Source organism: Streptomyces lonarensis, assembly GCF_012033735.1.
In the GTDB taxonomy this organism is placed as follows: Bacteria; Actinomycetota; Actinomycetes; order Streptomycetales; family Streptomycetaceae; genus Streptomyces; species Streptomyces lonarensis.
In genome coordinates this window covers 7,703-64,993 of sequence record NZ_JAAVJD010000006.1, presented here as the reverse complement: position 1 = coordinate 64,993, position 57,291 = coordinate 7,703, and the positions used below count along the sequence as shown (strand labels likewise).

At 72.5% G+C, this 57,291-nt stretch carries 48 protein-coding genes, 1 tRNA gene and 1 pseudogene (1 of these 50 running past the window's edge); 20 read left to right on the top strand and 30 right to left on the bottom strand.

The annotated features are described in order from the left end of the window. The 4 genes from HCN56_RS02270 to HCN56_RS02255 form a co-directional block, all read left to right on the top strand. On the top strand, positions 1-495 hold the 3' portion of the coding sequence (locus HCN56_RS02270; RefSeq protein WP_167967726.1) for an ABC transporter permease. It extends 363 nt beyond the left edge of the window; only the last 495 of its 858 coding nucleotides appear in the window; its start codon lies beyond the left edge, outside the window; it ends in the stop codon at positions 493-495. Next, on the top strand, positions 492-1,283 hold the full coding sequence (locus HCN56_RS02265) for an ABC transporter permease (RefSeq protein WP_167967725.1): 792 nt from the start codon (positions 492-494) through the stop codon (positions 1,281-1,283). The genes HCN56_RS02270 and HCN56_RS02265 overlap by 4 nt, the downstream gene beginning before the upstream one ends. A 290-nt stretch (positions 1,284-1,573) precedes the next feature. Continuing rightward, a complete protein-coding gene (locus tag HCN56_RS02260) occupies positions 1,574-2,593 on the top strand; it encodes an ABC transporter substrate-binding protein (protein ID WP_167967724.1) in 1,020 nt (339 codons plus the stop codon). A gap of 156 nt (positions 2,594-2,749) precedes the next feature. Further along, entirely contained in the window at positions 2,750-3,613 is an 864-nt protein-coding gene (locus HCN56_RS02255; protein ID WP_167967723.1) for a hypothetical protein, read from the top strand. Positions 3,614-3,718: 105 nt separating this feature from the next. Here the strand turns inward: HCN56_RS02255 and HCN56_RS02250 are convergent, their stop codons facing one another. After that, complete coding sequence (locus HCN56_RS02250) at positions 3,719-4,099, bottom strand: DUF6507 family protein (RefSeq protein WP_167967722.1); 381 nt, start codon at positions 4,097-4,099, stop codon at positions 3,719-3,721. A gap of 240 nt (positions 4,100-4,339) precedes the next feature. Between HCN56_RS02250 and HCN56_RS02245 the strand changes: the two genes are divergently transcribed. Next, positions 4,340-6,457, top strand: coding sequence for a hypothetical protein (locus HCN56_RS02245; RefSeq protein ID WP_167967721.1), 2,118 nt, complete (start codon positions 4,340-4,342; stop codon positions 6,455-6,457). 216 nt (positions 6,458-6,673) lie between these two features. Then, a complete protein-coding gene (locus HCN56_RS02240) occupies positions 6,674-7,246 on the top strand; it encodes a hypothetical protein (protein WP_167967720.1) in 573 nt (190 codons plus the stop codon). Positions 7,247-7,432: 186 nt separating this feature from the next. On the opposite strand, the gene HCN56_RS02235 is transcribed toward HCN56_RS02240, so the two are convergent. The 3 genes from HCN56_RS02235 to HCN56_RS02230 form a co-directional block, all read right to left on the bottom strand. After that, the gene (locus tag HCN56_RS02235; RefSeq protein WP_167967719.1) at positions 7,433-9,007 is read right to left on the bottom strand and encodes an alpha/beta hydrolase; all 1,575 of its coding nucleotides are present in this window, start codon (positions 9,005-9,007) and stop codon (positions 7,433-7,435) included. A 114-nt stretch (positions 9,008-9,121) separates the two neighbouring features. After that, a complete protein-coding gene (locus HCN56_RS26890; RefSeq protein WP_280923216.1) occupies positions 9,122-9,247 on the bottom strand; it encodes a hypothetical protein in 126 nt (41 codons plus the stop codon). Positions 9,248-9,277: 30 nt separating this feature from the next. Beyond that, positions 9,278-9,829, bottom strand: a complete 552-nt coding sequence (locus tag HCN56_RS02230; protein WP_167967718.1) for a hypothetical protein — start codon at positions 9,827-9,829, stop codon at positions 9,278-9,280. A gap of 115 nt (positions 9,830-9,944) precedes the next feature. On the opposite strand from HCN56_RS02230, the gene HCN56_RS02225 reads away from it, so the two are divergent. Next, positions 9,945-10,568 carry a TetR/AcrR family transcriptional regulator gene (locus tag HCN56_RS02225; protein ID WP_167967717.1) on the top strand — a complete coding sequence of 208 codons (624 nt, stop codon included), beginning with the start codon at positions 9,945-9,947 and terminating at the stop codon, positions 10,566-10,568. Between the two features lie 348 nt (positions 10,569-10,916). On the opposite strand, the gene HCN56_RS02220 is transcribed toward HCN56_RS02225, so the two are convergent. After that, a complete protein-coding gene (locus HCN56_RS02220) occupies positions 10,917-12,425 on the bottom strand; it encodes an alpha/beta hydrolase (RefSeq protein ID WP_209312243.1) in 1,509 nt (502 codons plus the stop codon). A gap of 266 nt (positions 12,426-12,691) precedes the next feature. On the opposite strand from HCN56_RS02220, the gene HCN56_RS02215 reads away from it, so the two are divergent. Continuing rightward, positions 12,692-13,492 (top strand): helix-turn-helix domain-containing protein, encoded by an 801-nt coding sequence (locus HCN56_RS02215; protein ID WP_167967716.1) that lies wholly within the window; start codon positions 12,692-12,694, stop codon positions 13,490-13,492. Between the two features lie 238 nt (positions 13,493-13,730). After that, positions 13,731-14,429: a siderophore-interacting protein gene (locus HCN56_RS02210; RefSeq protein ID WP_245245827.1), complete on the top strand. Its 699-nt coding sequence runs from the start codon at positions 13,731-13,733 to the stop codon at positions 14,427-14,429. A gap of 143 nt (positions 14,430-14,572) precedes the next feature. Here HCN56_RS02210 and folE read toward each other — a convergent pair whose 3' ends face one another. The 12 genes and pseudogenes from folE to HCN56_RS02150 all read right to left on the bottom strand — a co-directional run bounded on the left by folE (position 14,573) and on the right by HCN56_RS02150 (position 31,617). Then, positions 14,573-15,187 carry a GTP cyclohydrolase I FolE gene (gene folE / locus HCN56_RS02205; protein ID WP_167967715.1) on the bottom strand — a complete coding sequence of 205 codons (615 nt, stop codon included), beginning with the start codon at positions 15,185-15,187 and terminating at the stop codon, positions 14,573-14,575. Between the two features lie 593 nt (positions 15,188-15,780). Further along, positions 15,781-17,670 (bottom strand): annotated as a pseudogene (ftsH, locus tag HCN56_RS02200) (ATP-dependent zinc metalloprotease FtsH); the annotation flags it as partial. Positions 17,671-18,231: 561 nt separating this feature from the next. Then, positions 18,232-18,795 carry a hypoxanthine phosphoribosyltransferase gene (hpt, locus tag HCN56_RS02195; RefSeq protein WP_167967714.1) on the bottom strand — a complete coding sequence of 188 codons (564 nt, stop codon included), beginning with the start codon at positions 18,793-18,795 and terminating at the stop codon, positions 18,232-18,234. A gap of 123 nt (positions 18,796-18,918) precedes the next feature. Next, positions 18,919-20,106, bottom strand: coding sequence for a tRNA lysidine(34) synthetase TilS (tilS, locus tag HCN56_RS02190; RefSeq protein WP_167967713.1), 1,188 nt, complete (start codon positions 20,104-20,106; stop codon positions 18,919-18,921). Between the two features lie 134 nt (positions 20,107-20,240). Beyond that, on the bottom strand, positions 20,241-21,509 hold the full coding sequence (locus HCN56_RS02185) for an Rv3626c family coenzyme F420 biosynthesis-associated protein (RefSeq protein WP_167967712.1): 1,269 nt from the start codon (positions 21,507-21,509) through the stop codon (positions 20,241-20,243). A gap of 782 nt (positions 21,510-22,291) precedes the next feature. Then, a complete protein-coding gene (glmS, locus tag HCN56_RS02180; RefSeq protein WP_167967711.1) occupies positions 22,292-24,112 on the bottom strand; it encodes a glutamine--fructose-6-phosphate transaminase (isomerizing) in 1,821 nt (606 codons plus the stop codon). Between the two features lie 117 nt (positions 24,113-24,229). Further along, the gene (locus tag HCN56_RS02175; RefSeq protein ID WP_167967710.1) at positions 24,230-24,505 is read right to left on the bottom strand and encodes a hypothetical protein; all 276 of its coding nucleotides are present in this window, start codon (positions 24,503-24,505) and stop codon (positions 24,230-24,232) included. 193 nt (positions 24,506-24,698) lie between these two features. Further along, positions 24,699-25,622, bottom strand: a complete 924-nt coding sequence (locus HCN56_RS02170) for a DUF4429 domain-containing protein (protein ID WP_167967709.1) — start codon at positions 25,620-25,622, stop codon at positions 24,699-24,701. A 33-nt stretch (positions 25,623-25,655) separates the two neighbouring features. After that, positions 25,656-26,819: an acyl-CoA dehydrogenase family protein gene (locus tag HCN56_RS02165; protein WP_167967708.1), complete on the bottom strand. Its 1,164-nt coding sequence runs from the start codon at positions 26,817-26,819 to the stop codon at positions 25,656-25,658. 1 nt (position 26,820) lies between these two features. Next, positions 26,821-27,828 carry a hydroxymethylglutaryl-CoA lyase gene (locus tag HCN56_RS02160; RefSeq protein WP_167967707.1) on the bottom strand — a complete coding sequence of 336 codons (1,008 nt, stop codon included), beginning with the start codon at positions 27,826-27,828 and terminating at the stop codon, positions 26,821-26,823. Beyond that, positions 27,825-29,909 carry an acetyl/propionyl/methylcrotonyl-CoA carboxylase subunit alpha gene (locus HCN56_RS02155; protein WP_167967706.1) on the bottom strand — a complete coding sequence of 695 codons (2,085 nt, stop codon included), beginning with the start codon at positions 29,907-29,909 and terminating at the stop codon, positions 27,825-27,827. Before HCN56_RS02155 ends, HCN56_RS02160 begins: the two co-directional genes overlap by 4 nt. Positions 29,910-30,000: 91 nt before the next feature. Further along, a complete protein-coding gene (locus tag HCN56_RS02150; RefSeq protein WP_167967705.1) occupies positions 30,001-31,617 on the bottom strand; it encodes a carboxyl transferase domain-containing protein in 1,617 nt (538 codons plus the stop codon). A 133-nt stretch (positions 31,618-31,750) separates the two neighbouring features. Between HCN56_RS02150 and HCN56_RS02145 the strand changes: the two genes are divergently transcribed. From HCN56_RS02145 to HCN56_RS02125, 5 genes are all read left to right on the top strand, one after another. Beyond that, on the top strand, positions 31,751-32,437 hold the full coding sequence (locus HCN56_RS02145; protein ID WP_167967704.1) for an SACE_7040 family transcriptional regulator: 687 nt from the start codon (positions 31,751-31,753) through the stop codon (positions 32,435-32,437). 210 nt (positions 32,438-32,647) lie between these two features. Continuing rightward, positions 32,648-33,070, top strand: coding sequence for a TIGR03618 family F420-dependent PPOX class oxidoreductase (locus HCN56_RS02140; protein WP_167967703.1), 423 nt, complete (start codon positions 32,648-32,650; stop codon positions 33,068-33,070). 193 nt (positions 33,071-33,263) lie between these two features. Next, entirely contained in the window at positions 33,264-33,824 is a 561-nt protein-coding gene (locus HCN56_RS02135) for a type 1 glutamine amidotransferase domain-containing protein (protein ID WP_167967702.1), read from the top strand. Between the two features lie 178 nt (positions 33,825-34,002). Continuing rightward, on the top strand, positions 34,003-34,479 hold the full coding sequence (locus HCN56_RS02130; protein ID WP_167967701.1) for an SRPBCC family protein: 477 nt from the start codon (positions 34,003-34,005) through the stop codon (positions 34,477-34,479). A 133-nt stretch (positions 34,480-34,612) separates the two neighbouring features. Then, positions 34,613-36,250 carry a phytoene desaturase family protein gene (locus HCN56_RS02125; RefSeq protein WP_167967700.1) on the top strand — a complete coding sequence of 546 codons (1,638 nt, stop codon included), beginning with the start codon at positions 34,613-34,615 and terminating at the stop codon, positions 36,248-36,250. Between the two features lie 429 nt (positions 36,251-36,679). Here HCN56_RS02125 and HCN56_RS02120 read toward each other — a convergent pair whose 3' ends face one another. The 3 genes from HCN56_RS02120 to HCN56_RS02110 are packed head-to-tail and all read right to left on the bottom strand — an operon-like array spanning position 36,680 to position 37,564. Continuing rightward, positions 36,680-36,940, bottom strand: a complete 261-nt coding sequence (locus HCN56_RS02120) for a hypothetical protein (protein WP_167967699.1) — start codon at positions 36,938-36,940, stop codon at positions 36,680-36,682. Further along, the gene (locus tag HCN56_RS02115; RefSeq protein ID WP_167967698.1) at positions 36,924-37,349 is read right to left on the bottom strand and encodes a hypothetical protein; all 426 of its coding nucleotides are present in this window, start codon (positions 37,347-37,349) and stop codon (positions 36,924-36,926) included. The genes HCN56_RS02120 and HCN56_RS02115 overlap by 17 nt, the downstream gene beginning before the upstream one ends. Beyond that, positions 37,346-37,564 (bottom strand): DUF7848 domain-containing protein, encoded by a 219-nt coding sequence (locus tag HCN56_RS02110; RefSeq protein WP_167967697.1) that lies wholly within the window; start codon positions 37,562-37,564, stop codon positions 37,346-37,348. The genes HCN56_RS02115 and HCN56_RS02110 overlap by 4 nt, the downstream gene beginning before the upstream one ends. A 253-nt stretch (positions 37,565-37,817) precedes the next feature. On the opposite strand from HCN56_RS02110, the gene HCN56_RS02105 reads away from it, so the two are divergent. The 4 genes from HCN56_RS02105 to HCN56_RS02090 all read left to right on the top strand — a co-directional run bounded on the left by HCN56_RS02105 (position 37,818) and on the right by HCN56_RS02090 (position 39,502). Continuing rightward, on the top strand, positions 37,818-38,657 hold the full coding sequence (locus tag HCN56_RS02105; RefSeq protein WP_167967696.1) for a helix-turn-helix domain-containing protein: 840 nt from the start codon (positions 37,818-37,820) through the stop codon (positions 38,655-38,657). Beyond that, complete coding sequence (locus HCN56_RS02100) at positions 38,654-38,866, top strand: DUF397 domain-containing protein (RefSeq protein WP_167967695.1); 213 nt, start codon at positions 38,654-38,656, stop codon at positions 38,864-38,866. The genes HCN56_RS02105 and HCN56_RS02100 overlap by 4 nt, the downstream gene beginning before the upstream one ends. A 61-nt stretch (positions 38,867-38,927) precedes the next feature. Then, the gene (locus tag HCN56_RS02095; protein WP_167967694.1) at positions 38,928-39,128 is read left to right on the top strand and encodes a DUF397 domain-containing protein; all 201 of its coding nucleotides are present in this window, start codon (positions 38,928-38,930) and stop codon (positions 39,126-39,128) included. A 161-nt stretch (positions 39,129-39,289) separates the two neighbouring features. After that, positions 39,290-39,502, top strand: a complete 213-nt coding sequence (locus tag HCN56_RS02090; protein WP_167967693.1) for a DUF397 domain-containing protein — start codon at positions 39,290-39,292, stop codon at positions 39,500-39,502. A 169-nt stretch (positions 39,503-39,671) separates the two neighbouring features. Here the strand turns inward: HCN56_RS02090 and HCN56_RS02085 are convergent, their stop codons facing one another. The 8 genes from HCN56_RS02085 to HCN56_RS02050 form a co-directional block, all read right to left on the bottom strand. Further along, positions 39,672-41,387, bottom strand: a complete 1,716-nt coding sequence (locus HCN56_RS02085; protein ID WP_167967735.1) for a tetratricopeptide repeat protein — start codon at positions 41,385-41,387, stop codon at positions 39,672-39,674. Positions 41,388-41,717: 330 nt separating this feature from the next. Further along, positions 41,718-43,844: a PQQ-dependent sugar dehydrogenase gene (locus HCN56_RS02080; RefSeq protein ID WP_312871005.1), complete on the bottom strand. Its 2,127-nt coding sequence runs from the start codon at positions 43,842-43,844 to the stop codon at positions 41,718-41,720. A 136-nt stretch (positions 43,845-43,980) separates the two neighbouring features. Continuing rightward, positions 43,981-44,970 carry a sugar phosphate isomerase/epimerase family protein gene (locus HCN56_RS02075; RefSeq protein ID WP_167967692.1) on the bottom strand — a complete coding sequence of 330 codons (990 nt, stop codon included), beginning with the start codon at positions 44,968-44,970 and terminating at the stop codon, positions 43,981-43,983. A gap of 455 nt (positions 44,971-45,425) precedes the next feature. Next, positions 45,426-46,448, bottom strand: a complete 1,023-nt coding sequence (locus tag HCN56_RS02070; protein ID WP_167967691.1) for a sugar phosphate isomerase/epimerase family protein — start codon at positions 46,446-46,448, stop codon at positions 45,426-45,428. Next, positions 46,445-47,656, bottom strand: coding sequence for a Gfo/Idh/MocA family protein (locus HCN56_RS02065; RefSeq protein ID WP_167967690.1), 1,212 nt, complete (start codon positions 47,654-47,656; stop codon positions 46,445-46,447). The genes HCN56_RS02070 and HCN56_RS02065 overlap by 4 nt, the downstream gene beginning before the upstream one ends. 64 nt (positions 47,657-47,720) lie before the next feature. Further along, on the bottom strand, positions 47,721-48,785 hold the full coding sequence (locus HCN56_RS02060; protein WP_167967689.1) for a substrate-binding domain-containing protein: 1,065 nt from the start codon (positions 48,783-48,785) through the stop codon (positions 47,721-47,723). A 208-nt stretch (positions 48,786-48,993) separates the two neighbouring features. Beyond that, a complete protein-coding gene (locus tag HCN56_RS02055) occupies positions 48,994-50,061 on the bottom strand; it encodes an ABC transporter permease (protein WP_376770826.1) in 1,068 nt (355 codons plus the stop codon). Then, the gene (locus HCN56_RS02050; RefSeq protein WP_167967732.1) at positions 50,058-51,545 is read right to left on the bottom strand and encodes a sugar ABC transporter ATP-binding protein; all 1,488 of its coding nucleotides are present in this window, start codon (positions 51,543-51,545) and stop codon (positions 50,058-50,060) included. Before HCN56_RS02050 ends, HCN56_RS02055 begins: the two co-directional genes overlap by 4 nt. A gap of 218 nt (positions 51,546-51,763) precedes the next feature. Here HCN56_RS02050 and HCN56_RS02045 point away from each other — a divergent pair, with 218 nt between their 5' ends. After that, entirely contained in the window at positions 51,764-52,978 is a 1,215-nt protein-coding gene (locus tag HCN56_RS02045; protein WP_167967688.1) for an ROK family transcriptional regulator, read from the top strand. Between the two features lie 214 nt (positions 52,979-53,192). On the opposite strand, the gene HCN56_RS02040 is transcribed toward HCN56_RS02045, so the two are convergent. Both HCN56_RS02040 and HCN56_RS02035 read right to left on the bottom strand, forming a co-directional pair. Next, positions 53,193-53,269: transfer RNA gene (locus tag HCN56_RS02040), tRNA-Met, on the bottom strand. A gap of 100 nt (positions 53,270-53,369) precedes the next feature. After that, a complete protein-coding gene (locus tag HCN56_RS02035) occupies positions 53,370-56,537 on the bottom strand; it encodes a UPF0182 family membrane protein (RefSeq protein ID WP_312871004.1) in 3,168 nt (1,055 codons plus the stop codon). A 109-nt stretch (positions 56,538-56,646) separates the two neighbouring features. Here HCN56_RS02035 and HCN56_RS02030 point away from each other — a divergent pair, with 109 nt between their 5' ends. Continuing rightward, complete coding sequence (locus tag HCN56_RS02030; RefSeq protein WP_245245825.1) at positions 56,647-57,234, top strand: PPA1309 family protein; 588 nt, start codon at positions 56,647-56,649, stop codon at positions 57,232-57,234. Positions 57,235-57,291 lie beyond the last annotated feature (57 nt).

Genomic DNA, 57,291 nt, shown 5'->3' with positions numbered 1-57,291 from the left:
CGGGAGGCGGCGCGCGGCATGGGCTTCGGCCCCGGAAGGCTGCTCTTCCGGGTGGAGCTGCCGCTGGCGCTGCCCGCGCTGATGGCCGGGGTGCGGATCGCCACGGTCTCCGCGGTCTCGCTCACCACCGTCGGCGCCATCGTCGGCAACGGCGGCCTCGGCAACCTCATCTACAGCGGGATGGACAGCCTCTTCAAGGCGCAGGTGCTCACCGCCTCGGTGCTCTGCGTGGTGCTGGCCGTCGTGGCCGACGTGCTGCTGCTCGTCCTCCAGCGGGCCCTCACCCCCTGGGCGCGGGCGCGTGACGGGGGAGGCCGCGGCCGGCGCCGGGGCGGCGCCCCCGGCCCGGGCGACGGCGGGCACCCCCCGGACGGCGGCGCCGGCGCCGTGCCGCCGGGCAGTGGCGGTGACACCGACCCGCTGGCCAAGCCCGCCGGCGACGACCGTCCCATCGCCGCGGGGGCGCCCGGCGCCCGACAGGAGGCCGACCGGTGAACGCGTTCCTCGACGCCTGGACCTGGCTCACCACGGCCGAGCACTGGGCGGGCCCCGGCGGGATCTGGACCCGGCTGGGAGAGCACCTCTACCTGACCGGCGTCTCCATGGTCATCGCCTGCCTGCTGACCCTGCCGCTCGCGCTCTGGCTCGGCCACACGCCGGTCGCCTCGGGCGGCGGCGGCCGCGGCAAGCGCCTGGGCAGCGCCGTCGCCGTCAACATCACCAACGCCGGCCGGGCGGTGCCGACCTTCGCGGTGCTGGTCGTGCTGATGCTGACCCCGCTCGGCGAGGGCGGGGTGACGACGCCGACGGTCATCGCGCTGGTGCTGTTCGCCCTGCCGCCGCTGCTCACCAACGCCTATGTCGGCGCGGCCGAGGCCGATCCGGACGTGGTGGAGGCGGCGCGCGGCATGGGCATGTCCTCGCGCCAGCTGATGCTGCGGATCGAGCTGCCGCTGGCGTTCCCGATGATCATGACCGGCATCCGCACCGCGACGGTGCAGGTGGTCGCCACCGCGACCCTGGCGGCGCTGGTCGGCGGCGGCGGGCTGGGACGCATCATCACCGCCGGGTTCGCCAACCAGAACACCGCGCAGGTCGTCGCCGGCGCGGTGCTGGTCGCCGCGCTCGCGCTGGTCGTCGAGGGTGTGCTCGTCGGGGCGCAGCGGCTGCTCACCCCGGGCCGCCGCGCGCGCGTGCGTGGTGGCGGTGGGGGCGGAGAGCTGCCACCCGAGGAGCGGGAGGACGGCGCCCGCGCCGTGGGCGCGCCGGCGGGCGCCGCCTGACACCACCGGCGCGGGGCGACGGCCGCCGCCTGACCGCTTGCGTCGGGCCCGGCGGCGCCGGCCCACACGCCCTCACCCCGAGCCCATCGGTCCGATCGGCGGATCGTACGACGAATCAGGAATTGACCGGCTCGCAGCGGGTAGGTGCATGCGCGCCGACCGGTCGGGCGGACCCCCCACCCGGTCCGCCCGCGACGTCACATCGCCGACACACCCTCGCCGTACCCGCTCAGTACCGTCCCTGACCGGGGCACCACGCCTCTTACCGCCGCCGGCGGCGCCCTCGACGAATGGACACCCAGACCGTGAAATCCGCCCGCACCACCCTTCGCCGCGCACCGCTCGCGACCGCCGCCACGGCCCTCACGCTCGCCCTGGCCCTCACCGCGTGCGGCGGGGAGAGCCTGGAGGAGTCCGACTCGGGTTCGGACACGGACACCGGGTCCGACACCACCGAGACCGGCGGCAGCGACGGCGACACCCTCGTCATCGGCAGCGCCGACTTCACCGAGGCGACCATCACCGCCGAGCTGTACGCGCAGATCCTCGCGGACGCCGGGTTCGACACCGAGATCCAGACCGTCCGGGGCCGCGAGCTGTACGCCCCCGCGCTGGAGAGCGGCGAGATCAACATCGTGCCCGAGTACCTGGCCACCACCGCCGAGTACTTCAACCGGGACGAGAACGGCCCCGACGCCGAGCCCGTCGCCTCCAGCGACCCCGAGGCCACCCGCGACGCCCTCATCGAGCTGGTCGAACCGCGCGGGCTGACGGTGCTGGACTACGGCGACGCCGTCAACCAGAACGCGTTCGCCGTCACCGAGGAGTTCGCCGAGGAGAACGGCTTCACCACCCTGACCCACCTCGGCAAGTCCGGACTCCCCATCCGGCTCGCCGCCGGTGAGGACTGCGTGGAGCGGCCGTTCTGCCAGCCGGGGCTGGAGGAGGTCTACGGGATCGACATCACCGAGGTCGACCCCAAGGGCGTCGGCACCGCGCAGACCAAGCAGTCGGTCCAGAACGGCACCAACGAGCTGGCGCTGGTCACCACCACCGACGGCACCCTCGCCGACTTCGGCCTGGTGCTGCTGGAGGACAACCAGAACCTGCAGCAGGCCGACAACATCCTGCCGGTGCTCAACGACACGACCGCCGAGAACCAGGAGGTGGTGGACGTCCTCAACGAGCTGACCTCCACCCTCACCACCGACGACCTGGTCGAGCTCAACCGGCAGGTCGACGCGGAGCGGGTCCGCGCCGTCGACGCCGCGCGCGACTACCTGGTCGACAAGGGGCTCATCGACGGCTGAGCCCGGCCGCCACAGGTGGCGCCCCGCCAACCGGGGCGCCACCGAACGGCGTTGGCCGGCGCGCCCGGTCGGCGCGCGCCGACCGGTACCGGCCGAACCGCACAACAATCCCGTTGCGCCCTCCCGCGCCACGCCGCGTCACGGTAGGTTTCCGGCATGGCACGCGGACGTCACCGATACATCCCGCCCAACCGGCTGCTGATCCCCGCCGCCGTCGGCGGCTGCGCGGTCCTCACCGCCGGACTCGCCCTTCTCACCGCCGACGGCCTCGGGCTGTTCCCGGCGCTGCTGGTCGCGGCGACCGCGGGCGCCGCCGTCGCCGGCGCCGTGCTGCTCCGACAGCGGGAGAACGTCGCCGAGACCCGTCTGGCGAACGAGCGCACCAACCGCCAGGCGGTGGACGCCCAGGTCAGCGAGTTGCAGGCGGCGTTGGAGGCGGCGACCGACCAGGCCACCGCGCTGGAGCACCGACTCCAGGGCAAGCGCATCGACCTCGCCCGGCTCCGCGGGGAGCACGCCGAACTCCTGCGCCGCTACGCCATGGCGGAGAACGGCCGCGCCAACGCGCTGGAGGGCCGCCGCCGCATCGCGTTGGAGGCGAGCCGCCCGGCACGCGCCCTGCCGTCCGGCGCCACCGACCACCGGACCGCCGGCGGGAAGCCCACCTCGCTGACCTACCTCCAGGCGTACGACGCGCTGCGCAACCTCGTCCGCAACGCCGACCGGCAGCGGCAGCAGGCCGCCCACGCCGACCGTGAGACGCGCCCCGGCGCCCCGGCCCCCACCGCCCCCGCTTCTGCGGCCCCCGCTTCCGGCCCGGTGCCGCAGCCGCGTCCCCCGGCCCAGCAGCCGCCGCGGGCGCGGCGCCCGCAGCCGGCGACCGGCGGGTTCGACTACTTCGGCACCGCCGGCCGGGGCCCGGCGTCGCAGCAGGAAGCCGCCAACGGCGACGACCGGGCGGGCGACACCGACGACCGGGCGGGCGGCCCAGCCGCCGGCCTCGGCCACCGCCGCTTCTGACAGACTCTCGCCGCGCTTCGCCGCTTCCGCCCGCGATCGCGCTGACGCGTCCGGGGTGCCCGGCGCCGACCTCCACCCCGACGTTCGCGGGGCGGGCGCGTCGCGTCAGAACGCCGGCCGGCCGTCGGTGCTGCGGTACCGGTCCCCCGGGGTCAGGGTGAAGTCGGCGTCGCCCCGGTCCCGCGCGCTGTCCTCCATGGTGAGGTCGCCCTCGCAGTGAGCATCGACCGCCAGGACGGCACCGTCCTCCGAGCGGTCGGCGCAGCGGCCGATCTCCTCGATCTGACGCTCCGACCGCGCCGCGTAGTGCTCCACCGCGGTCCTCACCTCGCTCACCCGGATGCCGGTGAACCCGCCGACGGCCTGCGCTGCCTCACGCGCGGTCTCGGGGTAGCTCTCCTGGTGGTCCTTCACTCCCGAGGCTCGACTCGCGAACCTGCTGAGAGCCCCTGCCGCGCCCTCGATGTCGATGTCCCAGTACGTCATCCCGCCCCCGTCACTCGTCAGCCGCCGGCCCCTGCGATCACGCCGCGGCCCGCTCTCCGGTTCCGTTCCCGCCGGTGCGTGGCACAACACTGTGACATCCGCCGGTCACCCGTTGCACCCGTGTTGTCGGCGCTGCTACAGATGAGATCACCGCGGGGCGGAGCCCCGCCGGCAGGGGTGGGGAGGCCGTGTCCGGGACGGGCGCGGTCCGCAGACAGCAGGGAGAAGGGGGCAGGTGACGTGAGCGGGTCGCTGATCGGTGTGGGGGACATACCGTCGTACTCGGGGGATCTGGCGGAGTTGGAGCGGCTGATCGGGACGCTGAGCCGGTCGGCCGCGGCGGTCGAGGCCGACAGCGCCGACACCCATCACACCTTCCAGGCGTTCGGCGGCAGCTACGCGACCGATCACACCGAGGAGTTGCTGGCCACGACGCGCAGTGTGCGTCGCGGTGGTGAGGATCTTGGTGAGGACGGCCGTGGTCTGGTGCGGTTGCTGACGCGGTACGTGCAGGAGATGCAGGCGATCGACCAGCGGATGCGCGGCCTGCGGGACGATGTCGCGGCGCTGTGGCAGCAGGTGGGAATCTACGAGCCCGAGCCGGAACACCTCGCGGCGAGCGAGGAATACGCCGCCCAGCTGCGCCGGCTGCTGGAACACGCGGAGCGGACCGAGGGCGAGGTCGCTGTCGCGGTCAACGCGCTGCTGCCGGAGCCGGGCGGCACGCCGCCCCCGGTCGGCAACCGCGGCGCGGCAGCCCTGGCGCGGCAGGTCGCGGACGCGGCCGGCCCGTTGCTGCGCGGCAACCCGGTCCAGCAGGCGTGGGTGGCGGACATGCTGGACCAGCACGGGGACAACCAAGCGTTCGCCGACACCCTCGCCGACGCGTTGGGTGTCGAGGGGCTGATGCAGCTGGGCAGCTCCATCTCCCCCGCGCTGCTGCCGTTGGTGTCGAAGGTCGAACGGGGCATCGGCACCGTCCTGGCCACCACCACCCGCGTCCCGGCGAAGCTGAAGGACGCCCACCCGGACGATCCGGAGTTCCAGGAGTGGCTGCGGACCGCGGAAGGGCGACGCTGGCAGGACATCCTCGACCAGACCACCGCCTACGGCCACCGCGAACTGGCCAGGACACCCGACCCCGCCGGCGACCCCCGCGAGACGTACTACGGCTACGAGCGGATCATCAACCACCTCGAAGCCACCAACCAGCCCGCGTCGGCGCAGTACCTGTACCTGCTGACCGACGACATGATCACCGCCGAGGCCACCGACCCCCAGAAATGGCGCCACGCCGCCTACGGCGAACCCGGCGAGATCCGCTCCGTCGACCTCCTCGACCGCCAACTCGGCATGATCGCCCACAACAACCCCCACGCCGCCACCCTGGTCATGACCGACCACTTCGACTACCTCATGCTCCAAGGCGAGGACGAGGACGGCGCCCGCCCCGGCCCCGAATACCCCCTCACCCCCTCCAACCCCGAACGCCACGGCCTCACCGACGCCCTCGTCGCCGCCACCACCGGCCGCACCCCCGACGCCGACCACGAGGAGGCAAGGGGCGTCCCGACAGAGGTACAACGCGACATCGCCGTCAAGGTCTTCGACTACTACGAAACCCGCAGCCACCTCCTCGATCCCAAGGGTCCGCACAGCTACCGCACCACACAGCTCGGCATCATTTCGGCCGAGCACATCGAGCTGGTCTTCGACTCCTACGTGCTGATGGAGAGCGACCAGCTCGATGGCCGAGAAATTCGCGACGACCTGCCCAGCACCCGGCGGCTGATCGAACAGCTCGCTAAGGACCCCGAGGCCGCAGCTGCCATCGACGGCGCCAGTACGGGTGAGACGGCACGCCGAATCGACGCGGCGCTCAGTAGACCGATGGAGCCGGAGATGAACCGGGAGAACGCTGTCGGTCGGGCGGTCGCGCCCGGGGCGAGGGTGGCCGCCACTATGACCGCGTCGCAGGCAGACGTCGCCTACGACAAGACCTTGGACGAAGAGAATCGTAAAACTCGCCAAAAGTGGGCCGAGCGCACACTGAACATGCTCTCCGACGGTGCGACCAATAGCCTCCCCATGGGAGGAACCGCGGCTGCGAAGATCCTCGACGAACTCAACGCAGGATTCTTCGACCCGAAGAACAAAGAGAACGAAGTAGATGCGAACAACGAGCGGGTTGAGATCATCCACAATGGGCGCAAGCGCGCAGAGGGATCGGCTATCGCAGCGATGGAGATTGCGCTCGAAGAACACGGATTGGATCGCGAAGGCGGCGCCGCCATGGCTTTTCGAGATGAGATCAGGGAGACGGTCGAGCAAAACTGGGATGGCGAGACGAATAAATAGCGGGGAACCCGGGGTCCTCCCTCAAACAACCGCCCCACCGGGGACCTCGCAGCACTCGATTCCACTGGAAGGCTACCGGTTTTGAAGAGTGAGCGAACGACTGGACAGTCCGAGCGGCCGCCGATTCCAGCGCCGTCTCCCCCTGACTCGCTTCGCGCCGCTGACGAAACCGGGCGCGCTGCAAGCATTTCGCAGCCCCGCAGGAGGACCGATCGCGTGACACGTAAAGGCCGCACTAGGAATCGACGTGGCTACATCGCGGCAGCGGTTCTACTGAGCTCTGCCCTTAGCGTTGCGGGTTGCTCGTTCAGCGAGTCGACGGAATTTGTCGTTCCGGATGACATCTGCGGTGTTTCCACCCGGGACGTCGGTCTGGAGGCCGCGTTCCCGGCGGGCACCCCTTTCGAGGAGGCGCACGAGGTTCGTGAGAACTCCGAGTACTGCCACTACAGGGTCGACGGCACGCTGACGTTCTCGCTGGGTGCGCGGGTTGCGATGTACCCGGACCTGACCACGCCCCCGGACGAGTGGGCCGACCCGGCCGGACCGTACGCAGACCCGGTCGCGGTACCCGGAGAACATGCCGTCGCCGTCTGGCCGGGGCTTGCGATGGCAGAAGGCGAGTGCGAGTTCCGCGGCGAACCGTACCCCCTTGAGGTGCAGATCATCACCGAGTACCCACAGGACCCCGCCGAGTCCATCGAGTTCCTTTCCGGGATCGTTCACCCGGTCGTCGACGCCCTGGAACAGCGGTGCACGGCGAGAAGTCGCGAGCAGGGCGCGTCGTAGCGGGCGGACCGTCGGCGAACGCGATGAGGCGGGCGCTCCGGGCGTCCGGCACACCCGGCGCCCGGAGCGGCCCCTGGTTGCTGTTCCTCACGCGATGCGGTGTGTCACGCGATGCGGTGTGTCCTGCGGAGAGGATGCCGTCGCCCATGGCGTGGGCGGTCACGTCGAGGCGTGGACTCGCGCGGACTACAGCGCACAGCGAGCGCCCTCGGCCGGCGTTTCGAGGTCGAGGAGGTAGGCGTCGACAATCTCGTCGACGCAGTCGCTGCCACCGACGAGGTAGGCGCCGTGCTGCTTTCCCTCGACCGTCAGCAGGCTCGCGCCGAGGGTCTCGGCCAGGGTGACGCCGCCCGTGTAGGGCGTGCCGGGGTCTCCGGTGGTCGCGAGGACGAGGGTGTCGGGGAGGTCGCTGGTCGGGGTGACCCAGGGCTGGTCGCGGGACGGCGGCGCGGGCCACGCCTCGCATTCGTCACGGAAGTCGCCGCCGGTCAGGGCGTCGAGGTCGAACATGGGCGCCACCTCGCCGAGTTCGCGCGCCGCGGCAGCCTGCTCCTCCGGGGAGAGGCGGGGCCAGTCCATGCATCGCACCGCGATGTTCACATCGAGGTCAATGGTGTGTTCGCCCGCTGCGGTGCGGCCGTAGAAGGAGTCGCGCAGGGCGAGGATCTCGTCGGCCTCGCCCTCGTCCAGTGCGCCGAGCGCGGAGATGATCGCGGGCCAGCTCGCTTCCGAGTACAGTCCGGCGTTGATTCCGAGGTAGGCGTCCCAGATGGTGACCTCGCGACCGTCGCTGCCCACCGCCGGCGTGTCGACCAGTGGTTCGAGGACGTCGTGCAGGCGGTCGACGGCATCGGCCGGTTCTGCTCCCAGGACGCACTCCGGCGTCTCCGTGCACAGTGCGGCGAGTTCGTCGAAGCGCTGCTGGACGGCGACGTACTGGGACACCCGGTGTTCAGCAGGGGTCAGGGTCGGGTCCACCGCGCCGTCGATCGCCAGGGCTCTGATCTTCTCGGGGTAGGCCTCGGCGTACATGGCCCCGAGCTCGGACCCGTAGCTGTAGCCCAGGAACGAGAGCTTCTCGTCGCCGAGGACCTCTCGCATGATGTCCATGTCGCGCACGACGTTCACACTGCCGACGTTGATCAGGTTCTCGACGCCGCCGGACCCCTCGATGCAGCGGTCGGCGAGCTCCGCCGCCTGTGCGGCGGAGGTGATGTCGTACACGGCCCCGAAGCCGGGCGCCTCTCCGGCGTCGTACTCCTCGTCGCTGTAGCAGTCGAGCGAGGGCGTCGAGCCCCCGACGCCGCGTGGGTCGAAGCCGACGATGTCGAAGCGCTCGGCGACGGGGCTGTCCTGCCAGAGCGGGTGGTTCGCGGCAACGAAGCTGGTACCGGCACCTGCCGGCCCGCCCGGGTTGATCAGGAGGGATCCTTCCGCTTCGCCCGACGCCGGAATCCGGAGAAGCGCGATCCGGGCGGTGTCCCCGTCCGGCTTGTCGTAATCGATGGGGACGTCAACCGTGGCGCATTGCAGCTCGGGGTTGGCGAAGAGCTCCTCGTCCAGCGTGTTCGTCGCGCTGCCCGCGCAGTCGCCCCAGGCGAGGTCCTGCTCGAGATAGCCCTGGAGATCTTCTGCCGGCGGGGGCTCGTCCGGGGGCGGGGTCGATGCGCAGCCGGCGACGAGGAACGCAGTCGACGCTGCTATGGCAATGACAGGCGCACGATACGTGCGTGGCTTCTTCGCTCGATCGCGAGTCCGCATGGTTCCCTCCTGGGCTTGTCAGAGTTCTGCTGGTGTGTCCGCGGTGGTGCCGGCAGCGGTCCGGCGGAGGAGCTGCGAGTGGTGCTCCTGTTGACGGCGGCATGGTGGAATCCGTCAGGTGTCGACGCCGTCGGTGTCGACGTCCAGGAGACGGTTGTGGCGGAAGGTGAGAGCACGCTCGAGGCCGGCGAGCGCCGCCGTGAGGGCAAGCGCCGTGTTCGCCCACGCCGGCAGTGCCACGGGAAAGCTGAGCGGCGCGGCGAAGCGCGCTCAGATCGCCGAGTGGGAGACGGCTTCGAGTAGTTGCGGCGCGAGGACGGCGAGGTTCACGGCCAGGACGATCACCGCGCCGGCGGCCAGGGTTCGCCCCACTCTCGGGTGACGACGCGACAGCTGGTCACGCCAGTGCTCGGGGGTCCCGGGAGCGGGGTCGAGGCGTCGCTGCGTACCGTCCGCACGCACCAGGTGGATCCGCTGCATCCCGTACCGGGTCGCCGCGACCTCCACCCGGTCGTGCCCCACCGCGAACCGCGCCGGCATCTCGGCAGTCCGCACATGCTGGTTGTTCCGGTACATCGAGGCCTGCTGTGACGCGTGGTCCACGTCCACGGTGATCGTCGCCCCATCGGCCGACTCGATCGCGAAGCGTGTCCGCTGGAGCGAGGGCGAGGGCCGGAACCGCGGCAACGGCGCACCCGGTCGAGGAGCGGTCCCCCCGAGAGCACCTTCGAGCCTGTCGAGCCCTTCGAGTCCGAGGAGGGCGTCGTCCTGTTCGCGTCCGGCCCCGGACTCGTCGGGCCAGGTCTCCTCCGCGCCGCTCATGGCACTCCCTTCCTCGGTCCCGCGGGCTGTCGGGGCGCACCGCCCGACGGTTTATCTAGCTTGGTCATGCTAGATAACGTAGCACAGGCATGCCACTTCGATGTATGCTGGCGCCATGCCGAAACGAGTCGACCCGGACCTCCGCCGCGAGCAGGTCGCAGATGCCGTCATCGACGAGATCGACGCGCACGGGCTCCGGACAGTGACCCTCGCCCGCATCGCCGCACGATCCGGTCTGGCCGTCGGCAGCATCCGCCACTACTTCGGCGACACCCTGGGCGAGGTCATGCGGTTCACGCTCAGCACGCTCATCCGGCGAGCCGTGAACCGCAATCCGAGGCTCTCCGGCGACCCGGCCACCCGTATCGCCGACGTCATCACGTTCGTCGCTCCCACGAACGAACAGGAACGGAAGGAGAACGCGGCTCTCCTCGAATACCGGGTCATGGCACGAACGGACCCGGCGCTCGCGGCGGAGGTCGCCGCGACCGCGTCGGCCACCATGGCAGCGATCCGCTCGCTGCTGGTCGAGGCGCTACCTCCCGGCTCGATCGAGGAGGAGGCACTGGACCGTGAGGTGCTCCATCTCCACTCCCTGGTCGAAGGCTTCTCGTTCAGCGCCGGACTGTCTCCCCGGCCGCTGCGCGAGGAGGACGTCCGTGCTGTCGCGGAAGCAGCGGTGCACCGAGTGCTCCGCTCCTACGCTCCGGCTCGCGACGGTGACGAGGCGGTCCCGTGAGTGGCAGAGGAGCGCAGCTTCCCGGGGGCGCTCAGCCGTTGCTGAGCGACGACGCCCGAGGCTCTCCGCGGAGGCCGACAGGACGGCCCACGCAGCGACGCGCCGTGCGCCGCGACGGATGACGTCGGCGCCCGATCTCCGCACGCCCGGGCAGGCCCGGTGCCGTGACGCGGGCAGAGAGCACCGCCCCGCTCCACGGCCGGTGGCTCCGGGGTGGACGCCGCTGGGGCCGTCCTGCCGACGTGAAAGCCGCCGCCCCGGAGCCGGTGAGGGCGGCCGGGGCGGCGGCTTCGCGTCCGTACTCCGGTGGACCGGGGCCGGTGGCGCGGGGTGTGCGGGGTGGGCGGGTCAGTCGGCGGCGCAGAGGACGTCGTCCTCGGGCATCTCGCCGTCGACCAGGTAGCGGGTGGTCGTGTTCAGCGCGCAGGAGTTGCCGCTGAGGACGTAGACGCCGTGGCCGGCGTCGTCCACGCTGACCATCCGCGAACGGTTCTCGAACTTCTCGCGGAGCATCTCACCGCCGAGGTGCGGGGTCGCCGGGTCGAGCTTGTTCTGGACCAGCAGCACGTTCTGCGGGCCGTCGTCGTCGACGGCGACCGGCGGTTCGGTCTGCTCGAAGGGCCAGAACGCACACGGGTTGATGTTGGCGCCGGCGGCACCGAACAGCGGGTAGGCCTCGCGGTCCTCGGCGACGGCCTGCCGGTAGTCGTCCACATCGGTGGACCACTTCACGTCGTTGCAGGTGACCGCGGCGAAGACCGACAGCGGGTTGTCGATGATCGACACCGGCTCGGTCGGGACGGTGTCGTCGTCCTGGAGCAGCTGCACCGTCTCGGCGTCCCCGGCCGCGAATGCCTGCCACTGCTGCGCGAGCTTGGCGTACTGGGTGGGCTTGTAGAGCATGCCGAAGCTCATGTGCCGCATCAGGCTGCCGTCGAAGCCGGCGACGGGCGTCTCGTCGAGGCTCTCCGCGAGGGAGAAGTACGTCTCGCGGACCTCCTCCGGGGTGCTGCCGAGCCCGTAGCTGTCGTGGCGCGCCGCGGCCCAGTCGGCGAAGTGGGGGAAGACCTCCTCCATCCCGTGCCCGAAGCGGCGCATGCCGTCGTGGTCCAGGAAGGTGTCGCCGACGATGCTGTCGAGCACGATCCGGTCGGACTGCTCGGGGAACATCGAGGCGTAGGCGGCGCCGAGCGCCGAGCCGTAGGAGTAGCCGAGGAAGCTGGTCTTCTCCTCCCCCAGCGCGGCGCGGATGGAGTCGAGGTCGCGGGCGATGTTCGCCGTCGACATGTGGGGGAGGTGCCCGTTCTTGTCGTTGGCCTCGCAGTCCTCGGCGGCCTGGCGTGCGATGTCCGCCTGGCGGAGCACGGCCGCGTCGTCGGGCGCGAAGGGCGGGATGTTGGAGTAGTAGTCGCCCTCCAGCGTGAACCCGCAGCTGACCGGCGTCGAGTGGCCGACGCCGCGGGTGTCCATGCCGATGAGGTCGTAGGTGTCCAGCACGCTGCTGGGTATGCCCTGGTTGACCAGGAGTGCGGGCAGCGAGAGTCCGGAGCCGCCGGGCCCGCCGGGGTTGAGCATGAGGGTGCCGCGGCGCTGCTCGGGGTTGTTGCTGGCCACCCGCGATATCAGCAGGTCCAGGTGGTCCCCGTCGGGGTCGGCGTAGTCCACCGGAACGGACACGGTGGCGCACTCCAGGTCGACCGGGGCCGCTTCGGCGAGCACGTCGTCGGGGCAGGCGCTCCACTCCACGTCGGGACCGTTCGGGTCCTCGGTGGCTGCGTGGGCGGTGGCGAGGGGAACACTGAGGCCGAGGACTGCCACCAGGGCGGATGTCCGGACGATCGGGCGTCGTCGTTTCATGTGGGGTCTCCAGAGCCGGTTTCTCGGTCGGGTTCGCGACCCATCGCACTCCATGCCCTTGGGGCACGGTCAACACCCGGTGACGGCGCGTCGCTTCGGCAGCCGGTGCCGTCCGTCCGTCCACGGGATTGACCCTGCCCCCGGGGCACGGTTTTGAATGGGAGCTTCCGGGGCCTCCGACGTCCCGACGCCCGCCCACCGCGGCGGCGGTGGGCGGGCGCGGTGCGGCCGTCGGGGGTGGAGGAGCGCGGGGAAGGGACGATCCGGTGGCGTGGAGCACCAGTCAGCTGGCCGAACTGGCCGGGACGACGCTGAAGACCGTGCGGCACTACCACAAGATCGGCCTGCTGGAGGAGCCCGAGCGGGCGCACAACGGCTACAAGCGGTACGGCGCCGCGCATCTGGTGCGGCTGCTCCGCATCCGGCGGCTGGTCGATCTCGGGGTGTCCCTGTCGGACATCCCGGCTGCCGAGGCACCGGACGACGAGGTGGAGCAGGTACTCCGGGCGCTGGACGCCGAACTGGCCGCGGGCATCGAGCGGCAGCAGCGGCTGCGACGGGAGCTCGCGGCGATCCTCGACGAGCGGGCTTCCCTGGACCTGCCCGCCGGACTCGCCACCTCGATCAAGGACCTGCCCGCCAACGACCGGGCGTTCCTGGTCGCGTTCTCCAGCTTCCTCACGCCCTCCGCGATGACCGAGTTCGAGCGGCAGATGGCGGAGCCGCGCAGCGAGGTCTCCGCCGAGTTCGACGCGCTCCCGCCGGACGCGCCGGACGAGGTGCGGCAGGACATCGCCCGCCGGATGGTTCCCGAGGTCCGCCGCCAGCAGGCGGAGTACCCGGTCTTCGACGACGTGGGTTCGTACTCCCGGCATGACGAGGCCGTCGCCCGGTCGGTCGTCCTGCACTCGCTGGTCGAGTTCTACCACGAGGCGCACCTCGACGTGCTGCGCCGGGTCAACGAGATGCTGGTGGCCGAGAAGCAGACCGCTGTCGAGACGGCCGGCAGCGGCCCGGCGGCCGGGGAACCGGCCGACGGCCGGGACGTCTCCGCGCCGGACGGGTGACCGTGCCGCAGTCGCGCCGTCGATGTGTCCGTGGCGCGCGGTGCTCTGCGGCGGTTTGACGAAGGCCCGGCGGGAACGGCTGCGGCGACCGTCGCTGCCGAGCGGTGACAGAGGGCCGCGATCGCCGGTCACGCGTACGTCGACCCGACAAGTCACTGTCGCGAACCCGCGTCCACCGCGCACCATGGGGTTCCGCCCCGCTCGGTACGACACCCCGCCCCGATGAGGAGCCCCCTGCATGCCCTCCGTTCTGAACCCCGTCCTGAACCCTGTCCTGGACCTGCTGACGATACGCGGCACCGTCACCGGGGCCGAGCAGCTCAGCTCCCGGACACGTCGGTTGCGCATCGAGAGCCCGCAACTGGCCGGTCTGGCGGTGGAACCAGGACAACAGGTGCGGGTCCTGGTCGGCGGACTCACCCTCCGTACCTACTCGATCTGGCACTACGACCCGTCGGGCGCCGTCGAGTTGTGCGTACTGGACCACGCGGCGGACGGACCGGGCGCACGATGGGGACGCAGCGTCGCACCGGGCGCACAGGTACGGCTTCGGCGCCCCGAGGGCGGCTTCACGCTGCGCCCCGAGGCCGCACATCACGTCTTCGTCGGCGACGAGACGGCCTCGGTCGCGTTCGGTGCGATGCTCGCGGCACTGCCCGCGGACGCCGTCGTCTCCGGCTGCATCGAGACGGCGACAGCTGCGGACCGGCTGCCCCTGACATACGGCGACCGGCTGGAGTGGGTCCTCCGCGGCGAGACGTCGCCGGCGGACGCGGTACGGCGGCTCGCTCCCGCGCCGGGCGGCATCGCTTATGTCGCCGGAGAGGCGCGGGACGTGCAGGCAGTGCGGCGGGTGCTCGTCCAGGAAGCGGGCTGGGACCGGCGTGCTGTTCTGACCAAACCCTTCTGGACGCCGGGCAAGAAGGGCATGGAGTGACGGCCGGAGCGTCGGAGCAGGGGCTGCGGACGTCACCGTCCGTGCCGGGCTTCCGGTACCGGCCGCCGCCTGAACCGGTGACCGTCCGGGCTACCACCGGCACGCCCGCGTACTGAGCCGCCCGACGTTCCCCGCTCCCCCGCTCAGCGGGCGAGGATCAGGCTCATCGCCTCGGAGCGGGTGGCCGCGTCGCGGAGCTGGCCGCGGACGGCCGAGGTGGTGGTCTTCGCCCCGGGCTTGCGGACGCCGCGCATGGTCATGCACATGTGCTCGCACTCGATCACCACAATGACGCCCCGCGGTTCGAGGATGCGCATCATCGCGTCGGCGATCTGGGTGGTCAACCGTTCCTGCACCTGCGGGCGGCGGGCGAAGACGTCGACCAGGCGGGCCAGCTTGGAGAGACCGGTGATCTTGCCGCTGCTGGACGGGATGTAGCCGATGTGGGCGACCCCGACGAACGGCACGAGGTGGTGCTCGCAGCAGGACATGACCTCGATGTCCTTCACCAGCACCATCTCGTCGTGGCCCAGGTCGAAGGTGGTGGTGAGGACGTCCTCCGGCTCCTGCCAGAGCCCCGCGAAGATCTCGCGGTAGGCGCGGGCGACGCGCGCGGGGGTGTCACGGAGGCCCTCGCGGTCCGGGTTCTCGCCGACCGCGATCAGCAGTTCGCGCACGGCCGCCGCGGCACGCTTCTCGTCGAACTCGCCGTGAGCGCCGCCTGCGCCGTCGGCGGCCCGCGTCACCGGGTCAGTCATACGTCCCTCGTTCCCTCGTACGCGCGCCCCGGTCGGACACGTGTGTGCGCGCCACCAGCCTAGACGTTGTGCCGGGCGCCGGACATTCCGGTCCGCCGGGCCGGCGGGCGGGGCGGCCGGGCGCCGCAGAAGACCGGTGGGCCGGGCACCGCGTGTGCGGTGCCCGGCCCACCGGGTGGAGTGCGCTGCTGCTGTCAGCTGCCCGTCGGCCCCTTGGGGGCGTCGTTGCCGCTGTCGCCGTCGGCGTTGCCGCCGTCCGTACCGTCAGCACCGTTGCCGCCGCGCGAGCCGCCGTCGGCCGAGCCCGAGAGGCCGCCGCTTCCGGAGAGGCCGCCGGTGCCGAACGAGCCGGAGCCGCCGCCCGTACCGCTGTCGTCCGTACCGCTGTCGTCCGTACCGCCGGCCGGGCCGGTGGGCGGGGTGCTCGGCGGCGTGGCGGGCGGGGTGCCCGGCGTCGTGCCCGGGGCGCTGCCCGCACCGCCGGTGGTGCCGCCGGTCGGGGCGTCGTCACCGCCGGCAGAGGTGCCGGAGGTGCCGGGGGCCGGCTTCTCCAGCGAGAGGACGTCGTCGCGCTCGCCCAGCTCGTCCTTGGCCGGCATCGCCACCGGCGGACGGGAGGAGGGGGTGCGCCGCGAGGAGCCGGTCCACGCCGGGCGGGACGGGCGCTTCACGATGGGACGGAAGATCTCCGCCAGCTCCTCCTTGTTGAGCGTCTCCTTCTCCAGCAGCGCGAGGACCAGGTCGTCCAGGACGTCGCGGTTCTCGACGAGGATCTCCCACGCCTCGTTGTGCGCCGTCTCGATCAGCTTCTTGACCTCCTCGTCCACCAGGGCGGCGACCTCCTCGGAGTAGTCGCGCTGGTGGCCCATCTCCTTGCCCAGGAAGGGCTCGGAGGAGTCGGAGCCGAACTTGATGGCGCCGAGCCGCTCGGTCATGCCGTACTGGGTGACCATCGCGCGGGCCGTGGAGGTGGCCTTCTCGATGTCGTTGCCGGCGCCGGTGGTCGGGTCGTGGAAGACCAGCTCCTCGGCGGCCCGGCCGCCCAGCATGTAGGCCAGCTGGTCCAGCATCTCGTTGCGCGACTGGCTGTACTTGTCCTCCTCCGGCAGCACCATGGTGTAGCCGAGGGCGCGACCGCGCGGCAGGATCGTGACCTTGTGCACCGGGTCGCTGCTCGGGGAGGCCGCCGCGACCAGGGCGTGACCGCCCTCGTGGTACGCGGTGATGAGCTTCTCCTTGTCGCTCATCAGGCGGGTCCGCCGCTGCGGGCCGGCGACGACGCGGTCGATCGCCTCGTCGAGGAAGTGGTTGTCGATCAGCTTGGCGTTGCCGCGGGCGGCGAGCAGCGCCGCCTCGTTGAGCACGTTGTTGAGGTCGGCACCGGTGAAGCCGGGGGTGCGACGGGCGACGGCCGACAGGTCGACGTCCGGCGCGACCGGCTTGCCCTTCTGGTGGACCTTGAGGATCTCCAGACGGCCCGCGAGGTCGGGGCGGTCCACGGCGATCTGGCGGTCGAAGCGGCCGGGCCGCAGCAGCGCCGGGTCGAGGATGTCGGGCCGGTTGGTGGCCGCGATGAGGATGACGCCGCCCTTGACGTCGAAGCCGTCCATCTCGACGAGCAGCTGGTTCAGGGTCTGCTCGCGCTCGTCGTGGCCGCCGCCCATGCCGGCGCCGCGGTGGCGGCCGACGGCGTCGATCTCGTCGACGAAGACGATGGCGGGCGCGTTGGCCTTGGCCTGCTCGAACAGGTCGCGGACGCGGGAGGCGCCGACACCGACGAACATCTCGACGAAGTCGGAGCCCGAGATGGAGTAGAAGGGGACGCCGGCCTCGCCGGCGACCGCGCGGGCCAGCAGCGTCTTACCGGTGCCGGGCGGGCCGTACAGCAGCACGCCCTTGGGGATCTTGGCGCCGACGGCCTGGAACTTGCCGGGCTCCTGGAGGAACTCCTTGATCTCGTGGAGTTCCTCGACGGCCTCGTCCGAGCCGGCCACGTCGGCGAAGGTGGTCTTCGGGGTGTCCTTGGAGATGAGCTTCGCCTTGGACTTGCCGAAGTTCATGACCCGCGAGCCGCCACCCTGCATCTGGTTCATCAGGAAGAGGAACACGATGATGATCAGGAGGAACGGGATGATCGTCAGCAGCATGCCGACGAACGGGTTCTGGGACTTGGGGCTGACCGTGTAGCCGTCGGGCAGCAGGTCGTCCTCAGACTGGTACTTGGACTGGAGGATGTCGGCGAGTTCGGCGCCCTGGTCGTCGACGTAGCTCGCCTGGACCTTGTCCGAGTCCTGGATCTTCTCGCCGTCCTTCAGCTCCACCTTGATCCGCTGCTCGTCACCGGTGGTGATCTCCGCGGAGCGGACCTGGTTCTGCTGGATGGCCTGGACGACCTCGGCGGTGTCGACGGTCTTGTAGCCCTCGGAGGAGCGGAAGACGTTCATCACCAGGATCGCTGCGAGTACCGCCAGCACGATCCACATGACTGGCCCACGGAAGTAACGCTTCACGTCTCTCCATACGGGGCTGCGCCGCCCCGTTCCTCCTGCCGCATCGAGGCACAGCCCCCGGACGGGATCCGCTGTGCGTACGGTGTCCTCTCCCCGCCGGCGCGCGCCCGGCGTCGGAACAAGCCGAACAAGCCGACAACTGTCTGATGCTCCGCGACGGTACACCGGGGGCGGCCCCCGGCGCTCTTCGGGACCGGGAACCGGCCGGGTTCAGTCGCGGTGTCGGCCCTTCCACCTCCTCCAACGGAGCAGGCGGCCCGGACGTTCCGCGACGTCACCCCGTCACGCCCCATCGGACGTACGGCCTGTGGCGCCCGGGCGCGTCCCCGTGCCCGATCCGCCTGCGCGGGAGGGCCGGTGACGGCCGCGGAGCGGCGGCCGGACGGCGGCGGCTGGGCCGTCCGGGTGTACCCGCCGACCGCCCGGGCCGCCGGGCGACCGATGCCGGAGCGCCATCCCGCACCGGCAGTGCCGGTGCGGGCCGCCGTGCGGCGATGGGACAGCGGATGCCGCGCCACCGCCGACGGCGGGCGGTCAGTCCTCGGTGCCGCCGTAGATGTGCGGTGCGAGCGTGCCGACGAACGGCAGGTTGCGGTACCGCTCCGAGAAGTCGAGGCCGTAGCCGACGACGAACTCGTTGGGGATGTCGAAGCCGACCCACTTGACCTCGATGTCGACCTTGGCGGCGTCCGGCTTGCGGAGCAGCGTCACCACCTCCAGCGAGGCGGGCTCGCGGGAGCCGAGGTTGGACAGCAGCCAGGACAGCGTCAGACCGGAGTCGATGATGTCCTCGACGATCAGGACGTGCTTGCCCTTGATGTCGGTGTCCAGGTCCTTGAGGATGCGGACCACGCCGGAGGACTGGGTGCCGGCGCCGTAGGAGGAGACGGCCATCCAGTCCATGGTCACGTGCGAGGACAGCGCCCGGGCGAGGTCCGCCATCACCATGACGGCGCCCTTCAGCACCCCGACGAGCAGGACGTCGCGGCCCGCGTACTCCTCGTCGATGGCAGCCGCCAGCTCGGCGAGCTTGGCGTCGATCTCTTCCTTGGTGATGAGCACCGACTTGAGGTCGTCGCCCAGATCCTTCTCTAGCACCCTCGCCACTCTCTGCTGGTCCTGCGCGGCCCGCCGTTGTCCCGGCGGCTGGCCAACGGGCCGGACCCCGCGGTCGCGGTCCGGCGGCGGCTGCCCGGTGGCCGGGTCGTCCGCCGCCGCCCGTCACCGGCGGCCGGCCTGCTCCAGGACCAGTCTGCCACCCTGCCTGCGAGCCTCGACACGCCCCGGCAGGTTCAGCGGGCGCTGCCCCCGCCACGCGGTGATCAGCCGGTCGGTCTCCTCGATGTGGCGGGCGAACAGGGAGCCGGCGGGGGCGCCCGCGGCGATGGCCGCCCGGCGCAGCACCCGGCGGCGGACGGCGGGCGGCAGCGCGTGCAGCGCCGCGATGTCGAGCGTGCCGTCGGGGCGGGTGGCCATGCGTTCGGCCTGCTGCGCCCAGGAGTCGAGGGCGTCGGCGTCGTCGCGGGCGAGTTGGGCGGTGCGGGCCAGCGCCTCGGTGACGCCGGGGCCGAGGGCCTGTTCCAGCGCGGGCAGGGCGTGGGACCGGACGCGGGAGCGGGTGTAGGCCGGGTCGCTGTTGTGGGGGTCGTCCCACACGGGCAGCCCCAGCTCGGCGCAGGCGCGGCGGACGGTCTCGCGGTCCAGGGTGAGGAAAGGGCGGAGGTAGCGGCCGTGGGCGCGGTCGGCGCCCGCTCCGGCCGTACGGGAGGCCATGCCGGCCAGGGAGCGGGTGCCGGAGCCGCGGGCGAGGCCGAGGAGGACCGTCTCCGCCTGGTCGTCGCGGGTGTGGCCCAGGAGGACGGCGGTGGCGGCGTGGTGGTCGGCGGCCGCGTCGAGCGCGGCGTACCGGGCGGTGCGGGCGGCGGCCTCGGGGCCGCCGTCGCGGCCGACCTCGACGGTGGCGACGTCGACGGGTTCCAGGCCGAGGGAGGTCAGCCGTTCGGCGACCTCGTGGGCGCGGGCGTCGGAGCCGTCCTGGAGGCCGTGGTCGACGGTGACGGCGCCGGCGCGCAGGCCGAGGCGGGGAGCCTCGAAGGCGAGGGCGGCGGCGAGGGCGGTGGAGTCGGCGCCGCCGGAGCAGGCGGCGAGGACGAGGGGCGCGTCGCGGCGGGGGTCGCGGGCGGCCGGCACGTCGGGCCCGGCGGCCGACGCCCGGGACCGCGCGTCCGGCACGGCCTCCGGCGGGAGTGTGCCCGGGAGGGGGGACGCATGATGCGGGTGCGGGGCGGGTACGCCGTTGGGTGCCGGCGGAGCCGAGGGGTGGTCGGCGCCCGGGCTCGGGCGCAGCAGTTCCTGCAGGGTGCGGCGAACCGCCAGGCGTATCGCCGCGACCGCGGGATGGGGACCCATGTCCTGATCACTTCCTCGAGGGGGGCCAAGTCACGCTGAGTGCGTACAGCGTGACAGAGGAGGGCGGCTCCCTGAGCATCGCACGCCCACTCTCGGGCCCACGGTCCCTCGTACGGGTGATCACGGCGCTCATCTCATGACGCGGGGCCCGTCGGGCGCACGCGCGCGACCCACTCCTGGGGGTCGGCGATCTCGGCTTGCGTGGGCAGGGTGTTGGGGGATGTCCACACCTTGTTGAAGCCCGCCATGCCGACCTCCTCGACGACCGTCCGCACGAAGCGTTCGCCCTCGCGGTACTGCCGCAACTTGGCGTCCATGCCGAGGAGGCGGCGCAGCACGCGGTCGACGCGGCCGGCGCCGGCCTCACGGCGCTTGGTGAACTTCTCGCGGATCTCGCCGACGGAGGGCACGACCTGCGGGCCGACGCCGTCCATCACGAAGTCGGCGTGGCCCTCCAGCAGGGACATGACGGCGGTGAGCCGCTCCAGGATCTCGCGCTGGCGGGCGGTCTGCACGAGGTCGGCGAGGCTGCCGTCCATCCCGCTGCCGCCGCTGCCGCCCGCGCTGCCCTTTCCGCTCTCGGACCGGGGTGCGTCGCCGGTGCCCGGGGCGGCCGTGCCGCCGTCGGCGGTCGGGGCGGCCTTGTCGGTGCCGGCACCGGGGGTGTCGCCGCCGCTGCGGTCGCCGGGCCGGTCGCCGTTCTCGTCGCCGCGGCCGGTGAGCGACTGGGCCGCCTGGCGCAGCCGGTCGAGGAAGGTGGCCGGGTCGAGGTCGGCCTCCGCGATGAAGGCCTGGATCTCGTTCTCCAGGTGGTCGCGGAGCCAGGGGACGGCGGTGAACTGGGTGCGGTGCGTCTCCTCGTGGAGGCAGACCCAGAGCCGGAAGTCGGTCGGGTCCACGGCGAGTTCGCGTTCGACGTGGACGATGTTGGGCGCGACGAGCAGCAGGCGGCCGCCGCCCGCGCCGCCGGGGAGGCCCGGGGTGGCCGGGGCGAAGGTCTCGTACTGGCCGAGGACGCGCGAGGAGAGGAACGACAGCAGCATGCCGAGCTGCACGCCGGTGACCTTGGAGCCGACGGCGGAGAACGCGGCGCCGCCGGGGACGCCGGCGCGGCGTTCGGCGATGCGCTCGCCGAGCGGGCCGAGCAGCGTGCGGAACCCGGCGGCGTTGGCGCGGACCCAGCCGGGTCGGTCCACGACGAGCACGGGGGTATCGTCGCCGACGGCGGTCAGGCCGGTGTAGGCGCGCACGTGCTGTTCGGACGCCTTGGCGTGGCGGCGCAGCTCGGCGACGACGCCGCGCGCCTCCTCGCGGGTCACCTCCGGGCCCGGCCGGCTCATCCTGGCCGCGGTGGCCACGGCGAGGTTCCAGTCGACCAGTTCAGCTCCACCGAATCGCGTCATGCTCCCCACCGTACGTGGCCGCGCCCGGGTCTGACAGAGAACGACCGGCCGGGTGCCCGGGGGCCGCGCGTGCCCCGGCGCACGGCGGCGGGTGCGCGGTGGGCGCCGCCCTCCGGCATTTCCGACGACACGCCTTTTCACGCGCGAGGCGCGCGATCACGCATTCACCACATCCCGCGATGCATTTGCATGCGAATGCATCCGGAATTACAGGAAGCGACCGGACGCGACTCTGCCACCGGGCACTCCGGAATGCGGACGGTCGCAGAATGCGTCGGTGTTCCACGATGACGCGGCCGGAAACCATCCGGCGCGCGGCACCACCACGGCCCCGCCCCTGGCAGGCCCTGCCCGGTGGGCCGGGAGACACCGCCCGGAACGGAACCGCCGGGGAGCCGCAAGCGCCGGGGAGCCGAAAGCGCCGGGGACCGGATGCACGGCGGGGTGAGAGCGAGAGGGGGAGCGCCGGAGGCGGCGGCTCCTGATGGCCGGTGGTGAGCGCGGTGGTGCGCCGGCGGACGCGGCCCAGGGGCCTCACTCGACACGTCGTCAGATTTACCGCCCGAACGCGTGCGTATCGGCACCGTGATGGGCATAAAAGGTATATGAACGTGCCACTCGGTGGGAGGTGACGGCCCCGCCGGTGGCTTCCCGGCCGGCGTTGGGCGACGCCGGCACGAGGTGGCGGCCCCCGGGGCGTGCGTATGGTGGCACCGCACCCCGGGGGCCGTCCCACGCCCGGGGTGCGGTGGCGAGGGGCCGGCGCGCGGCCGGCCCCGGCATCACTCGACGGTGACGGACTTCGCGAGGTTGCGGGGCTTGTCGATGTCCCGGCCGAGCGCCAGCGCCGTGTGGTAGGCGAGCAGCTGGAGCGGAATGCCCATCAGCACCGGGTCCAGCTCCGGCTCGTTCCGCGGGACGACGATGGTGTCGTCGGCCTTCTCCTGCGGCTCGTGCGCCACGGCGAGGATGCGGCCGCTGCGGGCCTTGATCTCCTCCAGCGTCGCGCGGTTCTTCTCCAGCAGGTCGTCGCGGGGGACGATCGCCACGGTCGGGGTCGCCGGCTCGATCAGCGCGAGCGGGCCGTGCTTCAGCTCCGAGGCCGGGTACGCCTCGGCGTGGATGTAGGAGATCTCCTTGAGCTTCAGCGACGCCTCGCGGGCCACGGGGTAGCCGCGCACCCGGCCGACGAACATCATCGACTTGGCGTCGGCGAACTCCTTCGCCAGGGTGGCGATGTGGTCCTCCAGCTCCATGATCTCGGCGATCTGGCCGGGGAGCTTGCGCAGCCCCTCGATGATCCGCTTGCCGTCGGCGACCGAGAGGTCGCGGATGCGGCCGAGGTGCAGGGCGAGCAGCGCGAAGGCCACCGCGGTGTTGGTGAAGCACTTGGTGGAGACGACGCAGACCTCCGGGCCGGCGTGCACGTAGACGCCGCCGTCGGTCTCGCGGGCAATGGCGCTGCCGACGACGTTGACGACGCCGAGCACGCGGGCGCCCTTGCGCTTCAACTCCTGCACGGCGGCGAGGGTGTCGTACGTCTCGCCGGACTGGCTGACGGCGATGTAGAGGGTGTCGGGGTCCACCACCGGGTTGCGGTAGCGGAACTCGCTGGCGGGCTCGGCGTCGGCGGGGATGCGCGCGAGCTCCTCGATCATCTGGGCGCCGATCTGGCCCGCGTGGTACGCGGAGCCGCAGCCCAGGATCTTCACGCGACGCATCGAGCGGGCCTCGCGCGCGTCGAGGTTGAGCCCGCCGAGGCGCACGGTGGCGAAGCGGTCGTCGATGCGGCCGCGCAGCACGCGGTCGACGGCGTCGACCTGCTCGACGATCTCCTTGTGCATGTAGGTGTCGTGGCCGCCCATGTCGTAGCTCTCGGCCTCCCACTCCACGGTGGTCGGCGAGGACGAGGTGCGGCTGCCGTCGGTGGTGTACGTCCGGTAGTCGTCGGCCTTGATGGTGGCCATCTCACCGTCGTCCAGCGTGATCACCTGGCGGGTGTGGCTGACGAGCGCGGCGACGTCGGAGGCGACGAACATCTCCTTCTCACCGATGCCGAGCACGACGGGCGAGCCGTTGCGGGCGACGACGATCCGGTCGGGGAAGTCGGCGTGCAGGACGGCGATCCCGTAGGTGCCCTCGATGAGGCGCAGCGCCTCGCGGACCTTCTCCTCCAGCGTCTCCGCCTCGGAGCGGGCGATCAGGTGGGCGAAGACCTCGGTGTCGGTGTCGGAGACCAGTTCCACGCCGTCGGCGGTGAGCTTGGCGCGCAGCTCGGAGGAGTTGTCGACGATGCCGTTGTGGACGACGGCGACGCGCTCCGCGGCGTCCTGATGGGGGTGGGCGTTGACGTCGTTGGGGGCGCCGTGGGTGGCCCACCGGGTGTGGGCGATGCCGGTGTTGCCGGCGAAGCGGGCCGGAACCTTGGCCTCCAGCTCGCGGACGCGCCCCTTGTTCTTGACAGTCTTCAGGCCGCCGCCCTTGCCGCTGCTGTGGATGGCGATCCCCGCCGAGTCGTACCCGCGGTACTCCAGGCGCTGCAGCCCCTCCAGCAACAGCGGCGCCACGTCACGCGGGCCGATGTATCCGACGATTCCGCACATATCCACTCCTTGAGGGCAAGCTTCTGTCGTGATGTAGAGGTGTCCGTATCGTCCCGCCCGGTGGCGCCGGGCGACGATGACGTGGCCGCGAGGGTCGGCTACCCCCGGCGGGGCAGGTCAGCCGTACACGATGCGGCGCAACTGTCTGAGCGACAGCGCGGGCGGTGCGACCGCGCGCCGGGGCAGCTCCTCGGCGATCCGCTCGAAGATGACCGGGTTGGTCAGGCCGCTGCCCTGCAGTTCCCGGTGGCGCCGGCGGACGAACTCCTCCGCCGTCTCGTCGAAGTACGCCAGCACGTCGAGGACCACGCGGGCGGCCTCGCCGCGTCCCAGCGGCGTGCTGCGCACGAGGTGGTCGACGAGGTCGTCATAGGGCGTACGGCGTCCGAGCACCCCTGCATACTGCGGACCACCGCGGGCGATCGCAAGAATCCTGCCCGGAATCGGGCACGAACGTGTCGCACCCCTCGCCCGAATGCGCCGGATGACGTGAGTGACCCGAAAGCCCCACCCGGACGGCCCACCCCCGCCGTGCCGCGGCGCGCACCGCGGGCCGGGGCGGCGCGGCGGCCCCGGCGGGCGCGGGTCAGAACCGGTCGAGCAGCGCCTGCTTCGCCCGGGAGAACTCCTCGTCGGTCAGCACCCCCGCCTGGTGCAACTCGCCCAGCTCCCGGAGGCGGCGCAGCAGCGCGTCGTGGTCGGCCGATGCGACCGGCGGCGGGGACGGGGGCTCTTCGGCACCGCCCTTGGCCAGCGCGACGCGCTCCTCGCCGGCGGGCGCGGCCGGCGGGGCGGGCGCCGCGTGGGGGTGCGGCAGCCGGGCGGTGATCGCCGCGGCCATCATCGACAGCTCCGCCGTCTCCCGGCCCTCGCGCAGCCCCCAGGTCACCACGCAGAACGGGTCGTGGGAGGGCTTCACCGGGACGTGCGGCCCCTTCGGGACCAGCCGCAGGCCGCCGTCCTCCCAGTTGGGGCGGCGCCACTCGACGCCCTCGATGTCGGAGAGCGGGATGGTCCGGGTCCCGGCCGCCTTCTTCGCCTCCTCGGTCGCCCACCCCCACTCGATGCGCAGCCGCTCCCCGTCGAAGTGCATCTTGCCGTCGTAGCCGTTGAGGACCAGCGGGACGGACGGACCGGGCATGAGGTAGCGGTCGGTGGGGGTGTCCACCGGGACCTGGTCAAGCAGCAGCGCGTTGCGCACCTCGTCCACCAGGTACTCGGCGAGCGGGGCGCGCTCCGCCTCCACCTCCAGGCTGTAGGGGTCGGCCCGGTCCGGCAGCTGCCCCGAGGTGGCCTGCGTGAAGGGATCGGCGCCGGCACGCATCCGCAGCCGGAGCCGGCCGCGCTTGCGGCCGGCCTCGTGGGAGACCCCCGCGATCGTCGCCAGGGGCACGACCAGCTCGCCCATCCGGGTGCGCACCCCGTGGACCCCGCGGCCGTGGCCCGGGACGATCCGCAGGACCGCGCCGTCGAAGCTCCAGCGACCGTCCTTCTGTGTGATCTCCGCCATGCGCTGATTGTGTCAAACAGGCCGGAGCGGGTGTCAGGCGCCGGGCAGTCCGAGGTGCCGCGCGATGAGCATGCGCTGCACCTCGCTGGTGCCCTCGCCGATCTCCAGGATCTTGGAGTCCCGCCACATCCGCGCCACGGGGTACTCGTTCATGAAGCCGTAGCCGCCGTGGACCTGGGTGGCCTCGCGCGCGTTGGTGACCGCCACCTCGGAGCTGTACAGCTTGGCCATCGCGGCCTGCTTCTTGAACGGCTCGCCGGCCACCAGCCGGGAGGCGGCGTCGCGCCAGGCGGTGCGGGCGGTGTGGGCCCGCATCTCCATGTCGGCGATCTTGAACTGGATGGCCTGGTTGGCGCCGATGGGGCGGCCGAAGGCGTGGCGGTCGTGGGCGTAGCGGACGGACTCGTCCACGCACCCCTGCGCCAGGCCGGTGGCGAGCGCCGAGATCGCGATGCGGCCCTCGTCGAGGATGCGGAGGAACTGCGCGAACCCCCGGCCCTCCTCCCCCAGCAGGTTGGCGGCGGGGACGCGGACGTCGGCGAAGGACAGCTCCCGGGTGTCGGAGGCGTTCCACCCCACCTTGGAGTAGGGGGCGGCGACCTTGAGCCCGGGGGTGTCGGAGGGCACGATCACGGTGGAGATCCGCGGGGAGCCGTCCGGGTTCCGGCCGGTCACGGCGGTCACGGTGATGAGCGCGGTGATGTCCGTGCCGGAGTTGGTGATGAAGCACTTCGTGCCGTTGATCACCCACTCGTCGCCGTCGCGCACGGCGGTGGTGCGGGTACCGCCGGCGTCGGAGCCGCAGTCCGGCTCGGTGAGTCCGAAGGCGGCGAGCTGCTCGCCGGAGCAGAGCCGCGGCAGCCACTCCCGCTTCTGCTCCTCGGTGCCGTACCGGTGGATGGGCATGGCACCGAGGGAGACCCCGGCCTCCAGGGTGATGGCGACCGAGGAGTCCACCCGCGCCAGCTCCTCCAGCGCGATGCACAGCGCGAGGTAGTCGCCGCCCATGCCGCCGTACTCCTCGGGGAACGGCAGCCCGAACAGGCCCATCTCCCCCATCTGGCGGACGATGTCGTAGGGGAACGCGTGGTTCTCGTAGAACTCGCCGATCCGGGGCGCCACCACGTCGTGGGCGAACGCCTCCACGGTGCGGCGCAGTTCCTCGTGCTCGGAGGCCAGGCGGTGGTCCAGGGACATGTCACGACTCCTTGTGGGACGGCACCGACAGCGCGCGCACGGTGCGGGAGGGGCTGGGTCGCCCGAGGCGGGTGGCCATCCAGCCGCTTGTGGCGGCGAGACGGTCCAGGTCGACGCCGGTCTCGATGCCCAGGCCCCGCAGCATCCACAGCAGGTCCTCGGTGGCGAGGTTGCCGGTGGCGCTGCGGGCGTAGGGGCACCCGCCGAGACCGCCGGCGGAGGCGTCGACGGTGGTGACGCCGTGCCGCAGTGCGGTGAGGGTGTTGGAGAGGGCCTGGCCGTAGGTGTCGTGGAAGTGCACGGCGAGCTCCTCCGGGGCGACCCCGGCGGTGCCGAGCGCGGTGAGCAGCGCCTCGACCTGGCCGGGGGTCGCGACGCCGATGGTGTCGCCGAGGCTGATCTCCGCGCACCCCATGTCGCGCAGCGCGCGGCAGACCCGCACCACCTGCGCGACGGGTACCGCCCCCTCCCAGGGGTCGCCGAAGCACATGGAGACGTAGCCGCGGATGCGCGCGCCTGCCGCCGCCGCCCGTGACGCCACGGGCGCGAACATGGCCAGCGACTCCTCGACCGTGCGGTTGAGGTTGGCGCGGGCGAAGGACTCCGTGGCGCTGGCGAAGACGGCGACGTGCCGGGCGCCGAGCTCCAGCGCGCGGTCCAGGCCGCGGTCGTTGGGGACGAGGACCGGGAGGTCCACGCCGCGCAGCTCCGGGTCGGCCGTCAGCGTGGCGAAGAGTTCCGCGGCGTCCGCCAGCTGGGGCACCCAGCGGGGGTGGACGAAGCTGGTCGCCTCCACGGTGGAGAGCCCGGCGGCCGCCAGCCGGCGCACGAACTCGGCCTTCACCTCGACCGGGACCACGGTCTGCTCGTTCTGGAGCCCGTCGCGGGGGCCGACCTCGTGAATCCGTACCCGGGCGGGCAGGCCGTCGGCGGGGACCACCTCCGGCAGCGGGGGGCGGGCGGCCGGGCCGTCCCCGGCGGCGCCGGGGTCCTGGGGGGCACTGGTCATCGGGCTGCCTCCTCCTGCTGCCGGCCGGCCTCCGGGGCGGCGGTGCCGTCCGGAGCGGCCGCGGGGTGCGGATCGACGACGGCGAGGACCTGGTCCATGGAGACCGCGGTGCCCGCGCGCACGTCCAGTTCGACGACGGTCCCGTCGTGCGGGGCGGCGATGACGTGCTCCATCTTCATCGCCTCCACGACCAGCAGCGCCTGGCCGGCGGCGACCTGCTCGCCGACCCGGGCCGTGACGACGGTGACCGTTCCGGGCATCGGCGCCGTCAGCGCGTCCGCGCCGTGCGCGGCCGCCGCACCGCGCAGCGCGGCGGCCACCGGGTCGTGCGGCTGCACCTGTCGGCCCTCGCCGTCGCTGCCGAGCCACTGGGTGCCGTCGGCGGCCACGGCGTGGGCGAAGGTGGTCTGGACGCCGTCCCAGAGCAGTCGGACCTCGTCGGCGGCGGCGGGCAGCAGCCGTCCCGCGACCGGGGCGGCGTCGCCCACCCGCACCTCGGTCGCCGCTCCGGTGCCGCGCACCGCGACGGCGACCGGCTCGTGCCCGGGCACCCGCAGGTGGTGGGTGGTCCACGCGGTGCCGTCCAGCCGCCAGCCGTCGGCGGCGGAGAACGGGTCCCGCCAGCCGCCGGCGGGGGGCGGGACGAGCGCGGCGTGGGTCAGCAGCGCGGCGGCGCCGTACACCTCGTCCGGCACGCCGTCGGGCAGCAGGCCGGCCGCCTCCCGGTCGACCAGGCCGGTGTCGAGGTCGCCCTCGCGGACCGCGGGCAGGTCGGCCAGGGCGCGAAGGAACGCGGCGTTGGTGTCGACGCCGAGGACGGTGGTGGCGGCGAGCGCCGCCCGCAGCCGGCGCAGCGCGGTGGGTCGGTCGGGGCCGTGCGCCACCACCTTGGCGAGCATCGGGTCGTAGCTGGTGGAGACCTCGGTGCCGGTCAGCAGGCCGGAATCGACCCGGACCCCCTCCCCGGCCGGCTCCCGGAGCAGCAGGACGGTGCCGGCCGAGGGCAGGAAGTCGACCCGTGCCGGGTCGTCGGCGGCGCGGCGGGCGGTCTCGGCGCAGATGCGGGCCTCGACGGCGTGTCCGGTGAGCGCGATGTCCGACTGCGCCCAGGGCAGCGGCTCGCCGGCGGCGACCCGCAGCTGCCACTCGACGAGGTCGACGCCGGTGATCAGCTCCGTGACGGGGTGCTCGACCTGGAGGCGGGTGTTCATCTCCATGAACCAGTGCGCGCCGGGCTCGTCGCCGGGGACGATGAACTCGACGGTCCCCGCGCCCCGGTAGCCGCAGGCGCGGGCCGCGTCGACGGCGGCGGCGCCCATGGCGGCGCGGGTCGCCTCGTCCAGCAGCGGGCTGGGGGCCTCCTCGATGATCTTCTGGTGGCGCCGCTGGAGCGAGCACTCCCGTTCGCCGAGGTGGAGGACGGTGCCGTGCCCGTCGGCGAGGACCTGGATCTCGATGTGGCGCGGCCGGTCGATCCAGCGCTCGACGAGCAGGGTGTCGTCGCCGAAGGAGGCGCGGGCCTCGCGTCGGGCGGCGGCGATCTCCTCCGGGAGCCGGGCGGGGTCCCGGACCAGGCGCATGCCCTTGCCGCCCCCGCCGGCCGAGGGCTTGAGCAGTACGGGCACGCCGATCTTCTCGGCGGCGTCGATGAGTTCGGCGTCGGTGAGGCCGGAGCCCGCGGAGCCGGGGACGACGGGCACCCCGGCGTCGCCGACGGTGGCCTTGGCCCGGATCTTGTCGCCCATCAGCTCGATGGCGTCCGCGGGCGGCCCGACGAAGGCCAGGCCGGCCTCGGTGACCGCGCGGGCGAAGCCGGCGTTCTCGGCGAGGAAGCCGTAGCCGGGGTGGACGGCCTGCGCGCCGGTGGCGGCGGCGGCCGCCAGCAGCCGCTCGGTGGAGAGGTAGCTCTCGGCGGCCGCCGTGGGGCCGATGCGCACGGCGGTGTCCGCCTCGCGGACGTGCCGGGCGTCGGCGTCGGCGTCGCTGTGCACGGCGACCGACCGCACCCCCAGCGCGCGGAGCGTGCGGATGACGCGCACGGCGATCTCGCCGCGGTTGGCGACCAGTACGGTGTCGAACATCTCCCCTGCTCCCTGGGTGCGCCGCGGCGCGGCTCCCCGGCCAGTCGTCGTGCGGTGGTGGTGCCCGGCCCGCTCGCCGTCCCTCACCCGGTCACATCCGGAAGACGCCGTAGCCCGGCTCGCCGAGCGGGGCGTTGCCGCAGGCGGTGAGGGCGAGGCCGAGGACGGTCCGGGTGCGCAGCGGGTCGATGATCCCGTCGTCCCAGAGGCGGGCGGTGGCGTAGTAGGCGTTGCCCTGGGTCTCGTACTGCTCACGGACGGGGGCGCGGAACGCCTCCTCGTCCTCGGGCGACCACTCCTGCCCGCGGGCCGCCAGCTGGTCGCGTTTGACGGTGGCGAGGACCGAGGCGGCCTGTTCGCCGCCCATGACGGAGATCTTGGCGTTGGGCCACATCCACAGGAACCGGGGCGAGTACGCCCGTCCGCACATGGAGTAGTTGCCGGCGCCGTAGGAGCCGCCGACGACGACGGTGAGCTTGGGGACGCGGGCGCAGGCGACGGCGGTGACCATCTTGGCGCCGTGCTTGGCGATGCCGCCGGCCTCGTAGTCGCGGCCGACCATGAAGCCGGAGATGTTCTGGAGGAACACCAGCGGGATGCCGCGCTGGTCGCAGAGCTCGATGAAGTGCGCGCCCTTCAGGGCGGACTCGGCGAAGAGGATGCCGTTGTTGGCGACGATGCCGACCGGATGGCCGTGGATGCGGGCGAAGCCGGTGACCAGCGTGGTGCCGTACTCGGCCTTGAACTCCTGGAACCGGGAGCCGTCGGTGACGCGGGCGATGACCTCGCGGACGTCGTAGGGGGTCCGCGAGTCGGTGGGGACGGCCCCGTAGAGCCCGGCGGGGTCGACGGCGGGCTCCTCCACGGGTTCGCACGTCCAGGGCAGCGGCCCCCGCGCGGGGAGGGTGGCGACGATGGTGCGCACGATGCGCAGGGCGTGCGCGTCGTCCTCGGCGAGGTGGTCGGTGACGCCGGAGACGCGGGAGTGGACCTCGCCGCCGCCCAGCTCCTCGGCGGTGACGACCTCGCCCGTCGCGGCCTTCACCAGCGGCGGGCCGCCGAGGAAGATCGTGCCCTGCTCGCGGACGATGACGGCCTCGTCGCTCATGGCCGGCACGTAGGCGCCGCCGGCGGTGCAGGAGCCGAGGACGGCCGCGATCTGCGGGATGCCGCTGCCGGACATGCGGGCCTGGTTGTAGAAGATCCGGCCGAAGTGCTCCCGGTCGGGGAAGACCTCGTCCTGCATCGGGAGGAAGGCCCCGCCGGAGTCCACCAGGTAGAGGCAGGGCAGCCGGTTCTCCAGCGCGACCTCCTGGGCGCGCAGGTGCTTCTTCACCGTCATCGGGTAGTAGGTGCCGCCCTTGACGGTCGCGTCGTTGGCGACGATGACGCACTCACGTCCCGACACCCGCCCGATGCCCGCGATGACACCGGCGGCCGGGGCCTGGCCGTCGTAGAGCCCGTCGGCGGCGAGCGGGGCGATCTCCAGGAACGGGGAGCCGGGGTCGAGCAGGGTGTCCACCCGGTCGCGCGGCAGGAGTTTGCCGCGGGCGGTGTGCCGGGCGCGCGCCGCCTCGCCGCCGCCGTCGCGCGCGGTGGCGAGCTTCCGCCGCAGCTCCGCGGCGAGCGCCTCGTGCGCCGCGGTGTTGGCGCGGTACGCGTCGCTCGCCGGATCGGCGGTCGTGGCGAGTGGCGGTGCCTGGGACATGACCCTCCTGGCCTGGGTGGGGGCCACCGCGGAGCGGGGCCGCGTCCGATGGGCGGACAGCTGGGTTAGTGAGCGTTAACCGCCCTGGATGCGAGGTTAACGCCGACTAACGTCGCTGTCTAGAATGGTTCGCATGCCCCGGCCGACCCCGGGCGGTCCACCCGCCTCCACCGAGCCCCCCGGGAGCCCGCCCGCAGGCCGCCGCGCCGAGCGGACGGGCGCGACCCGGCCCGCGCCCGTCGCCGCCGCCACGCGGCGGCGCCAGATCCTCCGGGAGGCGTCGCGGCTCTTCGCCGAGCGCGGCTTCCACGGAGTGGGTGTCGACGAGATAGGGGCCGCTGTGGGCATCAGCGGCCCCGCGCTCTACCGGCACTTCCCCGGCAAGGACGCCATGCTCACCGAACTCCTGGTGGGCATCAGCACCCGGCTGCGCGACGGCGGCCTGCGCCGCACCGAACGGGCCACCGCGGAGGGGCTCTCCCCCGAGGCGACGCTCGACGTCCTCATCGAGGGGCACATCGACTTCGCGCTGGACGACCGCGCGCTGATCACCCTGCACGACCGGGAGCTCGACCAGCTGCCGCCCGACGAGCGCAGCCGCGTCCGCCGCCTCCAGCGCGAGTACGTGGAGATCTGGGTGGACGTCACCCGATCGGCCCACCCGCAGCTCGACGAACCGGAGGCACGGGCCGCGGTGCACGCCGTCTTCGGGCTGCTGAACTCGACGCCCCACATCAGCCGCCACCGCACCCTCCCCGACCGCGACGCCACCGCCGCCCTGCTCCACCGGTTGGCGCGCGCGGCCTTCGCCGCCGCCTGACGCACCGGACCCACGACCGGCACCGGACCCGCGACCGGCACCGGGCCCGGGCCCGCGCCGGCACCGGCACCGGGCCTGCTCGTCGCCGGGCTCGCCCCTTCCGACGGGCGGGGCAGCGCCGTGCGCCCGGACGCGGCTGCGGCGACCGTGGGTGGGGTAGCCGCCCGGACGGACCGCCACCCGCGACCGACCGACCACGAGGAGCCCGCCGTGTCCAAGCCCCCGCTGCCCGAACCCGCCACGCGCATGCTGGCCCGCCCCAACCCGGCCACCGTCACCACCCTCCGCCCGGACGGCCAGCCCGTCTCCACCGCGACCTGGTACCTCTGGGAGCCCGACGGCCGGGTACTGGTCAACATGGACGAGGGGCGCAAGCGCCTGGAATACCTCCGCGCGGACCCCCGGGTCACCCTCACCGCCCTGGACGCGGAGAGCTGGTACACCCACATCAGCATCGTCGGCCGGGTCGTCGAGATCCGCGAGGACACCGGCCTCGCCGACATCGACCGGCTCGCCCACCACTACCTCGGTAAGCCGTACCCGCGGCGTGACCGCGCCCGGTACAGCGCCTGGATCGAGGTGGAGCGCTGGCACGGCTGGGGGACGCTGAAGGACAGCGACCAGGCCGGCTGACCGGGCCGCCGCACCCTGCGCCGCACGCACCGGCCGCCATCCCCCGTACCGCCCGCCCCGGCGGTCGCACGCATCCCCCGGGTGGCGGCCGGGCATACGAGACGTCCCGTAGGCCGTTCGCCGTGCTCCCTTTGCACCGGTTCGACCGGTTCCCCACACTGGGACGACCGTTCCCGGAAAGGATGCGCCTCCCATGCCCGAGAACACCCCGATCCGTGTCCTGATCATCAGCAGCAACATCGGCGTCGAGCGGGACGAGCTGATCGTCCCCCGCGACAACCTGCGCGAACGCGGCGCCGAGGTGGTGCTGGCCGCCGAGGACCCCAAGGCCGTGCAGACCTTCCTGCACGACACCGACAAGGACGTCACGGTCGAACCGGAGACCACCCTCGCCCGGGTCGACACCAACGCCTTCGACGTGCTCGTCGTCCCCGGCGGAACCGTCAACGCCGACAACCTGCGCGTCACCGGCGAGGCGGTCAGCCTGGTCCGCCGCTTCGCCACCGCGGGCAAGCCGGTGGCGGCGATCTGCCACGCCCCGTGGCTGCTGGTGGAGGCGAAGCTGCTGCCGGGCAAGACGCTGACCTCGTACCACAGCCTGCGCACCGACATCACCAACGCGGGCGGCAGCTGGGTCGACCGGCCGCTGGTGCGCTGCGGCGAGAACGGCTGGCCGCTGCTCACCAGCCGCAACCCCGGCGACCTCGACGAGTTCTGCGACGGCATCGCCCGGGAGATCGGGCTGAGCGTCTGACGCCGTGCCACCGACCCCCGACGAGGGCGCCGCGCCACCGGTGCGGCGCCCTCGTCGGGTCGGCGCGGCGCCCTCGGCCCGGCGGGCCCCCGGGTTTCGACCGCGAACCCGGTGGTACCCGAACGGACCACCCGGCCCGCGACTCGGTGCGGCCGGCACGACCGATGACAGGAGGACCATGGCCGTCCGACAGCAGCTCGTCCGTCGCCCCGTCTCCGCCGTGTGGGAGATCCTGGAGGACGAGACCCTCTACGGCGCATGGGTGGTGGGCACCTCACACACCCGCCCCGACTGCGGTGAGTGGCCCCGGGTCGACTCGGCCATCCGTTACCGCATCCGGATCGGTCCCCGGTACGTCGACGGCAGGACCGTGGTCCGCCGGCTCGACCGGCCGCGTGCGCTCGAACTGGAGGCGGACGGCGGCCCGCTGGGCACCGCCCGCATCTCCTTCGACATACGCCCCTGGGGTGAGCACTCCCTGGTCATCCTCGATGAGCACCCGTTGCGGGGTGTGGGCGGCGCCCTGCACAACAGCCTGGTGGACCGCGCCGTCCAGCTGCGCCACCGGAAGATGCTGGCCCGCCTCGCGCGGGTCGTCGAGGAGCGCACCGACGGCGCCGGGCGCGGCGCGCCGGCGGTCGCGGACGCCGGCTGAGCCACCGGGCGACACACGCCCCGCAGACGGCTCCCGTACGTGACGCCTGCAGGCCCCCGCCTGCACGACTCCGGGCCGGCGCAGCGCCGACCCGGAGCGCCCCCGACCGAGAGAGACGACCGAGGACGGTGCCATGAGCGACGCTGTGGTGATCGGCAGCGGCCCCAACGGGCTGGTGGCGGCGAACCTGCTCGCCGACGCGGGCTGGTCGGTGACGGTCCTGGAGGAGCAACCGGAGCCCGGCGGCGCGGTCCGAAGCGACCGCGGCGTGGACGAGGAGTTCGTCAACGACCTGTTCAGCTCCTTCTACCCGCTGGCGGCCGCCTCCCCGGTCGTGGCCGGGCTGGACCTGGGTGCGCACGGGCTCCGCTGGGCTCACGCCCCCCGCGTGCTGGCCCACCCGCGGCGCGACGGCCCGGCCGCGGTGCTGCACCGCGACCGCGAGGGCACGGCGGCCGCACTGGAGGCCGACGCCCGCGGGGACGGTGAGCGGTGGCTGGCCTTCTGCCGGGTCTGGGACCAGCTCGGTGACGGCATCGTCGACGCGCTGTTCGCCCCCTTCCCGCCGGTGGGCTCCGGCGCGGTACTGGCGGCCCGGCTGCGCAGCGCGGGCGGGCTGCGGCTGGCACGCAGCCTGGTGCTCCCGGTACGTCGGCTGGGCGAGGAGGAGTTCTCCGGGGAGAGCGGGCGGCTGCTGCTGGCGGGCAACGCCCTCCACGCCGACCTGCCGCCCGAGGCGGCGGGGAGCGGCGGCTACGGCTGGCTGATGTCGATGCTCGGCCAGTCCCACGGCTTCCCCGTCCCGGTGGGCGGCGCCGGTGCGCTCACCGATGCGCTGGTGCGGCGGCTGCGGCAGCGCGGCGGCGAGGTGCGCTGCGGCGCGGCCGTGACGGAGGTGGTGGTCCGCGGCGGCCGGGCGGTGGGGGTGCGGACGGCCGACGGCACGCCGGTGGCTGCCCGCCGGGCGGTCCTGGCCGATGTCGCCGCCCCTGCGCTGTACGGCGGCCTGGTGGCCGCCGAGCACCTGCCGGCCCGGCTGCTCGCGGACCTGCGGCGGTTCCAGTGGGACCACGCCACCGTCAAGGTCGACTGGGCGCTGGACGGCCCGATCCCGTGGGACGACCCGGCGGTCGCCCCGGCCGGCACGGTGCACCTGGCGGACGGAGTGGACGACCTCACCCGCTTCGCCTCGCAGACCGCGCGGGGGCTGGTGCCCGACCGCCCGTTCCTGATCCTGGGCCAGATGTCCACCGCCGACGCGACGCGCTCCCCCGCCGGCACCGAGTCGGCGTGGGCCTACACCCACGTCCCGCACACCGTGAAGGGTGACGCGGGGCACGACGGACTCACCGGCCGCTGGGACGCGGCGGAGGACGAACGGATGGCGGACCGCGTCGAGGCCCAGGTGGAGCGGTACGCCCCCGGTTTCCGGCAGCGCATCCGCGCCCGCCGCGTCCTCTCCCCGCCGACGCTTCAAGCGGCCGACGCCAACCTGGTGGGCGGCGCCATCAACGGTGGCACGGCCGCCATGCACCAACAGCTGTTCTTCCGTCCGACCCCCGGCACCGGTCGCCCGGAGACCCCGGTGCGCGGCCTCTACCTCGCCTCCGCTTCGGCCCATCCGGGCGGCGGGGTGCACGGCGCGCCGGGCGCCAACGCGGCGCGCGCGGCGCTCCGCGGTTCGGGCGGGGTCGGCGCGGCGCTCGTCGCGGCCCAGCGACTGCTGTCCCGCCCCGGGCGCGGGAAGGGGCACGCCTTCGACGAGGCATGACGCGCGGCCGCCGCGCGCCGACCGTGTCGTCCCGGCGCGCGGTCGCGTGAACGGGCCCGGAGGGAGGCTGACCGGCGGGGCGCAGTTCCCGGCGTGGGATGCGAACCGGCTACCGGGACCCGCCGTTGGCCCGGGACGGGTCTCAGGCCGGCTCCACGACGGTCACACCGCGTAGCTCTCGATGCAGTCGGGCCGTCCCGTCGCCGTGGGCGGCACCGGTCGATGAACAGCCATCCGTCGCAAGACGGGCCCGGGTGCCGTACTCGGCGGTCAGGTCGGCTTCGCGCACCGCTCGGTCAGGGGAAGCGGCAACTCCCCAGGGGGTCGTCATACGTTCCCCTGTGTCCGCGTGGTGCACCGCCCCTGCCGGGGCCGTCACGGCGGAGGGGAGGACCGCTGGTCCTCCCGGCAGGGGCAGGATCTGGGGGTTCAGCGCGGCCAAGCGGCGCGCACCGGCCGCACGGGTCGTGCGCGTCGGGCCGGGCGGACGGGCCGGATCACCGTCACCTCGGTGAGCGAGTGCAGCTGTACCCGCACGCATCGGTCGAGCTCCAGCCACGTCGTGCCGCCGCGGTGGGCGGCTGCGGTGACGGGCAGGCACGAGCCGGCCAGCGTCAGGAAGTCGCCGGTGCGAATCTCGGCGGCAGGGAAGCGCACCGCTGCGGCGCGCGGGTCATCGAGGATCGACACTGCTGCTCCCGAAGAAGGTGAGGACGGGACGGAGGATCGGGCGCGCGGCCAGCGAGTAAAGGACTTCCACGTCGGCGGAACCGCAGACGCGATCCGGGCCGCGCGCATTGGCGCTGATCGGCTGCCCGTCCGCCAGGGCGGCGCACTGCACCGCGCGGAACTCGGCGTCCGCCGTCCACTCGCGGAAGACCGCGGGGACCGGGGTCGTGTACTGGCACTGCTCCGCCGACTGGTCGTCCCGGGGGACGTCGAGCGCGTCCGCGAGCCGGGCCGCCTGGTGGTGAAGCCAGTCGAGCGCGTCGTCAGGGGTGTCCGCCCATGTCGTGGCCACGTACCACTCACCTGCCGCGTCCGGCGACCGGGCGACCACCTCGCAGTGGTAGCCGTCCACGTAGCGGCCGGCGCTCACGAGCGGGGCTCCGCCCGGTACGGGGTGGAGCTGAGTTCGCGGAACAGCTCGCGGCCCGGATGGTCGTCCAGGTGGAGGACGGCCCACATCATGGCCGCGTCCCCCGTCTCCGCCTGCGGGCCGATCTCCGCACAGACCTCGCACTGCACCCGGAAGACCAGCGGGCCGGACCGGCGCACGAGCGGGAACCGGGCGAACCGGTAGCCGCCGCTCACCGCTCCCTCAACCTTCTCAGATGCGCTTCGACAACCCGTCCCAACTCCACGGACCTGACGACAAGTTCGGCAGTCGGAGTCACCGGCTCGTCATCCGCCGGGGCAGGCACCGGCAAAGCCTCTGTCTCACCCTCGTCGCCGGACTGAAGATCAGAACACACGACCATTCCTCTCCGTAGCGATACCACTACCAAGAAGTCACAGAGTCGCCTAGGGTTGGCCTGTCTTCAACGTCTCAGCGCCGGAGAACACGTTGGTAAACCGCAAGGAACTGAACCCCGACGCGAGCCCGGAAGCGGCATTCGGCGCACGTCTGCGCAGCCTGCGAGAGGCCCGGGGGTGGCTGCAGGACGAGCTGGGCGCGCGCATGGGGTACTCGGGACGGCATGTGTCGGGCGTGGAAACAGGCAATAAATCGCCAACCCGGCGCTTCGCGACCGCCACTGACGTGGCGTTCGGACTGGCCGGCACCGAAGAGTCATTCGCACGGGAATGGGGGAAGATCGAGCACGGCGTGCTCTTGCAGGGCTTCCCCGAGTACGTGGGGCTGGAAGGCCGGGCGGCGGAGATCAAACTGTTCGACGCCGGGCTGATCCCCGGACTGCTCCAGACCCCGGAGTACGCGCAGGCACTGGCTGCAGGCGCCGTCGAGCGAGGCGTGATATCGGCCGACCAGGTCGAGGAAGCTCTCACGTTCCTACTGGACCGGCAAGCCGCGCTGGTGCGTCCCGTGCCACCCCTGATTCACGCCGTGCTGGACGAGAGCTGCATCCGGCGGCCGATCGGCGGCGCTGAGGTGATGGACGCTCAGCTGCAACATCTTGTCGACTTCGCCGCGCTGCCGCACACCGTGTTCCAGATCGCTCCCTACAGTCTCGGTGAACGGCGCCCGTTCGACCGGCTGGTAAACCTCCTCACCCTCGCGGACCGGTCGGTCGTCTCCTACGTCCAGTCACAGACCCAGGGGTACCTGGACCGGGAACTGACTTCCGTCGTCCCCCTGGTGAGGGCTTACCATCAGCTCACAGCCGGATCGCTGTCGCAGGCGGCATCGGTGGCCATGATCGAAGAGGTACGGAAGGGCACCCCATGACGACCACGGCTGACGTGACCCGGTGGGTCAAGTCCTCCTACAGCAACACCGGCGATTCGTGCGTCGAGTGGGCCCCGGGCATCGCGTCGAACACGGGCGCCGTCCCCGTCCGCGACTCCAAGAACCCGGCAGGCCCCGCGCTGGCCGTTCCGGTCACCGCATTCACCGCGTTCGTGAACGGCGTCAAGTCGGGTTCGCTCCGACGCTGAACGTGCGCCACGCAGACTGCCCCACCGTGGACCTGGCCCAGCAGCTACGAAAGGGAACCCCGTGACTTCCGAGTCTCTCCGCTGGTTCAAGTCCTCCTACAGCGATGGGGCTGGAGGAAATTGCCTGGAGGTGTCAGACGGGCTCGCCGGGGTCACGTCGGTGCGCGACTCCAAGAACCTCACCGGGCCCACCCTTGCGGTGCCCACGGGCGCGTTCGCCGCGTTCGTGATCCGTGTCAAGTCGGGTTCGCTCCACCGCTGAACGTGCGCCACGCAGACGGCCCCCACCATGCCCAGCACGGGGTGGTTGCTCGCCGCGACCCAGGGACTCGTCCCCTGGCGAGGACTTACCACTGCTCACAGCCGGATCGCCTCCCAGGCGGCATCGGTGGCCACGATCGAAGAGGTACGGAAGGGCACCCCATGACGACCACGGCTGACGTGACCCGGTGGGTCGCGTCCTCCCACAGCAACACCGGCGGCTCGTGCGTCGAGTGGGCCCCGGGCATCGTGTCCAGCACGGGCGCCGTGCCCGTCCGCGACTCCAAGAACCCGGCAGGCCCCGCGCTGGCCGTTCCGGTCACCGCGTTCGCCGCGTTCGTGAACGGCGTCAAGTCGGGTTCGCTCCACCGCTGAACGTGCGCCACGCAGACGGCCCCACCGTGCCGAGCACGGTGGGGCTTCTCCGTGCGCCAGGGGCGCGACCGTCCGACCTTGCGTCTCCGGGACCACGGCGAGGTCCGGGCACACTCAGCGCGGGCAGCTCCGCTCTCCCCGCCTGACCGGCGCCGGGCGCGGCGGCCGGTCAGGCGGTGAGCTCGGTGCGCAGCGCGTCGCGCAGGCGGCCGGCGCGCTCGGCGACGGCGTCCGGGCCCAGTTCGACGGCCTTGTCGCACCACTCGCCGGCCTGGCCGAGGTCACCGCGGCGCGATGCCAGCAGCGCGAGGTGGAGGGCGGAGCGGCCGTGGCCGGCCTCCGCCGCCCGGGTCCACCACAGGGCGGCTTCCGGCTCGGCGCCCTCGCGGGCGAGGAGCAGGCCGAGGTTGAAGGCGCCGTGGCTGCTGCCGGCCTCCGCGGCTCGGCGGTACCAGTCGGCGGCCTCCACGATGTCGCCGCGGGTGGCGGCGGCCATGCCGACGCGCACCTGGGCGCGGCGGTGGCCGCGCTCCGCGGCGTGCTCGTACCAGCGCTCGTACTCGGGCCGGCCGTCCTCGTCGGTGTCGCGGCCGGTGCCGGTGGCGGGACCGCCGCCGACCGCGCGGTCGGCGCGGGCCTCGGTGACCTCGGGAACCTCGCCGGAGGCGGCGGCGCGCTCCAACCAGGAGGCGAGGCGGAAGGCGCCCTCCGGGCTGCCGCCCTCGGCCGCGGCCCGGAGCATGCGGACGGCGGCGGCGCGGTCGCGGTCGGTGCGGCTCTCCCGCAGGCGCTCCATGCCGATCTGGAGGGCGGCCTCGGCGTGACCGGACTCGGCGGCGTGCTCGTACCAGCGGCGGGCGAGGGTGGTGTCGCCGCGCCGCGCGTAGAGGATGCCGAGGTTGAACGCGGCGTCCACGCTGCCGGATTCGGCGGCGCGCGAGAACCACGGCTCGGCGCCGGCCTCGTCGCCGCGCTGGAGCAGCAGCACGGCGAGGGCGTTCGCGGCCTCGCGGTGGCCCGCGTAGGCGGCGCGGCGGTACCACTGCTCGGCCTGGCCGTCGCGGCCGCGGTCGGCGCTGAGCAGGCCGAGGTTGTAGGCGCCGTTGGTGTCGCCGGCCTCGGTGGCGGCGCGGTACCAGCGCTGCGCCTCGCCGCGCTCGCCGCGCTCGGCGTGGAGCGCGCCGAGCGCGTTGGCGGCGGAGCCGTCGCCGTCGCGGGCGGCGCGGCGCCACCACTGCTCGGCGCCGTGCTCGTCGCCGGCGTCGCGCAGCAGGAAGCCGAGGGCACAGGCGGCGCGGGGCTCGCCGGACTCGGCGGCGTCGAGGTACCAGCGGCCGGCCTCGGCGGTGCGGCCCTGCTCCTCCAGCAGGGCGCCGAGCCGGAGCGCGGCGCGGCGGTGGCCGCGGGCGGCGGCGAACCGGTACCAGGTCTCGGGCTCGTCGGCGCGGGAGGCGTAGCGGTAGGCGGCCTCGCGGTGGCCGCGTTCGGCGGCGACGCGGTACCAGGAGGTGGCCTCGTCCTCGCCGCGGTGGTCGAGGAGGTCGGCGAGGGCGTAGGCGGCGGAGTCGTGGCCGGCGTCGGCGGCCTGCCGGAGCCAGTACTCGGCGGCGACCTCGTCGCCGCGGTCGCGCTGCACCCGGCCGAGGGCGTGGGCGGCGGGGGCGGAGCCGGCGACGGCGGCGGAGCGCCACCAGGTCAGCGCCTCTTCGGTGCGGCCGGTCTGGTGGAGGAGGAGTCCGAGGTTGTTGGCGGCCGAACGGTCGCCTTCGGCGGCGCCGGCGCGCAGCGGCGCCTCGGCCCCTTCGAGATCGCCGCGTCGCAGCAGTCGTGCCCCCTCCCGCGCGGCCGAGGCAGCCCCGCTGTCGAACCTCGTCACGTCCCCCATAAGGTCCATCGTCGCACCACCTGAATGCCGCGTGCACGTTGGTTTGTGCGACGCGAGAAGTAACTTGTAGGTTTGTCGACTTCCCGATATTCAAACCGTCAAAACCCGGATGCCGAGCACAGTTGACCAACCTTGCTCGCAGTATCGCTGCCCGGTCTCACGCATCCCATGAGCCCCGGACGCGGCGGGGTTCCGAACTGTTGCCCAAAGGCTGACGCCGGGCGGTGTCATCACCGCCCGGCGTCACCGGTGTTCGTCCGTCGTGTTGTTCACCTGCCGGAGCAGGAGCCGCGGGGGTGCCGCGGGACGGTGTTCAGGGTCGGGGTCGGCTCAGCCGACCGGGTTGAGCACCACCTCGGCGGTGCCGGTCAGCGGCGGCAGGCCGTCCTCACCGGGGTCGGTGTAGGAGGCGACGAACACGCCGCGCAGGTTGTCCCGTTCGGGGTCGTGGCCGCCGGCCAGCGAGGTGCGGATGGAGCCGGTGCAGCCCGCCGCGCTGGTCATCGGGTGGCCGTGGTCGTCGTGGCCCAGGATGTAGGTCACGGTGACCCGGTTGCAGTCGACCGGCTGGTCGTCGGTGACCTGCACCTCGAAGTTCACCAGCTGGCCGAAGGAGAACTCGTCACCGGTCTGCGGGGTGACGAACTCCACGACCGGCGCCTCGTTGCCCACCACGATCCGGACCTCGGCGGAGGCCGTCTTGCCGCGGTGCTTGCCGCCGACGTCGGTGACGGTGAGGTTGGCGCGGTAGACGCCGTTCTCCGTGTAGGTGTGCGTCGGGTTCTGCTTGCGGGAGTCGATCTTCCCGTCCGACTCGAAGTCCCAGGCGTACTTCAGCTTGTCGCCGTCCGGGTCGGTGGTGCCCTCGCTGGAGAAGGAGACCGTCAGCGGCGCCTGGCCGTCGGTGACGTCGGCGCTGACCTGCGGCACCGGGGCGTGGTTGCCCTTCTTGCCGATGTAGTCGATGCGGGCGAGGCGGGCCTCCTCGTTCTCGGAGAAGTAGCCCTTGCCGTACTCGAGGATGTAGAGCGCGCCGTCGGGGCCGAACTCCATGTCGATGACCGAGCTGAGGTCGATGCCGGGGACGACGTCCTCCATCGCGACCTCGCCGTTCTTCTGGACGTGGAACCCCTTGATGTAGTCGCGGGTCCACTCGTAGAAGAGCGGGGTGCCGTCGTACTGCTTCGGCCAGGCCACCGGGTTGCGGCCCTTGGTGGCCTTCTTGTCGTACTCGTACGCCGGGCCGGCCATCGGGCCGACGCCGCCGGTGCCGAGGTCGGGGAACCTCTCCGAGAGCTCGTTGCCGTAGTAGACGTCGGGCTGCTCCACCGGGGGCAGTTCGGTGAGACCGGTGTTGCGCGGGGAGTCGTTGACGGGGTTGGCGCAGTCGAACGCCTCGCCGGACTCGCCGGTGGCGAAGTCGTAGTCGATGTACGGCTGGTCCGGGGTGATGCAGTACGGCCAGCCGTGGTTGCCGGGCTTCTTGGCGGCGAACCACTTGCCCTGGCCGAAGGGACCGCGCGCGGGGTCGGTGTCCTTGGCGTCGGGCGAGTAGTCGGCGACGTACAGCTCGCCGGTCTTCTGGTTGAGCTCGATGCGGAACGGGTTCCGCAGCCCCATCAGGTAGATCTCCGGACGGGTGTCCGGGGTGCCCGCCTTGAAGAGGTTGCCCTTGGGGATCGAGTACGAGCCGTCCTTCTCCACCTTGATCCGCAGCACCTTGCCGCGCAGGTCGTTGGTGTTGGCCGAGGCGCGCTGCGCGTCGAACGCCGGGTTGGAGTCGGGGCGTTCGTCGATCGGGGTGTACCCGTCGGACTCGAACGGGTTGGTGTCGTCGCCCGTCGACAGGTAGAGGTTGCCCTTGGCGTCGAAGACGATGTCGCCGCCGACGTGGCAGCAGATCCCGCGGTCCTGCTCGACGTCGATGATCTCCTGCTCGGTGCTCAGGTCGATCGTGCCGCCCTTGAGCTCGAACCGCGAGAGGCGGTTGACGCCCTTGAAGGGCTCGAAGTCCTCGGGGTCGCCCGTCCAGGGCGCCTCGCCCTCGTTGACGTCCGGGGTGGACGGGTCGTCGATGGGGGTGTCCATCGGCGGCGCGTAGTAGAGGTAGACCCAGCGGTTCTTCTTGCCGTCGAACTTCGGGTCGACGGCGACCGACTGGAGCCCCTCCTCGTCGTTGGTGTAGACGTCGAGCTCGCCGGCGAGCGTGTTGAGCCCGCTCTTGGGGTCGTTCAGCCACACCTGCCCGTCGCGCGTGGTGTGCAGCACGCGCTTGTCGGGCAGGACGGCGAGGTCGATCGGCTCGCCCGGCATGTCGTTGAGGACGACTTTCTGGAACTCCGAGTCTGCGGGCGGCGGTTCGGGGTCCCCGTGGCCGGGGTGGGCGGTGGCCGGAAGGGCGAGCATGGAGGCGGCCAGGACGGTGACCGCGGCGACGAGGCCGGATCTGCGTATCACGGGCGTTCCCTCTCCTGGAGGTCGTGCAGGGTGGTTCGGTGAGCCGTTCCGCCGGATGCGGACGGCGAGGCGGGGGTTCGGCCGGAGGGGCCCGCGGGGACCCCTCCGGCCCCCCGGTGGGGGTCCTCGGTTCCGGTCAGCGGCACTTGGGGCCGCGGAGGTACCGGTAGCCGACGCGGGCCGTCTGCAGCGGCGTCACGTCGGGGGTGTCGTTCTCGACGATGTACTCCTTGACGGAGTGCGCACGGAAGATCCGCGGGAAGTCGATGTGCCCGGTGCCCACGTCGGCGAAGCCGCCGGTCTCCGGGTTGCGGTCCTTCACGTGGTACTGGAGCGTCTTCTGCGGCGCGCGCCGGATGACCTCCAGGGCGAAGCCCTCGGGGTCCTTGACGCCGTCGCCGCTCTCGATGCCGCCGCGGACCGCCCAGTAGAGGTCGATCTCCAGGTGCACCAGGCGGCGGTCCAGCCGCTCGGTCAGGATCGACCACGGGGTCCGACCGCGGCCGAGGTCGACGGTGAACTCGTGCGCGTGGTTGTGGTACCCGTACTTGATCCCCGCCCGCTTGGCCCGGGCGGCCTCCTCGTTCATGCGGTCGGCCCAGCGCCGCCAGTCGTCGGCGTTCTCCGAGGCGAGGTACGGCACGTTGATGTAGGACTGGCCGAGCGCCTTAGCGTTGGCGATCTTGGTGTCCAGTGCCGTGTTGGTCTCGCTGACCCCCTCGTGGCTGGAGGTGGCCTTGATGCCGAGGCGGTCGTAGAACCGGCGCAGCTCCTTGGCGGAGCGGCCGAAGAAGCCCCCGGCCTGCTCGACCCGCGGGTAGCCCATCTTCGCGATCTCGCGGAGCGTGGCGTCGAAGCCGCGCTCGCCGTTGAGGTCGTCGCGGACCGTCCACAGCTGGATGGATATCTGGCCGGGCGGGACCAGCGGCCGGCCCGAGGGTCTGCGGCCCTGGGCCGGTGCGGCGGCAGGGGCCGCGGCGGCCGGTGCCGCGGTGGCGAGTCCGGTCGCGGCGACCGCGCCGGCGGCGGCCGTGGCGAGCGTGCCGCGGAGCACGTTGCGGCGGGAGGACCCGCGCTGGGCGAGCGAGCGTTCCAGGGGACGCTCACCGTCGAATCCGTAACACATGGCGACTCCTTCTTCTCCCGGAACGCAGCGGCTCGGCGACGTCCGGGTGGGGGGCCGTCCCCGGGGCGGGGACACGAGGTTGACGCGTGTGACGTGGGAGAGGTGCGGCTGGTACCGGTGATCCGTGCGTGTGGGGGGGGTGGAGCGGGTGCTCCCGTGGGGGTGTCAAGGGGCCTGCCCGAGCGGGCGGCGGGGCGCGGCCCGGGCGGCGGTCCACCGGTGGGGGGGAAGAGGAGGACCGCCGCCCGGCGCGCAGGAGTGGTGCGGTTCGGGGGGGGGTGCGGCCACGTCCGGCGGCTGTCCTGCCGTGCGGTGCGGTGGCCTCGGGTGCTGCGGGGTCGCGCCGGCCGGGTGCGGCCGGAGGGGCGGCGGGGTGTGCCGCGACGCGCTGTCGAAGTGTCGGGGTCAGGGTGCCGGGGCGGTCCGCTGCTCCGCCCCGGCACGTCGGGGTGCCCTCAACCGGCCTCGCCGTCGCGCGGGGAGCTGAACGCCGCGTCGAACGACGCCGCGGAGGGCGGGAAGAGCTGGCTGCGGACGTAGGCCAGGGCCTCCGGTGCGCCGTGCAGCCGGTCCATCCCGGCGTCCTCCCACTCGATGGAGATGGGGCCGCGGTAGCCGATCGACTCCAGCGCGCGGAAGGACCGCTCCCAGGGCACGTCGCCCCGGCCGGTGGAGACGAAGTCCCAGCCGCGGCGGGGGTCGCCCCAGGCGAGGTGGGAGCCCATCCGGCCGTTGCGCCCGTTGCCGGTCTGGCGGCGGGCGTCCTTGCAGTCCACGTGGTAGATCCGGTCGGCGAAGTCGATCAGGAAGCCGACGGGGTCGATGTCCTGCCAGACCATGTGGCTGGGGTCCCAGTTGAGACCGAACGCCTCGCGGTGCCCGATCGCCTCCAGCGTGCGGACCGTGGTCCAGTGGTCGTAGGCGATCTCCGAGGGGTGGACCTCGTGGGCGAACCGTACGCCCTCCTCGTCGAAGACGTCCAGGATCGGGTTCCAGCGGTCCGCGAAGTCCTGGTAGCCGGCGTCGATGTATTCCTGGCCGACCGGCGGGAACATCGCGACGTACTGCCAGATGGAGGAGCCGGTGAAACCGACGACGGTGTCCACGCCCAGCCGCTTGGCAGCGCGCGCGGTGTACTGGAGTTCCTCGGCCGCGCGGCGGCGGACGCCCTCGCCGTCGCCGTCGCCCCACACCCGGTCCGACAGCATGGCGCGGTGGCGGTGGTCGATGGGGTTGTCGCAGACGGCCTGGCCGGTGAGGTGGTTGGAGATCGCCCACACCCCGAGGTTGTGCTGCTCCAGGATGTCGCGGCGGGACTTCAGGTAGGCGTCGTCCTCCGCGGCGCGGCGGACGTCGAGGTGGTCGCCCCAGCAGGCGATCTCCAGTCCGTCGTAGCCCCACTCCGACGCCAGTCGGGCCACCTCGGTGAAGGGGAGGTCGGCCCACTGGCCGGTGAACAGGGTGATCGGTCGGCTCATCGCGCTGCCTCCGGCTCTCGGTTCGGGACGGTCTCCCCCGCGGGGGCGACCGGGGTGGTGTCGACGGTGGTCCAGGCGCTGCCCGCGGCGGCACTGGCCTCGACGGCCGCCAGGACGCGCTGCACGGCGAGCCCGTCCGCGAAGGACGGCGCCGGGTCCTGGCCGGCGTCGATCGCGGTCAGCAGGTCGGCCGCCTGGTGGGAGAAGCCGTGCTCGTAGCCGAGCATGTGCCCCGGCGGCCACCACGCGGACACGTACGGGTGGTCGGGTTCGGTCACCAGGATGCGGGTGAACCCCCGGGTCCGGGAGGGCACGGCGTCCTCGTAGAGGTGGAGGGCGTTCATGTCCTCCAGGTCGAAGGCGAGCGCCCCCTCGCTGCCGGAGATCTCGATCCGCAGCGCGTTCTTGCGGCCGGTGGCGAACCGGGTGGCGGTGAAGGTGGCGGGGGCGCCGCCGGCCAGCCGGGCGAGGAAGACGGCCGAGTCGTCCACGGTGACCCGGCCCGTCCCGGAGCCGTCCGCCAGCGGGCGCTCCGGGACGAAGGTGTCGGTGAGCCCGCTGACGCCGGTGACCGGCAGCCCGGTGATGAACTGGGTGAGGTCGACGGCGTGGGCGCCGATGTCGCCCAGCGCGCCGGAGCCGGCGCGGTCCTTCTCCAGCCGCCAGGACATCGGGGCGTCGGCGTCGCTCAGCCAGTCCTGGAGGTACTCGGCGCGGACCTGGCGGACCTGCCCGATCCGGCCCTCCGCCACCAGCTTCCTGGCCAGCGCCACCGCGGGCACCCGGCGGTAGGTGAAGCCGACCATGGAGCGGACACCGGCCGCCGCGGCGGTCTCGGCCGCCGCCGCCATGGCCTCGGCCTCGGCGACGGAGTTGGCGAGCGGCTTCTCGCACAGCACGTGCTTGCCCGCCTGCAGCGCCGCGACGGCGATCTCGGCGTGGGTGTCGCCCGGGGTGCAGATGTCCACCAGCTCGACGTCGTCCCGCGCCACCAGCTCCCGCCAGTCGGTCTCGACCGCTCCCCAGTCGAACCGTCTGGCCAACTCCTCCGCCGCGGCCCGGTTGCGGCCGCCGAGGGCGACCAACCGGGGCGTCAGCGCCGGGTCGAAGAAGCTCCTGGCATTGCGCCAGCCCTGGGAATGGGCCATGCCCATGAAGGCGTAGCCCACCATCCCGATACCGATGGACCGCCGCTCGGCGCCACTCATCCTGTCTCCCTCTTCCGCCGTCCGCGGCCCGTCGGGCCGCTGGTCGCTACCGCCGACCTGTTCGTCAGGACTCGAAGCCCAGGGGCATGTACTGCTCGACGTTGTCCGCCGTCACGACGGGCGCGTTGAGCACGATGCGCCGCGGGACCTCGACCTGGACCAGGTCGGACAGGCCCTTGTCCTGCGCGAGCAGCCGCGCCAGGCGCACACCGTCGGCGGCCTGGGTCGGCGGGTAGAGGACGGTCGCCTCCATCTCGCCGGCCTCGATCCACCGCATGGCGTTGGCCGATCCCGCGCCGCCGATGAAGAAGAACTCGTCGCGGTCCGCGTTCTCGAACGCCGCCTTGACGCCGACGCCCTGGTCGTCGTCGTGGTTCCAGATGATGTCGATCTCGTTGGCCGCCTGGAGCAGGTTGGAGGCGGCCGCCTCGCCGGACTCCACGGTGAACTCGGCGGCGACCCGGCGGTCCACGTCCTGGCCGCACTCGGAGAGCGCGTCCTCGAAGCCCTGGGAGCGGTCCTGGGTCAGCGGCAGCGAGTCGATGCCGGCGATCTCGGCGATCACGGCGTCGCCGAGGTCGTTCTCCTCCACCAGCTGGCAGGCGTAGGTGCCGGCGGAGACGCCCATGCCGTAGTTGTCGCCGAGGATGGTGACGCGGGCGGCGAACTCGTTGGAGAACTCGCGGTCCACGTTGACCACCGGGATGCCGGCCTGCATCGCCTCGGTCGCGGCCTCGGTCAGCGCGGCGCCGTCGGTGGGCAGCAGCACGATGGCGTCGACGCCCTTGCTGATGAAGGACTCGATGTGGGCGATCTGCGCCGAGGGGTCGTTGGTGCCCTCGGCGATGTCGAACTCGATGTCCTCGTACTTGTCGGCCTCCTCGCGGGCGGCCGAGTTGATCGCCGCCAGCCAGCCGTGGTCGGCCTCGGGGCCGGAGAAGCCGATGGTGACGGTCTCACCCGGGTCGTCGTTCGCGCTGACGGCGGTGGTCCCGCCGTCGTCGCCACCGCCGTTGCTCTCCTCCGCCGGGGTGTTGGAGGTGCAGCCGACGGCCAGCGCGGCCACTGCGGTCAGGGCGCCGATGCGGGTCAGCGTCCGGGTACGGCGTGATCTGGCGGTAGCGGACATGACGGTCCTGCCTTTCGAGAACACAAGTGCGGCCTGGGTGCGCCGAGTCGTCGCAGCTGCGGCGCGGGTCCCGGGGACTCCCGGGGGGGGGCGGTGCCTGATGGGGTCCCGGGCGCGGGGCCCGGGTGCCGCGCGGGCGCGGCGGGGTGGGGCGGGGTGAGGCGCACGGGTCGGGGCCACCGGAGGGGGCCGCGCACCGCGCGCCCGGTCAGCCGGGCGTGGATCGCGCCGCCACTCGCTGCTGGAGCAGCACGGCGATGACGATGATCGCGCCCTTGGCCACCGCCTGGGTGGAGGTGTCCAGGTTGTTCAGGGTGAAGACGTTGGTCAGCGTGGTGAAGATCAGCACGCCGAAGACGGTGCCGACGATGGTGCCGCGGCCGCCGCTGAGCAGGGTGCCGCCGATGACCACCGCGGCGATGGCGTCCAGCTCGTAGAGGGTGCCGTGGGTGGAGGTGCCGGCGGTGGTGCGGGCCATCAGCATGACCGCCGCGATACCGCAGGCCACGCCCAGCAGGACGTACAGCGACGTCTGGTGGCGCTTGACGTTGATGCCGGCGAGGCGGGCCGCCTCCGGGTTGCCGCCGACGGCCAGGGTGCGCCGCCCGTACGCGGTCCGGTTCAGCAGAATCCAGCCGGCCACGGCGACCAGCGCGAAGATGATGACCAGCCGCGGGACGCCGAGGAGCGATCCCCGGAAGAAGTCCAGGAACGGCCCGACGGTGACGACCTGCGTCTTCTTGTCGGCGATCAGCTCGGCCAGGCCGCGGGCCGCCGCCAGCATCGCCAGGGTGACGATGAAGGCAGCCATGCGTCCGTAGGCGATCAGCAACCCGTTGACCAGGCCGCATCCCGCTCCCACCGCCAGCGCGGTGGTGACCATCAGAATCCAGTGCACGTCGGTCGCCATGGTCTGCGTCGCCAGTGTGGTCGCCCACACCGAGGCGAGCGCGACGATCGCGCCGACCGACAGGTCGATGCCGCCGCCGGTGATGACGAAGGTCATCCCGACCGACACCACGCCGATGACCGAGGCCAGGCGCAGCACGGTCATCATGTTGTCCACGTTGGCGAACCGGTCGCCGGCCGTGATGAGACCGATCAGGCACAGCAGCAGCAGCGCGATGACCAGGCCCAGGTTGCGGCCTGCGGAGCCGGAGAGCAGGTCCGTGGCCCGGCTGCGGAAACCGCCCCCGGAGGACCCCTTCTTCTCCGGCACGTCCTCGCCGGGTCCCGGCTGACCGCCGGACTCCACGGCACTCGCTTGGAGGCTCACGCCACCTCACCTTCCATCACCATGTCGAGCACCTGGTGCTCACTGATCTCGTCGGCCGGGCAGTCGTGCACCAGGCTCCCGTCGGAAATCACCAGCACCCGGTCGGAGAGGCCGATGACCTCCTCGATCTCGCTGGACACCACGACGACGGCGATGCCGCTCGCGGCCAGCGACCGGACCAGGGCGTAGATCTCGGTGCGGGCACCGACGTCCACCCCTCGGCTGGGCTCGTCCAGCAGCAGGACCTTGCAGTCGCGCAGCAGCCACCGCGCGAGGACCACCTTCTGCTGGTTGCCGCCCGAGAGGGTCCCGGCGGCGCGGTCGACGTCGTTGGGGCGCAGGTCCAGCGCGCCGGTGTGCTCCGCTGCGGCGCGGCGCTCCTCGGCGTTGTGCATGAACCCGCGGCGGGAGAACCGCGGCAGGCTCGCCATCGTCACGTTGCGGTAGATCGGGTCGCGCAGCACCAGGGCCTGGCTCTTGCGCTCCTCGGGGGCGAAGCCGATCCCGGCGGCCATCGCCGCCCCGACCCGGCCGGGCCGCAGCCGCTTCCCGGCGACGCTGACGCTGCCGGTGGTGGGCTTGCGGGCGCCGTAGATGGTCTCCAGGATCTCGGAGCGCCCCGAGCCGACCATGCCGGCCAGACCGACGATCTCGCCGGGGCGGACGGAGAAGCCGACGCCCTTGAACTCGCCGGTCCGGCCGAGGTTCTCGACCTCCAGCACGGGGTCGCCCTCGGGGGCGCCCGCGCCCCGGTCGGGGAAGACGTAGTCGATGGATCGGCCCGTCATCAGCCGGATCACCTCCTTGGTGGGGGTGTCCTCGGCCTGCAGCCCGGTGGCGACGGTGCGGCCGTCCTTGAGGACGGTGACACGGTTGCCGATCTGCCGGATCTCCTCCAGGCGGTGCGAGATGTAGACGATCGCGACGCCCTGGGCGGAGAGGTCCCGCACGACGCGGAAGAGCCGGCCGACCTCCTCCTGGTCCAGCACGGCGGAGGGCTCGTCCATCACGATGAGCTTCGCGTCGTGCGACAGCGCCCGCGCCATGGAGACGATCTGCTTGCCGGCGGCGGACATCCGCCCCACCTCGGTGGTGGGCGAGACCTCGGGGTGGCCGAGCCGGCCGAGGAGTTCCGCGGCCGCGGCGTTGGACTCGCCGGCGGCGTTGAGTCCCCAGCGGTTGCGGCGCTCGTGGCCGAGGTGGATGTTCTCGGCGACGGTGAGGCCGTCGACGAGGTCCAGCTCCTGGTAGATGGTGGCGATGCCGAGCTTGATGGCTGCCTGCGGGTTCGGCAGCCGTACCTCCTCGCCCCGCCAGGTGATGCGGCCGGCGTTCGGCTGGTGGGCACCGGCGAGGACCTTGATCAGGGTCGACTTGCCGGCACCGTTCTGTCCGAGCAGGCAGTGGACCTCGCCGGCTCGGACGTCCAGGTCGATGCCGTCCAGCGCCTTGACGCCGGGGAAGTGCTTGACGATGTCGTGCATCTCCAGCAGTGGCTGACGGTCACTGGCGCCTGCGGACTCGTCCGGCGCCTGGTGTGCGGCTCCCATGGCGGATGAACGTAGAGCCACTTTTGCCGGGGGTCAATAGAAAGTTCAGCGTTACCTGTCAGAAGGTATGCTCCGGCAGAGAGAAAGGCCCGGGCGTTGTACCGTGAACGCCCCCACCTTCGTGACTGCGGCATCGGATGGAAAGGCACGTCATGACCGCCACCTCCGCCAGTGGACCGCTGCCGCTCACCGCGGTCAACGCCACGGTCGGAACAGCCGCACTGCTGGACCTCGTCCGCGACGGCCGCCCTCGCACCCGCGCGGAGCTCTCCGCCGAGACGGGTCTCGCCCGGTCCACGATCGCCGAGCGCGTGGACCTTCTCATGAACTCGGGGCTGCTGCGGCACGCGGAGAAGGGGCGCTCCACCGGGGGCCGACCGCCCTCGCTGTTCGCGTTCAACCCCGATGCGCGCGTGGTCCTCGTGGCCGACGTGGGCGCCACCCACGTCAAGCTCGCCGTCACCGACCTCGCCGGTCAGGTGCTCGTCGAGGACGACGAGGCGATCGACATCGACCGCGGACCGGAGGTCGTCCTCGGCCATCTCCAGGACCGCGGACTGGAGTTGCTGGCGGCGCTCGGGCGCACCCCGGGCGAACTGCTCGGCATCGGCATCGGGCTCCCCGGCCCGGTCGAGTTCTCCTCCGGACGCCCGACCAACCCGCCGATCATGCCGGGCTGGGACGGGTTCGACGTCCCCGGGTTCGTCCGCTCGCGCATCGACGCGGTAACACTCGTCGACAACGACGTCAACATCATGGCCCTGGGCGAACACCGCACCAACTGGCCCGACGAGTCGCAGTTCATCCTCGTCAAGGTCGCCACCGGAATCGGCAGCGGGCTCGTCATCGACGGCCGGCTCCACCGCGGGGCCCAGGGGGTCGCCGGCGACATGGGACACGTCCGGCTCCCCCACGACGCGGACGTCGCCGACGTCATGTGCCGCTGCGGGAACGTCGGCTGCCTGGAGTCGGTGGCGAGCGGCGCCGCCGTCGCCGCGCGGCTGACCGAGCAGGGGGTGACGGCCCGCGGCAGCGCCGAGGTGGTCGCCCTCGCCCGCAGCGGCTCCGTCCCCACGCTGCGCCTGGTCCGCCAGGCCGGCCGCGACATCGGCGAGGTGCTGGCCACCGCGGTCAGCCTCATCAACCCGTCGGTCGTCGTCATCGGCGGCGCCCTGGCGCAGGCCGGCGAGCACCTGATCGCCGGGGTGCGGGAGGTCGTCTACCAGCGGTCGCTGCCGCTGGCCACCGAGCATCTGCGGATCGTGCAGGCCGGGCCGGACGGCCACGCCGGAATCCAGGGCGCGGCCTTCATGGTGATCGAGCACGCGCTCGCCCCGAGCCAGCTCGACGCCCTGCTGACCGCCTGACCCCTCCGGCGACGGCTCCCCGCCCCGGCCGGAGCCCCGTACCGCCTCCCCGCCCGGCCGCCGCACGGTGGCCGGGCGGCGGCGTGACCGGCCCGGGCGGGCCCGCCGGATCCGGGAGCCGGGAGCCCGACGGGAGCGCGGGTCGGGCACACCCGATGTCCGGGCACAACACAACGAGGGCCCGCATCCTCTTGGATGCGGGCCCTCGTCCTACTGGTAGCGGGGACAGGATTTGAACCTGCGACCTCTGGGTTATGAGCCCAGCGAGCTACCGAACTGCTCCACCCCGCGCCGTGGTCCCCTTGCGGGGCCCTCCCGCCTCGGGTTTCCCCTTGGCGACAGATGAAACATTACCACAGCGCGGGGTGGTCACCTCACGCGAGCGCGGGCGTCACTCGTCCGACGGCGTGTCACCGGAGTCGCCGGAGTCCTCGTCGGACCCCTCCGGACGCAGCGCCTCGTCGAGCTGGCGGCTCAGTTCCTTGATCCGGTCCTGTGCCTCACCGAAGCCGGCCCAGTCGCCCTCCGCGAAGGCCTGCTCGGCCTCCTGGATGGCTTCCGAGAGCTCGCCCGCGAGTTCGGCCGGCGTCTCGGAGCCGTCCGGCTCCTGCTCGTCCTGGCCCGCGTCCGGGTCGTCCGGGTCGGTCGGCGGAGTGGCCTCCACCTCGTCGCCGGACTCGGTGACACCGAACAGCACGTCCAGCGCCTCGCCCAGTGTCGGCTCGAACGCCAACTCGTCCCCGTAGGAGGCGAGCACCATCTGCATGCGCGGATAGTTGGCGCCCGCACCGCGGACGTAGAGCGGCTCGACGTAGAGCAGGTCGTCCTCGCCCAGGGGGATCGTCAGCAGGTTGCCGTAGTCCACCTGGGAGTCGCCCCGCGTCAGCAGGTTGATCTGCTGCGCGATGTCCGGCTCGGCGTTCCATCTCGACTGCACCTGTTGCGGACCGGGTGTGGTCGTGTTGTTGGGCAGCGTCAGGATGCGCATCCTGCCGTACTCGTCGCTTCTCGCGTCGGCCTCCACCGCCATGTAGGCGGCGAGCGTCTCACGGTCGCGCGGGTTGAACGTGGTGGTCAGCGAGAAGCTCCGCTGGTCCTGGTCCGGCATCCGGATGGACAGGTAGTACGAGGGCACCACGGTGCCCGAGGACTCACCCGGCATCTGGGGCACGACCCAGCGCTCACCGCCCGCGAAGAACAGGCTCGCGCTGTCCACGTGGTAGCGCTGGAGCAGGTCGCGCTGCACGTTGAAGAGGTCCTGCGGGTACCGGAGGTGGGCCAGCAGTTCCTCGCTGATCTCGTCCTTCGGCGTGACCGTCCCCGGGAACGCCTTCTTCCAGGTCTGGAGGACGGGCTCGTCCTCCTCCCACTCGTAGAGGACGACCTCACCGCTGTACGCGTCCACCGTCGCCTTGACGGAGTTGCGCATGTAGTTGATCTGGTTCTGCTGCGCGAGCACCTGCCGCTGGGCGTCCGTCAGCGCCGTCTCCGTCGCCTGGTCCAGGACCGTGCGGGAGGAGTACGGGTAGCCGTTGGAGGTGGTGTAGGCGTCCACGATCCACAGCACCCGGCCGTCGACGACCGCCGGGTAGGGGTCGCCGTCCAGCGAGAGCCACGGGGCGACGGCCTCGACGCGCTCCTGCGGGGTGCGCTTGTACAGGATCTTCGAACCGTCGCCGATGGCGCCGGAGTACAGGATCTGCGGCTCACCCATGGTGAGGGCGTAGGCGGCGCGGCGGAAGTAGTTGTTCAGCTCGACACCACCCTCACCGGTGTAGCTGTAGTCCTGCTCCTCGCCGGAGCTGGCGGGCTGCTCCTCGGTGGGCTCCTCGGAGCCGCCCTCGCCCTCGCCCTCGGCGGCGTCGCCGTCGCCTTCGGTCCCCTCGCCCTCGGCGGCCTCGTCCGCGGCCTCGTCGGCCGCTTCCTCGTCGGTGCCGCTGTCACCGCGGATGTAGTCGAGCTCGGGCTGCGGGCCGCCGACGATCGACCAGTGGTTGGTCGCCTCGCCGAAGTAGATCCGCGGCTCGTACTCGCCGAGGTCACCGACGGGCGGCAGCTCCTTCTCGGTGAAGGAGGGGGTGCCGTTGCCGAGGATCTCGTCGCCCTTGGCCGCGACCACGCCGAAGCCGTGGGTGTAGCGGAAGTGGTCGTTGATCCAGTTTCGGTCGGGCAGCCGCTCGATGTTGATCTCACGGACACCGATGACGGTGTCCTGGTCGCCCTCGCCGTCGGCCGACGGGTACCGGTCCACGTCCAGCGTGCTCGCGAACTGGTAGTAGCCGCGGATCTGCTGGAGCTGCTGGAAGGCCGGGGAGATCACGTTCGGGTCGACCAGGCGGATCGAGGCGGCCTCGCTGACGCTGTTGCGCAGCTCCTGCCGGTTCTCGTCGGTGACCGCTGCGGCCTCCTGGCGCCCGAAGGACTCCTTCTCGGCCTGGTCGATGCCGTAGGCCTCCTTGGTCGCCGCGAGGTGCTTCTCGATGTACGGCGTCTCCACCGCCTGCTGGTTCGGGCGCACCTGGAACTGCTGCACCAGCGCCGGGTAGACCCCGCCGATCAGCACGGCGGAGAGGACCATCAGGCCCAGACCGATCACCGGGAGCTGCCACATCCGCCGCCACAGGGTGGCGAAGAACAGCACGGCGCAGATGATCGCGATGATGGTGAGGATGGTCTTCGCCGGCAGGTAGGCGTTGGCGTCCACGTACCGCAGACCCGTCCAGCCGTCGGCGTTGCGGAAGTCGCTGCTCTTGAGGGCGAGTCCGTACCGGTCGAACCAGTACGCGACGGCCTTCAGCGAGACGAACAGACCGAGCAGCACCGAGAGGTGGCCGGTGGCGCCCGCGGTGATCCGGTTGCCCGGGCTGGACGCCTTGATCCCGCCGTAGAGGTAGTGCGTCACCGCCGCCGCGATCAGCGAGACCACGACCAGCGCGAAACCGATGCCCAGCAGGAAGCGGTAGAACGGCAGGTCGAAGGCGAAGAAGGAGATGTCACGGCCGAACTGGGCGTCGGTCACGCCGAAGGACGTGCCGTTGACCCAGGTCAGCCAGGTACGCCACTGACCGGCCGCGGAACCGCCCGCGACCAGGCCGACCAGCACCGAGACGGCGATCAGCACCCACTTCTTGTAGGGTGCGATGCTCATCCGGTAGCGGTCGAGGTTCTGCTGCTCCGGCGACATCCCGCTCAGCGGCGGACGCATCCGGTGAGCCAGCCAGATGTTGAACCCGACCGCCAGCGCCATGAGGACGGCGAATACGGCGAAGAGTCCGATCCGGGTGAACAGCTGTGTGGTGAAGACCCGCGTGTAGTCCACGGACTGGTACCACAGCAGGTCCGTCCAGAACCCGGCGAACATTGCGAAAAGAATGGCCAGGCCGGCAAGGATGGCCGCGGTGATCAACAGCGTCTTGGCGCCCCTCGACGGACGCCCGACCGTGAACCGCGGTACTCCTGACCCGCCCGGCCCTCCGGGGCCACGTGGGCCTCTGGGCCCGTTCGGACCTTTGGGGCCGCCCGAGCCCCGGTCCGGCATCTGGAAAGCCAAGGTGCGCACCTCTGAGATTCGCAGCGGATGAATCTGGGCTAGGGGAAGCCCACCCTAGTAACTTACTCAAGCTTTACTCAGTTCCCGTTCCCGGGGTGGGTCACGGCACGATATAGACATGGACAACACCCACTCCGCCCCGTCCGGGGCAGGTCAGATGGCCACCGCACCGCTCACCCGCGCCGTGCTGGAGATCGACGGCTACGTCTCCGGACTCGGCTGGGACAAGCCCGCCCGCCTCTTCGCCCTCGTCGACACCGCCCGCCTCCGCTCCGAGGAGCCCTCCCTCGCCGACCGCCTCGGCCTCGACCCCGCGCAGGAGGAGCCGATCGGCGGCTCGTTGACCCCGGTGGAGCAGGAGGAGCTGCCGCCGGACGCCCCGCTCGACGAGTTCCTCGGCACCATCGCCTGGCCCGACGCGGTCGTCGGCTGCGCGCTCACCGTCGAGCGGCTGATGCTCTCGCCCGACGCGGAGGCCGCCGTCCCCGACGAGCTGCGCGAGGAGGAGAACATCGACGCGCTCACCAAGTGGGTCGCGGAGCACCCCGAGCGCCAGGAGGTCCGCATGACCGTGGGCGTGCTGCGCGGCGGCGAGCGGGAGGCCGCGGTGCGGCTGCGCGCCAAGGACGAGGACACCGAGGTCCTCACCGGCCGGGACCTGGTCCCGGGGCTGGCCGACGCGCTGGCCGCGACCTTCGAGTCCTGACCACCCGGCGCCGCCGTACCGCGAGCGGGCCCGTGCCGACGCCGGACGGCGTCGGCA

Excerpts from the sequence above, each read along its gene's own strand:
- HCN56_RS02260 (WP_167967724.1), top strand. The coding sequence starts at position 1,574 with ATGGACACCCAGACCGTGAAATCCGCCCGCACCACCCTTCGCCGCGCA.
- HCN56_RS02255 (WP_167967723.1), top strand. The coding sequence starts at position 2,750 with ATGGCACGCGGACGTCACCGATACATCCCGCCCAACCGGCTGCTGATC.
- HCN56_RS02250 (WP_167967722.1), bottom strand. The coding sequence starts at position 4,099 with ATGACGTACTGGGACATCGACATCGAGGGCGCGGCAGGGGCTCTCAGC.
- HCN56_RS02235 (WP_167967719.1), bottom strand. The coding sequence starts at position 9,007 with ATGCGGACTCGCGATCGAGCGAAGAAGCCACGCACGTATCGTGCGCCT.
- HCN56_RS02230 (WP_167967718.1), bottom strand. The coding sequence starts at position 9,829 with ATGAGCGGCGCGGAGGAGACCTGGCCCGACGAGTCCGGGGCCGGACGC.
- HCN56_RS02225 (WP_167967717.1), top strand. The coding sequence starts at position 9,945 with ATGCCGAAACGAGTCGACCCGGACCTCCGCCGCGAGCAGGTCGCAGAT.
- HCN56_RS02220 (WP_209312243.1), bottom strand. The coding sequence starts at position 12,425 with ATGAAACGACGACGCCCGATCGTCCGGACATCCGCCCTGGTGGCAGTC.
- HCN56_RS02210 (WP_245245827.1), top strand. The coding sequence starts at position 13,731 with ATGCCCTCCGTTCTGAACCCCGTCCTGAACCCTGTCCTGGACCTGCTG.
- folE (WP_167967715.1), bottom strand. The coding sequence starts at position 15,187 with ATGACTGACCCGGTGACGCGGGCCGCCGACGGCGCAGGCGGCGCTCAC.
- tilS (WP_167967713.1), bottom strand. The coding sequence starts at position 20,106 with ATGGGTCCCCATCCCGCGGTCGCGGCGATACGCCTGGCGGTTCGCCGC.
- HCN56_RS02185 (WP_167967712.1), bottom strand. The coding sequence starts at position 21,509 with ATGACGCGATTCGGTGGAGCTGAACTGGTCGACTGGAACCTCGCCGTG.
- glmS (WP_167967711.1), bottom strand. The coding sequence starts at position 24,112 with ATGTGCGGAATCGTCGGATACATCGGCCCGCGTGACGTGGCGCCGCTG.
- HCN56_RS02170 (WP_167967709.1), bottom strand. The coding sequence starts at position 25,622 with ATGGCGGAGATCACACAGAAGGACGGTCGCTGGAGCTTCGACGGCGCG.
- HCN56_RS02165 (WP_167967708.1), bottom strand. The coding sequence starts at position 26,819 with ATGTCCCTGGACCACCGCCTGGCCTCCGAGCACGAGGAACTGCGCCGC.
- HCN56_RS02160 (WP_167967707.1), bottom strand. The coding sequence starts at position 27,828 with ATGACCAGTGCCCCCCAGGACCCCGGCGCCGCCGGGGACGGCCCGGCC.
- HCN56_RS02155 (WP_167967706.1), bottom strand. The coding sequence starts at position 29,909 with ATGTTCGACACCGTACTGGTCGCCAACCGCGGCGAGATCGCCGTGCGC.
- HCN56_RS02150 (WP_167967705.1), bottom strand. The coding sequence starts at position 31,617 with ATGTCCCAGGCACCGCCACTCGCCACGACCGCCGATCCGGCGAGCGAC.
- HCN56_RS02145 (WP_167967704.1), top strand. The coding sequence starts at position 31,751 with ATGCCCCGGCCGACCCCGGGCGGTCCACCCGCCTCCACCGAGCCCCCC.
- HCN56_RS02135 (WP_167967702.1), top strand. The coding sequence starts at position 33,264 with ATGCCCGAGAACACCCCGATCCGTGTCCTGATCATCAGCAGCAACATC.
- HCN56_RS02130 (WP_167967701.1), top strand. The coding sequence starts at position 34,003 with ATGGCCGTCCGACAGCAGCTCGTCCGTCGCCCCGTCTCCGCCGTGTGG.
- HCN56_RS02125 (WP_167967700.1), top strand. The coding sequence starts at position 34,613 with ATGAGCGACGCTGTGGTGATCGGCAGCGGCCCCAACGGGCTGGTGGCG.
- HCN56_RS02100 (WP_167967695.1), top strand. The coding sequence starts at position 38,654 with ATGACGACCACGGCTGACGTGACCCGGTGGGTCAAGTCCTCCTACAGC.
- HCN56_RS02090 (WP_167967693.1), top strand. The coding sequence starts at position 39,290 with ATGACGACCACGGCTGACGTGACCCGGTGGGTCGCGTCCTCCCACAGC.
- HCN56_RS02085 (WP_167967735.1), bottom strand. The coding sequence starts at position 41,387 with ATGGGGGACGTGACGAGGTTCGACAGCGGGGCTGCCTCGGCCGCGCGG.
- HCN56_RS02075 (WP_167967692.1), bottom strand. The coding sequence starts at position 44,970 with ATGTGTTACGGATTCGACGGTGAGCGTCCCCTGGAACGCTCGCTCGCC.
- HCN56_RS02070 (WP_167967691.1), bottom strand. The coding sequence starts at position 46,448 with ATGAGCCGACCGATCACCCTGTTCACCGGCCAGTGGGCCGACCTCCCC.
- HCN56_RS02065 (WP_167967690.1), bottom strand. The coding sequence starts at position 47,656 with ATGAGTGGCGCCGAGCGGCGGTCCATCGGTATCGGGATGGTGGGCTAC.
- HCN56_RS02060 (WP_167967689.1), bottom strand. The coding sequence starts at position 48,785 with ATGTCCGCTACCGCCAGATCACGCCGTACCCGGACGCTGACCCGCATC.
- HCN56_RS02050 (WP_167967732.1), bottom strand. The coding sequence starts at position 51,545 with ATGCACGACATCGTCAAGCACTTCCCCGGCGTCAAGGCGCTGGACGGC.
- HCN56_RS02045 (WP_167967688.1), top strand. The coding sequence starts at position 51,764 with ATGACCGCCACCTCCGCCAGTGGACCGCTGCCGCTCACCGCGGTCAAC.
- HCN56_RS02030 (WP_245245825.1), top strand. The coding sequence starts at position 56,647 with ATGGACAACACCCACTCCGCCCCGTCCGGGGCAGGTCAGATGGCCACC.